Origin of the sequence: Thiosulfatihalobacter marinus, from assembly GCF_016019955.1 — a bacterium.
GTDB classification, from domain to species: Bacteria; Pseudomonadota; Alphaproteobacteria; order Rhodobacterales; family Rhodobacteraceae; genus Shimia; species Shimia marinus_A.
The window spans coordinates 513,174-569,873 of sequence record NZ_JAECRZ010000001.1 but is presented as its reverse complement, the minus strand read 5'-3'; the positions used below and the strand labels follow the sequence as shown (position 1 = coordinate 569,873).

At 63.1% G+C, this 56,700-nt stretch carries 56 protein-coding genes and 1 pseudogene (2 of these 57 running past the window's edge); 19 read left to right on the top strand and 38 right to left on the bottom strand.

What is annotated here, in order from left to right:
- Window positions 1–1,031: the 5' portion of an acyl-CoA dehydrogenase family protein gene (locus tag I3253_RS02735; RefSeq protein ID WP_197916083.1), read on the bottom strand. The gene continues 133 nt to the left of window position 1, outside the view; 1,031 of the gene's 1,164 nt are visible here — the first part of the coding sequence; it begins with the start codon at window positions 1,029–1,031; its stop codon lies off the left edge, out of view.
- A gap of 164 nt (window positions 1,032–1,195) precedes the next feature.
- Window positions 1,196–2,410 (bottom strand): acyl-CoA dehydrogenase, encoded by a 1,215-nt coding sequence (locus I3253_RS02730; protein WP_197916082.1) that lies wholly within the window; start codon window positions 2,408–2,410, stop codon window positions 1,196–1,198.
- 139 nt (window positions 2,411–2,549) lie between these two features.
- Here I3253_RS02730 and I3253_RS02725 point away from each other — a divergent pair, with 139 nt between their 5' ends.
- Window positions 2,550–3,119 carry a cupin domain-containing protein gene (locus I3253_RS02725; protein ID WP_197916081.1) on the top strand — a complete coding sequence of 190 codons (570 nt, stop codon included), beginning with the start codon at window positions 2,550–2,552 and terminating at the stop codon, window positions 3,117–3,119.
- Between the two features lie 12 nt (window positions 3,120–3,131).
- Window positions 3,132–4,244 (top strand): CaiB/BaiF CoA transferase family protein, encoded by a 1,113-nt coding sequence (locus I3253_RS02720; RefSeq protein ID WP_197916080.1) that lies wholly within the window; start codon window positions 3,132–3,134, stop codon window positions 4,242–4,244.
- Window positions 4,245–4,310: 66 nt separating this feature from the next.
- Here the strand turns inward: I3253_RS02720 and I3253_RS02715 are convergent, their stop codons facing one another.
- From I3253_RS02715 to I3253_RS02705, 3 genes and pseudogenes are all read right to left on the bottom strand, one after another.
- Window positions 4,311–5,444 carry an ABC transporter substrate-binding protein gene (locus tag I3253_RS02715; RefSeq protein ID WP_197916079.1) on the bottom strand — a complete coding sequence of 378 codons (1,134 nt, stop codon included), beginning with the start codon at window positions 5,442–5,444 and terminating at the stop codon, window positions 4,311–4,313.
- Window positions 5,445–5,623: 179 nt separating this feature from the next.
- Window positions 5,624–6,399, bottom strand: a pseudogene (locus I3253_RS02710) (EcsC family protein).
- Window positions 6,400–6,430: 31 nt separating this feature from the next.
- Entirely contained in the window at window positions 6,431–6,934 is a 504-nt protein-coding gene (locus tag I3253_RS02705; protein ID WP_197916078.1) for a GNAT family N-acetyltransferase, read from the bottom strand.
- Between the two features lie 88 nt (window positions 6,935–7,022).
- Between I3253_RS02705 and I3253_RS02700 the strand changes: the two genes are divergently transcribed.
- Complete coding sequence (locus I3253_RS02700; RefSeq protein WP_197916077.1) at window positions 7,023–7,628, top strand: flavin reductase family protein; 606 nt, start codon at window positions 7,023–7,025, stop codon at window positions 7,626–7,628.
- A 39-nt stretch (window positions 7,629–7,667) separates the two neighbouring features.
- Here I3253_RS02700 and I3253_RS02695 read toward each other — a convergent pair whose 3' ends face one another.
- Together I3253_RS02695 and I3253_RS02690 are read right to left on the bottom strand one after the other, a co-directional pair.
- The gene (locus I3253_RS02695; protein WP_232272103.1) at window positions 7,668–8,585 is read right to left on the bottom strand and encodes an AEC family transporter; all 918 of its coding nucleotides are present in this window, start codon (window positions 8,583–8,585) and stop codon (window positions 7,668–7,670) included.
- 31 nt (window positions 8,586–8,616) lie between these two features.
- On the bottom strand, window positions 8,617–10,254 hold the full coding sequence (locus tag I3253_RS02690) for a SulP family inorganic anion transporter (RefSeq protein ID WP_197916075.1): 1,638 nt from the start codon (window positions 10,252–10,254) through the stop codon (window positions 8,617–8,619).
- Window positions 10,255–10,603: 349 nt separating this feature from the next.
- Here I3253_RS02690 and I3253_RS02685 point away from each other — a divergent pair, with 349 nt between their 5' ends.
- Together I3253_RS02685 and I3253_RS02680 are read left to right on the top strand one after the other, a co-directional pair.
- A complete protein-coding gene (locus I3253_RS02685) occupies window positions 10,604–11,482 on the top strand; it encodes an S-methyl-5'-thioadenosine phosphorylase (protein WP_197916074.1) in 879 nt (292 codons plus the stop codon).
- Window positions 11,483–11,498: 16 nt separating this feature from the next.
- Window positions 11,499–12,128: a LysE family translocator gene (locus I3253_RS02680; protein WP_197916073.1), complete on the top strand. Its 630-nt coding sequence runs from the start codon at window positions 11,499–11,501 to the stop codon at window positions 12,126–12,128.
- Here I3253_RS02680 and I3253_RS02675 read toward each other — a convergent pair.
- Complete coding sequence (locus I3253_RS02675; protein WP_197916072.1) at window positions 12,125–12,298, bottom strand: hypothetical protein; 174 nt, start codon at window positions 12,296–12,298, stop codon at window positions 12,125–12,127. The two genes, I3253_RS02680 and I3253_RS02675, sit on opposite strands and share 4 nt — an antisense overlap.
- A gap of 319 nt (window positions 12,299–12,617) precedes the next feature.
- Here I3253_RS02675 and I3253_RS02670 point away from each other — a divergent pair, with 319 nt between their 5' ends.
- Window positions 12,618–13,157 (top strand): adenine phosphoribosyltransferase, encoded by a 540-nt coding sequence (locus I3253_RS02670; protein ID WP_197916071.1) that lies wholly within the window; start codon window positions 12,618–12,620, stop codon window positions 13,155–13,157.
- A 62-nt stretch (window positions 13,158–13,219) separates the two neighbouring features.
- Here the strand turns inward: I3253_RS02670 and I3253_RS02665 are convergent, their stop codons facing one another.
- From I3253_RS02665 to coxB, 10 genes are all read right to left on the bottom strand, one after another.
- Window positions 13,220–14,629 (bottom strand): FAD-binding oxidoreductase, encoded by a 1,410-nt coding sequence (locus I3253_RS02665; protein ID WP_197916070.1) that lies wholly within the window; start codon window positions 14,627–14,629, stop codon window positions 13,220–13,222.
- 177 nt (window positions 14,630–14,806) lie between these two features.
- The gene (locus I3253_RS02660) at window positions 14,807–15,397 is read right to left on the bottom strand and encodes a GNAT family N-acetyltransferase (protein WP_197916069.1); all 591 of its coding nucleotides are present in this window, start codon (window positions 15,395–15,397) and stop codon (window positions 14,807–14,809) included.
- Window positions 15,397–16,659 (bottom strand): M16 family metallopeptidase, encoded by a 1,263-nt coding sequence (locus tag I3253_RS02655; RefSeq protein WP_197916068.1) that lies wholly within the window; start codon window positions 16,657–16,659, stop codon window positions 15,397–15,399. Before I3253_RS02655 ends, I3253_RS02660 begins: the two co-directional genes overlap by 1 nt.
- A complete protein-coding gene (gene thrC / locus I3253_RS02650) occupies window positions 16,656–18,044 on the bottom strand; it encodes a threonine synthase (protein WP_197916067.1) in 1,389 nt (462 codons plus the stop codon). Before thrC ends, I3253_RS02655 begins: the two co-directional genes overlap by 4 nt.
- A 5-nt stretch (window positions 18,045–18,049) precedes the next feature.
- Entirely contained in the window at window positions 18,050–18,727 is a 678-nt protein-coding gene (locus tag I3253_RS02645) for an SURF1 family protein (RefSeq protein ID WP_232236848.1), read from the bottom strand.
- A gap of 100 nt (window positions 18,728–18,827) precedes the next feature.
- Window positions 18,828–19,628 carry a cytochrome c oxidase subunit 3 gene (locus I3253_RS02640; RefSeq protein WP_197916065.1) on the bottom strand — a complete coding sequence of 267 codons (801 nt, stop codon included), beginning with the start codon at window positions 19,626–19,628 and terminating at the stop codon, window positions 18,828–18,830.
- 33 nt (window positions 19,629–19,661) lie between these two features.
- Window positions 19,662–20,237, bottom strand: a complete 576-nt coding sequence (locus I3253_RS02635) for a cytochrome c oxidase assembly protein (protein WP_197916064.1) — start codon at window positions 20,235–20,237, stop codon at window positions 19,662–19,664.
- A complete protein-coding gene (locus I3253_RS02630) occupies window positions 20,237–20,398 on the bottom strand; it encodes a hypothetical protein (RefSeq protein WP_197916063.1) in 162 nt (53 codons plus the stop codon). The genes I3253_RS02635 and I3253_RS02630 overlap by 1 nt, the downstream gene beginning before the upstream one ends.
- Window positions 20,395–21,339 (bottom strand): heme o synthase, encoded by a 945-nt coding sequence (gene cyoE / locus I3253_RS02625; RefSeq protein WP_197916062.1) that lies wholly within the window; start codon window positions 21,337–21,339, stop codon window positions 20,395–20,397. The genes I3253_RS02630 and cyoE overlap by 4 nt, the downstream gene beginning before the upstream one ends.
- 76 nt (window positions 21,340–21,415) lie before the next feature.
- Window positions 21,416–22,264 (bottom strand): cytochrome c oxidase subunit II, encoded by an 849-nt coding sequence (coxB, locus tag I3253_RS02620; protein WP_197916061.1) that lies wholly within the window; start codon window positions 22,262–22,264, stop codon window positions 21,416–21,418.
- Between the two features lie 181 nt (window positions 22,265–22,445).
- Here coxB and tldD point away from each other — a divergent pair, with 181 nt between their 5' ends.
- The 5 genes from tldD (at window position 22,446) to I3253_RS02595 (ending at window position 29,380) form a co-directional block, all read left to right on the top strand.
- Entirely contained in the window at window positions 22,446–23,867 is a 1,422-nt protein-coding gene (gene tldD, locus I3253_RS02615; protein ID WP_197916060.1) for a metalloprotease TldD, read from the top strand.
- A gap of 114 nt (window positions 23,868–23,981) precedes the next feature.
- A complete protein-coding gene (gene dprA, locus I3253_RS02610; protein WP_197916059.1) occupies window positions 23,982–25,130 on the top strand; it encodes a DNA-processing protein DprA in 1,149 nt (382 codons plus the stop codon).
- Window positions 25,131–25,343: 213 nt separating this feature from the next.
- The gene (gene topA, locus I3253_RS02605; RefSeq protein WP_197916058.1) at window positions 25,344–27,875 is read left to right on the top strand and encodes a type I DNA topoisomerase; all 2,532 of its coding nucleotides are present in this window, start codon (window positions 25,344–25,346) and stop codon (window positions 27,873–27,875) included.
- 153 nt (window positions 27,876–28,028) lie between these two features.
- Window positions 28,029–28,751: a CoA transferase subunit A gene (locus I3253_RS02600; protein ID WP_197916057.1), complete on the top strand. Its 723-nt coding sequence runs from the start codon at window positions 28,029–28,031 to the stop codon at window positions 28,749–28,751.
- Window positions 28,751–29,380, top strand: coding sequence for a 3-oxoacid CoA-transferase subunit B (locus I3253_RS02595; RefSeq protein WP_197916056.1), 630 nt, complete (start codon window positions 28,751–28,753; stop codon window positions 29,378–29,380). The genes I3253_RS02600 and I3253_RS02595 overlap by 1 nt, the downstream gene beginning before the upstream one ends.
- Before the next feature lie 52 nt (window positions 29,381–29,432).
- Here I3253_RS02595 and I3253_RS02590 read toward each other — a convergent pair whose 3' ends face one another.
- The gene (locus tag I3253_RS02590; protein ID WP_197916055.1) at window positions 29,433–30,239 is read right to left on the bottom strand and encodes a 3-hydroxybutyrate dehydrogenase; all 807 of its coding nucleotides are present in this window, start codon (window positions 30,237–30,239) and stop codon (window positions 29,433–29,435) included.
- Window positions 30,240–31,748 (bottom strand): class I adenylate-forming enzyme family protein, encoded by a 1,509-nt coding sequence (locus I3253_RS02585; RefSeq protein ID WP_197916054.1) that lies wholly within the window; start codon window positions 31,746–31,748, stop codon window positions 30,240–30,242.
- 114 nt (window positions 31,749–31,862) lie between these two features.
- Between I3253_RS02585 and I3253_RS02580 the strand changes: the two genes are divergently transcribed.
- From I3253_RS02580 to aat, 4 genes are all read left to right on the top strand, one after another.
- Entirely contained in the window at window positions 31,863–32,405 is a 543-nt protein-coding gene (locus I3253_RS02580) for a LuxR C-terminal-related transcriptional regulator (protein ID WP_408647773.1), read from the top strand.
- 167 nt (window positions 32,406–32,572) lie between these two features.
- On the top strand, window positions 32,573–33,064 hold the full coding sequence (gene accB, locus I3253_RS02575; protein WP_197916053.1) for an acetyl-CoA carboxylase biotin carboxyl carrier protein: 492 nt from the start codon (window positions 32,573–32,575) through the stop codon (window positions 33,062–33,064).
- A 9-nt stretch (window positions 33,065–33,073) separates the two neighbouring features.
- Window positions 33,074–34,426, top strand: coding sequence for an acetyl-CoA carboxylase biotin carboxylase subunit (gene accC / locus I3253_RS02570; protein ID WP_197916052.1), 1,353 nt, complete (start codon window positions 33,074–33,076; stop codon window positions 34,424–34,426).
- A gap of 22 nt (window positions 34,427–34,448) precedes the next feature.
- The gene (aat, locus tag I3253_RS02565) at window positions 34,449–35,084 is read left to right on the top strand and encodes a leucyl/phenylalanyl-tRNA--protein transferase (protein ID WP_197916051.1); all 636 of its coding nucleotides are present in this window, start codon (window positions 34,449–34,451) and stop codon (window positions 35,082–35,084) included.
- Here aat and I3253_RS02560 read toward each other — a convergent pair.
- From I3253_RS02560 to I3253_RS02500, 13 genes are all read right to left on the bottom strand, one after another.
- Window positions 35,030–35,497 (bottom strand): DUF2155 domain-containing protein, encoded by a 468-nt coding sequence (locus I3253_RS02560; RefSeq protein WP_197916050.1) that lies wholly within the window; start codon window positions 35,495–35,497, stop codon window positions 35,030–35,032. The genes aat and I3253_RS02560 overlap by 55 nt on opposite strands.
- Complete coding sequence (mlaD, locus tag I3253_RS02555) at window positions 35,494–35,946, bottom strand: outer membrane lipid asymmetry maintenance protein MlaD (RefSeq protein WP_197916049.1); 453 nt, start codon at window positions 35,944–35,946, stop codon at window positions 35,494–35,496. The genes I3253_RS02560 and mlaD overlap by 4 nt, the downstream gene beginning before the upstream one ends.
- A 4-nt stretch (window positions 35,947–35,950) precedes the next feature.
- A complete protein-coding gene (locus I3253_RS02550) occupies window positions 35,951–36,334 on the bottom strand; it encodes an NADH:ubiquinone oxidoreductase subunit NDUFA12 (protein WP_197916048.1) in 384 nt (127 codons plus the stop codon).
- A 120-nt stretch (window positions 36,335–36,454) separates the two neighbouring features.
- Window positions 36,455–37,720, bottom strand: coding sequence for an ATP-dependent Clp protease ATP-binding subunit ClpX (gene clpX / locus I3253_RS02545; protein ID WP_197916047.1), 1,266 nt, complete (start codon window positions 37,718–37,720; stop codon window positions 36,455–36,457).
- 132 nt (window positions 37,721–37,852) lie between these two features.
- Entirely contained in the window at window positions 37,853–38,485 is a 633-nt protein-coding gene (locus tag I3253_RS02540; RefSeq protein ID WP_197916046.1) for an ATP-dependent Clp protease proteolytic subunit, read from the bottom strand.
- 347 nt (window positions 38,486–38,832) lie between these two features.
- The gene (locus tag I3253_RS02535; protein ID WP_197916045.1) at window positions 38,833–39,867 is read right to left on the bottom strand and encodes a c-type cytochrome; all 1,035 of its coding nucleotides are present in this window, start codon (window positions 39,865–39,867) and stop codon (window positions 38,833–38,835) included.
- Window positions 39,851–41,134 (bottom strand): sulfite dehydrogenase, encoded by a 1,284-nt coding sequence (gene soxC / locus I3253_RS02530; RefSeq protein WP_197916044.1) that lies wholly within the window; start codon window positions 41,132–41,134, stop codon window positions 39,851–39,853. The genes I3253_RS02535 and soxC overlap by 17 nt, the downstream gene beginning before the upstream one ends.
- A 49-nt stretch (window positions 41,135–41,183) precedes the next feature.
- Entirely contained in the window at window positions 41,184–42,881 is a 1,698-nt protein-coding gene (gene soxB, locus I3253_RS02525; protein WP_197916043.1) for a thiosulfohydrolase SoxB, read from the bottom strand.
- Window positions 42,882–42,996: 115 nt separating this feature from the next.
- Window positions 42,997–43,848, bottom strand: a complete 852-nt coding sequence (soxA, locus tag I3253_RS02520; protein WP_197916042.1) for a sulfur oxidation c-type cytochrome SoxA — start codon at window positions 43,846–43,848, stop codon at window positions 42,997–42,999.
- A 72-nt stretch (window positions 43,849–43,920) separates the two neighbouring features.
- The gene (gene soxZ / locus I3253_RS02515; protein ID WP_197916041.1) at window positions 43,921–44,250 is read right to left on the bottom strand and encodes a thiosulfate oxidation carrier complex protein SoxZ; all 330 of its coding nucleotides are present in this window, start codon (window positions 44,248–44,250) and stop codon (window positions 43,921–43,923) included.
- Between the two features lie 18 nt (window positions 44,251–44,268).
- Window positions 44,269–44,691, bottom strand: a complete 423-nt coding sequence (gene soxY, locus I3253_RS02510) for a thiosulfate oxidation carrier protein SoxY (protein WP_197916040.1) — start codon at window positions 44,689–44,691, stop codon at window positions 44,269–44,271.
- Between the two features lie 25 nt (window positions 44,692–44,716).
- Window positions 44,717–45,190 (bottom strand): sulfur oxidation c-type cytochrome SoxX, encoded by a 474-nt coding sequence (soxX, locus tag I3253_RS02505; RefSeq protein ID WP_197916039.1) that lies wholly within the window; start codon window positions 45,188–45,190, stop codon window positions 44,717–44,719.
- A 365-nt stretch (window positions 45,191–45,555) separates the two neighbouring features.
- Window positions 45,556–46,293, bottom strand: coding sequence for a cytochrome c biogenesis CcdA family protein (locus I3253_RS02500; RefSeq protein ID WP_197916038.1), 738 nt, complete (start codon window positions 46,291–46,293; stop codon window positions 45,556–45,558).
- A 69-nt stretch (window positions 46,294–46,362) separates the two neighbouring features.
- On the opposite strand from I3253_RS02500, the gene I3253_RS02495 reads away from it, so the two are divergent.
- From I3253_RS02495 to I3253_RS02480, 4 genes are all read left to right on the top strand, one after another.
- The gene (locus tag I3253_RS02495) at window positions 46,363–46,731 is read left to right on the top strand and encodes a hypothetical protein (protein ID WP_197916037.1); all 369 of its coding nucleotides are present in this window, start codon (window positions 46,363–46,365) and stop codon (window positions 46,729–46,731) included.
- A gap of 195 nt (window positions 46,732–46,926) precedes the next feature.
- On the top strand, window positions 46,927–47,262 hold the full coding sequence (locus tag I3253_RS02490; protein ID WP_197916036.1) for an ArsR/SmtB family transcription factor: 336 nt from the start codon (window positions 46,927–46,929) through the stop codon (window positions 47,260–47,262).
- A gap of 53 nt (window positions 47,263–47,315) precedes the next feature.
- Entirely contained in the window at window positions 47,316–48,383 is a 1,068-nt protein-coding gene (locus I3253_RS02485; RefSeq protein WP_197916035.1) for a YeeE/YedE family protein, read from the top strand.
- A 102-nt stretch (window positions 48,384–48,485) separates the two neighbouring features.
- Window positions 48,486–49,148, top strand: a complete 663-nt coding sequence (locus tag I3253_RS02480; protein ID WP_197916034.1) for a DNA-3-methyladenine glycosylase I — start codon at window positions 48,486–48,488, stop codon at window positions 49,146–49,148.
- Between the two features lie 135 nt (window positions 49,149–49,283).
- Here I3253_RS02480 and guaD read toward each other — a convergent pair whose 3' ends face one another.
- The 5 genes from guaD to xdhA all read right to left on the bottom strand — a co-directional run.
- Complete coding sequence (guaD, locus tag I3253_RS02475; RefSeq protein ID WP_197916033.1) at window positions 49,284–50,588, bottom strand: guanine deaminase; 1,305 nt, start codon at window positions 50,586–50,588, stop codon at window positions 49,284–49,286.
- 55 nt (window positions 50,589–50,643) lie between these two features.
- On the bottom strand, window positions 50,644–52,221 hold the full coding sequence (locus I3253_RS02470) for a xanthine/uracil/vitamin C permease (protein WP_197916168.1): 1,578 nt from the start codon (window positions 52,219–52,221) through the stop codon (window positions 50,644–50,646).
- Between the two features lie 89 nt (window positions 52,222–52,310).
- Window positions 52,311–53,141: a xanthine dehydrogenase accessory protein XdhC gene (gene xdhC, locus I3253_RS02465; protein ID WP_197916032.1), complete on the bottom strand. Its 831-nt coding sequence runs from the start codon at window positions 53,139–53,141 to the stop codon at window positions 52,311–52,313.
- Window positions 53,141–55,447: a xanthine dehydrogenase molybdopterin binding subunit gene (gene xdhB / locus I3253_RS02460; protein WP_197916031.1), complete on the bottom strand. Its 2,307-nt coding sequence runs from the start codon at window positions 55,445–55,447 to the stop codon at window positions 53,141–53,143. The genes xdhC and xdhB overlap by 1 nt, the downstream gene beginning before the upstream one ends.
- A gap of 10 nt (window positions 55,448–55,457) precedes the next feature.
- Window positions 55,458–56,700 carry the 3' portion of a xanthine dehydrogenase small subunit gene (gene xdhA, locus I3253_RS02455; RefSeq protein ID WP_197916030.1) on the bottom strand. It continues 209 nt past the right edge of the window, so 1,243 of the gene's 1,452 nt are visible here — the last part of the coding sequence; its start codon lies beyond the right edge, outside the window; the stop codon is at window positions 55,458–55,460.

Genomic DNA, 56,700 nt, shown 5'->3' with positions numbered 1-56,700 from the left:
CACGCATACATCACATCGTTCACCAGCTCGCCACACAGCGCCTTGATCATCGACACCTCGCGCACCACGTCCGCCCCCTTTGCGGCGCGCGCCGCCGTCCCGTAGACCAGGTGCCGCGCTGCCTCGATCCGCGCCGCAAGCGCAGCCATGCGCTGGCGAATGGCCTGTTTCTCCCATAACGGCGCCCCAAAGGCCGATCGGGCGCGCAGATAGTCCAGCGTCATCTCCATCGCCGCCTGCGCCTCTCCCAGACACATCGCCCCCAGAACCAGCCGCTCGTTCTGGAAATTCTTCATGATCTCGTAAAATCCGCGCCCCTCGACCCCCAGCACGTTTTCCGCGGGCACCCGCGCATCCGCAAACGACAGCTCCGCCGTATCCGAACTGCGCCAGCCATGTTTGTCCAGCGCCCGCGACACGGTGAAACCGGGCGTGCCCTTCTCCACCAGAAACATGGTCACGCTCTGGCTTGCCCTCTCGCCCCCGGTCTTGGCCGCCACACAGTAAAGATCGCCGTGTACCCCGTTGGTAATGAACATTTTTGTACCGTTCAGAACAAACACATCCCCGTCCCGTCGCGCCGTTGTGCGGATGCCCTTCACATCCGAACCGGCCCCCGGTTCCGTCACCGCCACCGCCGTGATCACCTCGCCCGCAATGCAGCGCGGCAGCCACGCGGCCTTCTGCGCCGCGCTCCCGGCGTTGAAAATGTGCACCGAGGCCATGTCCGTATGCACCAGCGCCGTGATGGCCACGCCGGCATAGGTGCAGCGCCCCAGCTCCTCGGCCAACACAACCGAGGCCATCTGATCCATGTCCGAGCCGCCAAAGGCCTCTGGATAGCGGATACCAAGGAATCCCAACTCCCCCATCTGCCGCAACAATGCGCGCGGCGTCAGCCCGTCAATTTCCCATTGATCGGCATAGGGTTTGATCTCTTCGGCCACGAACCGGCGCAGCTGTGCGCGCAGCATGTGGTGCGTGTCGTTGAAATACAGATCGCCCGACGTGATCGCGTCAAATCCCAGCATGGCACACCTCCCCTGAAGTCAGGATCAGGGTGCGCGAGGCTCGCATTTTCACGCAAGTACGACGTAACGTATTTACGCGCAGCAGAGGTTCGCGCCCGCCCTGGGGGGCGGGGTCGGGCGCGAACCGGATCGCATGCGATCCGGCGCATAAGTCGACATAGCCTTCAGAAAAACGCCTGCAACCCGGTCTGCGCCCGGCCCAGGATCAGCGCGTGCACGTCATGCGTGCCCTCATAGGTGTTCACCGTTTCCAGGTTCACCATATGCCGGATCACGCCAAATTCCAGGCTGATCCCGTTGCCGCCATGCATGTCCCGCGACTGGCGCGCGATCTCCAGCGCCTTGCCGCAATTGTTGCGCTTGATCAGCGAGATCATCTCGGGCGCGGCATTGGCCTCGTCCATCAGCCGCCCCACCCGCAATGCCGCCTGAAGCCCCAGCGTGATCTCGGTCTGCATATTCGCCAGCTTCAGCTGAAACAGCTGCGTCTGCGCCAGCGGCTTCCTGAACTGCTTGCGGTCCAGCCCGTATTGCCGCGCCGCGTGCCAACAGAATTCCGCCGCCCCCATCGCGCCCCAGGCAATGCCATAGCGCGCCCGGTTCAAACAGCCGAACGGCCCCTTCAGCCCCTCGACATCCGGCAACAACGCATCCTCGCCCACCTCGACATTCTCCATCACGATCTCGCCGGTGATCGACGCGCGCAACGATGCCTTGTGCATGATCTTGGGCGCGCTCAGCCCCGTCATGCCCTTTTCCAGAACAAAGCCCCGGATCTTGCCGCCATGCGCCTCGGATTTCGCCCATACCACGAACACATCCGCAATCGGCGCGTTGGAAATCCACATCTTCGCACCGTTCAGCACATAGCCGCCATCGGTCTTTTTCGCGACGGTCTTCATCCCCGCCGGGTCCGATCCGGCATCCGGTTCGGTCAGTCCGAAACAGCCGATCCATTCGCCGCTGGCCAGCCTGGGCAGGTATTTTTGGCGCTGTTCCTCCGAGCCATAGGCATAGATCGGATACATCACCAGCGAGCTTTGCACCGACATCATCGACCGATAGCCGCTATCCACCCGCTCCACCTCGCGCGCCACCAATCCATAGGTCACGTAATTCGCGCCAATCCCGCCATAGGCTTCGGGGATGGTGGTGCCCAACAACCCCATTTCGCCCATCTCGGCAAAGATTTCCGGATCGGTGTGCTCGGTCTCGAACGCCGCCGTGACACGCGGCGCCAGCTTTTCGTCGCAATAGGCGCGCGCGGCATCCCGCACCATACGCTCATCCTCTTCCAGCTGGGTTTCCAGCAGGAACGGATCGTCCCAGTTGAACGACCCGAGGTCGGGTTTGGATTGCGGTGCAAGATCCTTGGCCATGAAACGCCCCCTTTTCAAAACGCCCTGTGCGGTTTGCCTGTCCTATTGCGCAAATTTCTGAGCATTACTAGGAAAAAATTGCGCAGCCCGGCAGAATCTGTCAAACCGTCCCGGCAACACTGAAGGAAACCCGCCCGCGATGGAAGAGTTCGACACCGGCAATCGTCTGCGCGCGCTGCGCCAGGCCCACCGCCTGTCCCAGCGCCAGCTGGCCGAGGCCGCCGGGGTGCCGCATGGGCAGATCTCGATGATCGAAACCAACCGCTCCAGCCCGTCGGTGGCCAGCCTGCGCAAGATCCTGGGGGGGCTTGGCCTTGGCATGGCCGAGTTTTTCGAGCCCGACAGCCCGGCGCGCACGTCGCCTTTTTTCCGCGCCGATGACCTTTCCGATCTTACCTCGCGCCTTTATCCCAGCGGTGACGCGCGCATGACACTCAAACAGGTGGGCGACGCCCGCGCGCACGGGCTGCAAATCCTGCACGAACGCTACGAGCCGGGTGCCGACACCGGCGACACCATGCTGGCCCATGACGCCCACGAGGGCGGCATCGTTGTTTCGGGCGAAATCGACGTAACCGTGGGCACCGAAAGCCGCACCCTGCGCGCCGGGGATGCCTATCTCTTTGACAGCCGCGCGCCGCATCGCTTCCGCAACCTGTCCGATGCTCCGGCCATCGTCATTTCCGCCTGCACCCCTCCGTATCTTTAGAAAAGGACGCCCATGAAACCGCTCCAAGGACTGAAAGTCATCGAACTCGCCCGCATTCTGGCCGGTCCGTGGATCGGGCAATCGCTTGCCGATCTGGGCGCCGAGGTGATCAAGGTCGAATCCCCCGAGGGCGACGACACGCGCAAATGGGGCCCGCCCTTCATCGAACGGGACGGCGACAGCACGGCGGCCTATTTCTACGCCGCCAATCGCGGCAAATCCTCGGTTGTCATCGACTTTCGCACCGCCCACGGTCAGCAACAGCTGCGCGATCTGGTGGCCGATGCCGATATCCTGATCGAGAATTTCAAGGTCGGCGGGCTGGCCAGATACGGGCTGGACTATTCCAGCCTGTCCGCCCTGAACCCGCGCCTGATCTACTGTTCCATCACCGGTTTCGGACAGGACGGCCCCTATGCCGCCCGCGCCGGGTACGATTTCATGATCCAGGGCATTTCCGGCCTGATGTCGATCACCGGCGAACCCGACCGCCAGCCGCAAAAAGTGGGTGTGGCCGTCACCGATGTTGTCACCGGGCTTTATGGCACGATCGGCATTCTGGCGGCGGTTGAACAGCGCCACAGCACCGGGCGCGGCCAGCATATCGACATGTCGCTGCTGGATTGCGCCACGGCGATGCTGGCCAACCAGGCGATGAACTATCTCGCCACCGGCACCAGCCCCGCGCGCCGGGGCAACGCCCACCCCAATATCGCGCCCTACCAGGTGGTGCCCACCGCCGATGGCCATATCATCATCGCCGTCGGCAATGACAGCCAGTTCCGCCGTCTCTGTGACGTGCTCTCCCGCCCCGACCTTGGCACCCACCCCGACTATGCCACCAACCGGTTGCGCGTCGCCAACCGCGACGCGCTCACCCCCGCGCTGGAAGCGGAAACCAGGCGGTTTTCCAGTGCCGATCTGCTGCAAGACCTGGAGGCCGCCACCCTCCCCGCCGGCCCGATCAATTCCGTGGGCGAGGCGCTGAACGATCCCCAGATCGCGGCGCGGGGCATGGTGATCGATCCTGAAGGGGTGCGCGGCGTGCGCGGCCCGTGGCGCTTTTCCGATGCCGAACTGGCGCTGGACAAAACCGCGCCGAAACTGCCCGAACCGGGCGCCTGAGCGGATGAAGACCGGATAAAGACCGGGTGAATACCGGGGCGCGCGCGGCGCCCCGGCCCTGATGACTTACATGTTGCACTCGGCCGCATAGGCATCCGCATGGTCTTTGAGACCGGTGGCGATGATCCTGTTGGTATAGACATCGCCCTCCTTGATCACTTCGCGCACATAGATGTCCTGAATCGGGTGCTGGTTGTTGCCAAAGGCAAAATCGCCCCGCACCGAATCGAACTCTGCCGCCTTCAGCGCGGCGCGAAACGCCTCCGCGTCCTTCACATCCGCCTTGTCCATGGCCGAGATCAGCAGGTTCGCCGTGTCAAAGCCCTGGCTGGCGTAAAGCGACGGCAACCGCCCGTATTCCGCCTGGAAACTCGCGACAAAGGCCATGTTGGCCGGGTTGTCGATATCCTTGTTCCACTGGCTGGTGTTCTTCACCCCCAGCGCCGCGTCGCCCACGGCCTGCAAGATGCCCTGGTCAAAGCTGAAGGCCGGGCCAACCACCGGCAGGTCGACACCGCTGTCGGCATATTGCTTGAGAAAGGAAATCCCCATGCCGCCGGGCAGGAAAAAGAACACGCTGTCCGCGCCGCTGGCCCGGATCTGCGCGATTTCCGCCGCGTAATCGGTCTGGCCCAGCTTGGTATAGACCTCGCCCGCCAGATCGCCCTTGAAGAACCGCTTGTACCCGGTCAGCGCGTCCTTGCCGGCCGGATAGTTGGGCGCGATGATAAAGCTGTTCGCGAAACCCGCGTCATTGGCATAGGCGCCCGCCGCCTCGTGCAGGTTGTCATTCTGCCAGGCCACGTTGAAATAGTTGGGATGACAGCCCTTTCCAGCCAGCGCCGACGGCCCGGCATTGGGCGACAGATAGAATTTGCCCTGCGCGGTGGCGGCCGGCACCACGGCCATGGCCAGGTTCGACCAGATGATCCCGGTCAGCACATCCACCTTCTCGGACTGGATCATCTTGTCGGCCAGTTGCACGGCGACATCCGGCTTGCGCTGATCATCCTCGATCACCACTTCCAGATCATCGCGCCCGGCCTGTTTCACCGCCAGCATAAAGCCGTCGCGCACATCGATCCCAAGGCCCGCGCCACCGCCTGACAGGGTGGTGATCATGCCCACCTTCACCTCTGCCTGCGCGCCGGTCGCCATCGCAGCAACCAGCGCCGCCGCGGCCAGTTTCGAAAATTTCATTTGCAGTCTCCCTCGTCCAATCCGCATTTCTTTGCGCCCGACTGTGGGCAATAGTCTGCCCCAAGGTCAAGCCACACATGGATTTTCAGGAGCTTCACCGGCAACATGGCGCAACCGACCATACCAGGTTTTACCTGAATTATGGATCGTAATATATTGTTGTTGCGGTATTTTTCACCCTAGGAAATCTTGCCGTCCCGCATCAGCGCCTTCATCCGGGTCACAAGCGCATCATGGTCCAGATCGCCATCGATCGCCAATCGGCGCAGCCCGAAATGCACATGCGCGATTTCCTGGTAATAGCTGGTATAGGCATAGTTGGTCGCCGCGCCCGCCACCGCGCCCAGAACCGGCACGGCCTGCGCGGCCAGCTTCTGGCCCAGAACCACCGACAAACGGGGCGCCACCCGTGCAATCAGCGTCTTCATGGCGCCGCCGGTCAACGCCAGCCGCGTGCTGACAAAGGCCAGGTCCGCCCCGTCATCGCGCGCCAGCGGCCCGGCGGCGGCGAACACCCGCACGCAATCGAACTGTACGTTCTGCGCCGCCGGGTCAAACCCCTGCCGCCGTGCCTCGTCCTGTATCGCACGCAACAGAACGGTTGTCGTCACCGGCAATTCCGCCAGCGCGCCGGGCAATCCGCCCGCGCCCCCGGCCGCCCCCAGCGCCGTCGCCAGCGCCGTGTTCATCCAGCTTTTCTGATCGCCCACGATCCTGCGCGATCCCTGCGCCGCGCGCATCGCCTGGGTCAGGGCCAGTTCCGTCGCCCCCTCCAGCCGGTCGCGCACCTGCAACGGCAACCGCTCCAGCAGCCCCTCGGCCTGCCCCCCAGAAGATTGAGCAGCTCGATCCCCAGCCCCCCGGCCTGCGCATAGCGCCGCGCCAGCCGTTCCAGCTCGGCCTGGGGATCAGGCGGGGTGACGGTCTGGATATGCAAGGGGTCTGTCCGGGTCATCCTCCCAAGATCGGCCCGGCGCCCGCCCGGTTCAAGCCCCCGGCGCATTTTTGCCATACCCGCGCACATCGCCTCTCACGCCGTCCCACGCCCCCGGCACCAGCGCACGGCCCAGAACCCGCTCGGGGTTTGTGGGTGGCGGCATCACCACGCCGGACAACCTGGCAAAACCGAAACGCCGGTAATAGGGCGCATCGCCCACCAGCATCACCCGGTCCCAGCCGCCCTGCTGTCCCCTGGCCAGGCTCTCTTCGATCAGCAACCCGCCCAGCCCCTCGCCCTGATGGGTCGGATGCACCGCTACCGGCCCCAGAAGCAACGCCGCCGCCTCGCCGATCCGCACCGGCCAGAACCGGATCGCACCCGCCAGAATGCCCTGCATGTCACGCGCCACCAGCGACAGGTCCGCCACCGGCGGCACCCCGTCGCGCAACCGATAGGAACTCAGCGCCTCGCGCCCCGGTGCAAAGCACAGGTCGTACAACGCCTCGACCTCCCACCAGTCGTCTTTGCTCTCATGTGCAAGCGTGAACACGGCCCGCGCGCCTCATTTGGTCTTTTTGCTGTGGAATCGCCCCTAACATGCCGTTACCCCTTGGGCAAACCCAAAGGAAACGCGCTTCATGTTCTATCGTCCCGCCGACGGCCACGGCCTGCCCCACAATCCGTTCAATGCCCTGATCACCCCCCGTCCCATCGCCTGGGTCTCGACCCGCAGCGCGCAAGGCGTGAACAACCTCGCCCCGTATTCGTTTTTCAACGGCACCGCCTATGTGCCGCCGCAGGTGATGTTCGCCTCGACCGGCACCAAACCGGACCAGCCCGAGGGCAAGGATTCGCTCGCCAATATCCGCGAAACCGGCGTGTTCTGCGTCAATGTGGTGGCCGAAGACATGCGCGACGCGATGAATATCTCCACCACCACATTCGACAAGGACGTGGACGAATTCGAACGCGCCGGGCTGACGGCGGTGGACTGCGAAACCATCCCCTGCCCCCGGCTGCAAGGCGCCCCGGCGTCAATGGAATGCCGCCTCACACAGATCGTGCCGCAGCTGGGCGAAAACAATTTCCTGGTCATGGCCGAGGTTATCGGCATTCACATGCGCGACGATTGTCTGGTGGATGGTGTCTTCGATGTCACCACCTTCCGCCCGCTGGCCCGGCTGGGCTATCGCGACTATAGCGTGGTGGACAACACCTTCGCGCTGGCACGCCCGGACGACTGATCCCCGCCCGGCGCGTCGCCCCGCCACCCCGGTCCGCGTTCAGCCGCCAAATACCAACGCCGCCAGTGCGATCCACACCGGCAGCGTCACCGCCGACAACAAGGTGGTCTGCGCCACAAGCGTGGCCGAAACCACCCGGTCCGCGCCAAACCCGGCGGCCAGGATATGCGCGCCCGACGCGGTGGGCAGCGCCGCCCAGATCACCACAACCACGGCCATGGCCCCCGGCAACCCCAGGACCAGGCACAGGCCAACCGCCGCCGCCGGCACAACCACCAGCTTGGTCGCACAGATGATCCCGCTGAACCGGTCCAGCCGCGCCAGCGCCCCCCAGTTCATCGTTGCACCCACCGAGATCAAGGCAATCGGAATCGCCGCCGCCGCCAGCATCTCCAGCGGCGCAAGCACCGGCGCCGGGATCGCCCGCCCCGACAGGCCCACGCCCACGCCCGCCAACGAGGCCAACAGGAACGGGTTCAGCGCCACCCGGCGCAATGTGCCCCAGACCCCAAGACTTCCGCCTCGCGACAGGGCCGACACCGCGAACACATTGGCCATCGGCACCGCCATGCCGATCACCACCGCCATCAACGCCGGATCGGCCGCATCGCTGACCCCCACCGCGATAAAGGCAAGCGCCGAATTGAAACGCCACGCGGTCTGCCACGCCCCGGCAAAATCCAGAAACCGATCCGGCCCGAACCGGCGCGCCCGCCACGCCACCACCAGCGCCAGCGCCATCAGGCCCCAGACCACCGGCGCAATCGTGGCAATCGCCCCCAACCGGATCTCGCGGGTCGAGGCCGCCACGAACAACAGCGCCGGAAACAGGATCTCGAAGTTCAGCCGGTCCAGCCCCGCCCAGGCCTTCTGCGACAGCCGCGCCCGGATCAGCCCGCCAAGGCCGACCAGCAGGAACGAGGGCAACAGCCCGATCAATACGCCCGGAAAAGCCAATATCGCGCCTTGTTGAAACTCGTGCGGATCGTCAGTGACCGCCGCCCAGAATACCGGTCCGCACCGAATAGTCGACCGCAACCTCGTAATCGGGGTCATCGTCGCTGTCGATCATCAGGTGGCCGGCACGGGTCAACAGCTTGTGGCAATCCCGGCTCAGATGGCGCAGCGCCAGCGCCTTGCCCGCCGCCTCGTATTTTGCGGCAACCGCCTCGATCGCCTGCAAGGCCGACTGGTCCACCACCCGGCTGCGCTCGAAATCGACGATTACGTGATCGGGATCATTGGCAATGTCGAACAACTCGACAAACCCCTCTGCCGAGCCAAAGAACAGCGGCCCCTCGATCTCGTAAACCCTGGCGCCCGGATCGCTCGCGCTCTCGCGGGTATGGGCATGAATGCGCCGCGCGTTCTGCCAGGCATAGGCCAGCGCGCTGACGATCACGCCCACCACCACCGCCACGGCCAGATCCTCCATCACCGTCACCACCGTCACCAGAACGATGACAAACGCGTCCATCAGCGGCACCTTGCGCATGATCTTGAAACTGTTCCAGGCGAACGTGCCGATCACCACCATGAACATCACCCCCACCAGCGCCGCCAGCGGGATCTGCTCGATCAGCGGGCTTGCCGCGACAATGAACAGCAACAGGAACAACGCCGCCGCGATCCCCGCGATCCGCGTGCGCCCGCCGGATTTCACATTGATCATCGACTGGCCGATCATCGCACAGCCCCCCATGCCACCGAAAAAGCCGGTGGTCACATTGGCCACGCCCTGCGCGATACATTCCTGGCTGGCGCCGCCCCGCTTGCCGGTCATCTCGCCCACAAGGTTCAGCGTCAGCAACGATTCAATCAGACCGATCGCCGCCAGGATCACCGCATAGGGCAGGATGATCCGCAAAGTTTCATAATTCAGCGGAACCGCCGGAATGCTGAAAGTCGGCAACCCTCCCTCGATCGAGGCCATGTCCCCCACGCGTGGCACATCCAGCCCGAAACCGATGACCACAAACGCGGTGATCGCAATCCCGGCCAGCGGCGCCGGGATCACCTTGGTCACTTTCGGCAAGCCCCACACGATCAGCATCGTCAGCCCCACCAGCCCCAGCATCGTCAAAAGCTGCACACCCGAAAGCCATTCGCCCCCGGACATGCCATGACCTTCGCTCGCAATGCTGCCGGGCACCTTGAACTGGCTCATCTGCGCCAGGAAAATCACGATGGCCAGCCCGTTCACAAAGCCCAGCATCACCGGATGCGGCACAAGGCGGATGAACTTGCCCCAATGCATCACCCCGGCCAGCACCTGCAACAGACCCATCAACACCACGGTTGCGAAAAGATACTCCACCCCATGTTGCGCCACCAGCGCCACCATCACCACCGCCAGCGCGCCGGTCGCCCCCGAAATCATCCCAGGGCGCCCGCCGATCAACGCGGTGATCAGCCCCACCAGAAACGCCGCATACAGCCCCACCAACGGATGCACCCCGGCAACAAAGGCAAACGCCACCGCCTCGGGCACCAGCGCCAGCGCCACGGTCAGCCCCGCAAGGATCTCGATCCGCACCCGCCCAAGGGTGAACCCTTCGTCCTGCATGATCGAAAGATTGGGCGGGGAAATATTGTTGGCCAGCATGGCCAGAGCCGCGCGTTTCATGGGCATCCTGTCTGTCTTGGGGTTTCGGTTCGCTGGCCCCGTCCCTAAAGCACGCGCCGGAATTGCACAATAGCAGCGCCGCCAGCCCGGCAGGGCGCGCGCCGTCTGCCCGAATTTTGGGCGCCGGATCCTGACAAATCCCTGTCAGGGCGGGCGCGGACATAACCCTGCCCGCGCCCACCTTCGGAACCGACACAATACCGACGTGATGCCGACGTGCCGCCGATCCCGAAAACCCCCGCAAATTCAGGCGTTAACTCCCGATTCGCCCGGTATGGCGCCAAGCGGTTGCATTTCACGGCCCCCGCGCCCAACAATGCCGGGGATTCGCGGCACGAAAGGACACGCCATGACCGAAACCATGATCGCCGTGATCGGCGGCTCGGGCCTCTACGAGATCGACGGCCTTGAAGACGCAAGGTGGCAGGAAATCCAAACCCCGTGGGGTGCCCCGTCCGACAATATCCTCACCGGCGTGCTGTCGGGTGTGAAAATGGCCTTCCTGCCTCGCCACGGGCGCGGCCATGTGCACAGCCCCTCCTCGGTGCCCTATCGCGCCAATATCGACGCGCTCAAACGGCTGGGCGCGACCGACGTGCTTTCGGTCTCGGCGGTCGGCTCGTTTCGCGAGGACATGGCGCCGGGCGATTTTGTCGTTGTGGATCAATTCATTGACCGCACTTTCGCGCGCGAGAAATCCTTTTTCGGCCCCGGCCTCGTGGCCCATGTCAGCGTCGCGCACCCCACTTGCCAGCGCCTGTCCGCCGCCTGTCTGAACGCCGGGCTGGATGCCGGGATCACCGTGCATGACGGCGGCACCTACCTTGCCATGGAAGGCCCTCAATTTTCCACGCTGGCCGAATCCCGGATGTATCGCGAAAGCTGGGGCGCGGATGTGATCGGCATGACCAACATGCCCGAAGCCAAGCTCGCTCGCGAAGCCGAACTTTGCTATGCCTCCGTCGCCATGGTCACCGATTATGACAGCTGGCATCCGGACCATGGCGAGGTCGACGTGTCCGAAATCATCGCAACCCTGACCGGAAACGCCCGGAATGCACGAGACCTCGTCGGACGCTTGCCCGCCCTCCTCGGCCCCGCCCGCGCGCCCTGCCCGCATGGCTGCGACAGGGCGCTGGACCACGCCATTCTCACCGCTCCCGAAGCCCGTGATCCGGCCATGGCCGCCAGGCTGGATGCCATTGCAGGGCGCGTTCTAACCATTTGATGCACAAGGGTTTCTTATGGCTATCGACCTCTGGTTCGGATTTGTTGTCGCCTCCACGGCGTTGCTGCTGATCCCCGGCCCGACCGTGCTTCTGGTATTGTCCTACGCGCTCAGCCAGGGGCGGCAGGCGGCCGCGGCAACAGCCCTCGGCGTGGCGCTTGGCGACTTTATCGCCATGACCGCCTCCCTGCTGGGATTGGGCGCACTTGTCCTGGCATCGGCCACCGCGTTTACCATTTTGAAATGGGTCGGCGCTATCTATCTGATCTGGCTTGGTGTCAGGATGCTCACAAGCGCGCGCCATGCCGAAATCGGTGCCGTGATGAAAGCGCGAGCGCTTCCGGCGCGCGGCGTATTCGGCCATGCAGCGGCGGTCACGGCGCTGAATCCGAAAAGCATCGGGTTCTTCATTGCCTTCGTGCCGCAATTCATCGATCCGGCGCACCCGTTGCCGGCGCAATTCGCCATCCTGACCACCACCTTTGTCACATTGGCGGCATTCAATGCGCTCGCCTACGCCCTGCTGGCCGATCACCTGCGCGCCCGCATCGAACGACCGGGCGTTATTCGCTGGCTCACCCGCATCGGCGGGCTCACGCTCATCGGGATGGGTCTTCTCACCGCCACGCTTCGCCGGGCGGCCTAGTCGCTCTGGTTCTTTTTCATGAAACGCCGGATGAACCCGCGTATCTCCCGCGCGGCACTGGTATCCAATTCCTTGCACAGGTCGACAAACGCATCGCGCTCTTCCTTGTCAAGCCGCAGCACCAGTTGACTGTCCTTCCTGGACTTGGATTTGCCGTCTTTCTTGCCCACGCCTGCCCCACTATCCCGGATAGGTCCGATCCGACCTTGAGCGCGATAAAACATGTATATACAATACATATACAACCGCTACACAAAACCATACCCAAGGCCAAGCGGGAAATAAATGCCCAAAATGGCCGCCCCTGCCCAAAAAACCTTTCAGTCTCATAATGGTATGGAACTGACACCATGGCAATACTGGCGATCATGGCCCGGCCATCTGCCCGTTACCCGATCTCCAGGGCTGTCCCCGCGACCACCGGTCCCTTGCGCTTGCGGACACATTGGGCGAAACCAAGACCACAACATTCCATCAGGGAGCCTGCCCGTGGCCAAGCGCAAGGACATCAAAGATTATATTCGCACCATCGTCGATTTTCCGCATGAAGGAATCATGTTCCGCGACGTGACCACTCTGTTTGCCGATCCGCGCGGTTTTCGCATGGCCATCGACCAGATGTTGCACCCCTATGCGGGTGAACGTATCGACAAGGTGATCGGGCTTGAGGCGCGCGGTTTCATTCTGGGCGGCGCCATCGCCCACCAGCTTAGCGTCGGCTTTGTGCCGGTGCGCAAGAAAGGCAAGCTGCCCGGCACCACGATTTCGCAGGAGTACAAGCTGGAATATGGCGAAGCGATCGTCGAGATTCACGATGATGCCATCCAGCCCGGCGAAAAGATCCTGCTGGTCGATGACCTGCTGGCCACCGGCGGCACCGCCGAGGCGGGGATCAAGCTGGTTGAACGGCTGGGGGGAGAGATCATCGGCTGTGTCTTCATCATCGATCTTCCCGAACTTGGTGGTCGCAAGCGTCTTGAAGAGATGGGCATGGATGTCACTGTCCTGTGTGAATTCGACGGCATGTAGGGGCTCTGCCCCGCCCCGAGCAAGCTCGGGACTCCCCGGGATATTTCCGGCCAAAAGAAGACCTAGCCGCGCAATACTGCCCCCGGATTCATGATGCCGTTAGGATCAAGCGCTTGCTTGATCGCGCGCATGGCCGACAGCCGCGCGGGATCGCCATACCGCTCCAGATCGCCCATCTTCAGGCGCCCGACCCCGTGCTCGGCACTGAATGAGCCGCCCATCTCCTGAACCAGGCCATGTATTCGTTCAGACAGTCGGCCCCGGTGCGCGTCATATTCCGATCTGTGATGGCCCCTGGGCGGGAACAGGTTGTAGTGCAAATTGCCATCGCCCAGATGTCCGAAACAATTGATACGGAACGGACCAACCGCCGCCACCAGCGCCTCCGCCTGGGCGATGAAATCGGTAACCGCCCCCAATGGCAGAGAAATATCATGGCTGGCGACGGAGCCAACGATCTTGTTTGCCTCGGGAATGGCCTCACGAACCCGCCAGAACGCGGCACGCTGGATACCGTTTTGTGCGATCGCGCCATCGCTCACCAGCCCGGCCTCAATGCCAGAGATGTAGATCCGCTCCAACGCCTCATCCGCCCCATACGACAGACCAAGCTCGATCAGCACCATCCATTGCGGCGCGGGCGCGAAGGGTTGGCGCGTTTCCGGCAGGTGTTCGGCGACAAAGTCCAGCCCCTGGCGGTGGATCAACTCGAACGCGCTCACGCCTTCACCCGCCTCCTGGCGCGCCAATGTCAGAAGGTCCAGCGCAGCCCCGGGCCCATCCACCACCATCACCGCCGTACCCACCGAGACGGGCCGCGCGAACAGCTTGAGCGCGGCAGCGGTGATCACGCCCAAAGTGCCCTCGGCCCCGATCAGCAGATTCCTAAGGTCATAGCCGGTATTGTCCTTGCGCAGCCGCGTCAGCCCATGCCAGATCTCACCAGTGGGAAGTACGGCCTCCAACCCCAGGCACAAATCACGCGCATTGCCGTAGCGCAACACAGTCACGCCGCCCGCATTGGTTGACAGGTTGCCCCCGATCCGGGCCGAACCTTCTGCCCCCAATGACAGAGGAAACAACCGGTCGACCGCAAGCGCGGCCTGTTGAACATCGGTCAGGATCACGCCGGCCTCCGCCACCATCACGTTTTCCAGCGGCAGCACCGCCCGCACCCGGTTCATGCGCTCCAACGACAGGATCACCGGCGCCGGCCCCGCGTCCTGCACCTGCCCGCCCACAAGGCCAGTCCCGCCGCCATAGGGCACCACCCCCACCCGCGCCGCGTTGCACGCGGTCACGATTGTGGCAACCTCCGCTGCCGATCGCGGCAACGCCAACAGGCCCGCGCGCCCCACAAACCGCCCGCGCGGCTCTTCCAGATAGCGCGGCTCGGGCGGGCGCAATGTATCTGACGGCAGTTGCCCTGCAAGGTGATCGCGAAACGTTTCGGAAACCGGGTTAAGTGTCATGCAACCAGACATAATCCGCACAGCCCTCGCGGTCCAGCAGCACAGCATTTCCCGCAACGCACCATTCCAAGGACGGGATGACCGGCCCGACACCCCCCCCCTTCATTTTGCCGAAAATACTCTGGGGGTGAATGGGCCGCAGGCCCAGAGGGGGCAACGCCCCCACCCACCGCTGGCTCAGGCCTGGCCTGCCAGGGTGCGTCCACGACGATCATTGCGCAACGCGGCATACAACACATGCGTGCGCCAGCGCCCGTTGATCTGCAAATAGCTTTGCGCCACCCCTTCGTACTTGAACCCGGACTTCTCCAGAACCCCGCGCGAAGCGATGTTCTCGGGCAGACAGGCCGCTTCGACCCGGCTCAGTTCCATGCGGTGAAACGCGTGATGAACCACCGCTTCGATGGCTTCTCGCATGAAACCCTGCCGGGCAAAGGTCTCGCCAATCCAATAGCCCAGCGTTCCCGCCTGCGCCGGCCCTCGTCGGATATTGTCCAGCGTGATCGCCCCCAGCAGCACGTCATCGTTGCGCCGGAACAGGAACAGCGGCAGCGCATTGTCCGTACCAATGGATCGCTGCGCCCAGTACACGCGATTGGTAAAGCTCTTGCGGCTCAGATGCGTCGGGGCCCAGGCCGGCTCCCAGGGCACCAGGAATTCGGCGCTGGCACTGCGCAGCTCTGCCCAGTTTCGAAAGTCGGAATGCACCGGCGGGCGCATGATCATCCGCTCGGTGTCGATCCGAACCTTCCGCCGGTTCAACAGCATCAGGCAGCGCGCCTCCGCTGGAGCGCCTCAAGATCGGGTGCGTCGGACACCGGGCCATACAACGCCATGGCCGGGCGGGCGTTAACCGCCATATCCTCGGCAATACGGCGCACATCTGCATCCGTCACCGCATCGATTCGCTCCACCGTCTCGCTCAGCGAGGGGACACGGTCCCAGATCGCCAGCATCCGCGCCAGCCGCTCGGCCCGGCTCGACGGGCTTTCCAGCCCCATCAGCAAACCCGCCTTCATCTGCGTACGCGCCCGCGCGATCTCGACCGGGTTCATATCCTCGGCTGCGCGTTTCAACTCGTCGATGGTGATCTGCGCCAGGTCGCAAATCTGGCTGCCCGACGTGCCCGCGTAAATCGTGGTCATACCGGTGTCCGAATAGGCCCCCGTTTGCGCAAAGATCGAATAACACAGACCGCGCTTCTCGCGAACTTCCTGGAACAGGCGGCTTGACATGCCACCGCCCAGGGCCGTGGTATATATCTGCGCGGTGTAGATATCAGGACTGCAATAATCCGGGCTTTCCAGCCCCAGCGCGAAATGCGCCTGTTCCAGGGCCTTTTCGGTCCGGAACTCACCCCCGCCGAATCGCGCCGGTGTTATCGGCAGGACCGGCCCACGTTGCAGATGGCCGAACTGATCCTCTGCCAGCCGCACGATCTCGCCATGGTCAATGCCGCCCGCCGCCGACAGGATCATGTGTTCGGGGCGATAATGTTCGCTCACAAAGGCCGACAGATCCACACGCCCGAACCGGCGCACATGCGCACCGTCCCCCAGGATCGTACGCCCCAGCGGCTGATCGGGATAGGCCCGTTCCTGCAACCAGTCAAAGATCACGTCATCCGGCGTATCCAGCGCCTGTCCGATCTCCTGAAGGATGACCCCACGCTCGATCTCGATCTCAACCGGGTCGAAAACCGGATTCAGCACGATATCGCCCACCACATCCAGTGCAAGACGCACATCGTCCTTCAGCACACGTGCGTAATAGGCCGTTACCTCACGGCTGGTATAGGCGTTGATATATCCGCCCACATCTTCGATCGCCTCGGCGATCTCCAGTGCATTGCGCCGTTTCGTGCCCTTGAACGCCATGTGTTCCAGAAAATGCGCAATGCCGTTCTGTTCGGGCCGCTCATGGCGCCCGCCCACATTCACCCAGATGCCGATCGCGGCGGATTCCAGGCCCGGCATGTGTTCGGTGACAATGCGAAACCCGTTGGAAAGTGTATGCAGTTCTACTGTCAACGCTGGACAATCCGTTGCTTGATGAGCGCCTGAAGATGGGCCAGGTCGTTGGGAACACGTGCCACTTGCTCATCCCGATCCATCATGTCCGCCATATGCGGCGGCAGCGACGGGCGCTGCCCTGTCGCGGCCTCGACGGCATCGGGAAACTTGGCGGGATGGGCCGTGGCCAAAGAGATCATCGGGGTCTCGGATAAATGTTCATGGCCCACCTTTACCCCAACGGCGGAATGCGGGCAAAGAACTTCTCCACAGGCCGCAAATGCGTTCCTGATGGAGGCCATGGTCTCGTCTTCCGACGCCCGCCCCGAGCCGAAACTCTCGCGCAGCGCCTGCATCGCGCCCTGGCTCACACGAAACGATCCCCCCTTCAGCTCGTCCATAAGCTGCGCCACCGCATTGCCGTCGCGCCCATAGGCGTCAAACAGCGCGCGCTCGAAATTCGAACTTACCTGAATGTCCATCGACGGGCTGATTGAGGGCGTCACCCCCTGCTTGATATAGGCGCCGGTTTCCAGGGTGCGGTGCAGAATGTCGTTCTGGTTGGTGGCAATCACCAGATCCCTGATCGGCAGCCCCATCTTCCTGGCGATGTAACCTGCGAAAATGTCCCCGAAATTGCCCGTTGGCACCGTAAACGACACCTCGCGATTCGGCGCGCCCAGCGACACGGCCGAGGTGAAATAATACACCACCTGCGCCAGAACCCGCGCCCAGTTGATCGAATTCACCCCGGCCAGACGCACCCCGTCGCGGAATTCGAAATCGTTGAACATGTCCTTGAGCCTGGCCTGACAGTCATCGAAATCACCATCCAGCGCCAGCGCGTGCACATTGGAATCACCGGGCGTGGTCATCTGCCTGCGCTGGATCTCGCTGACGCGCCCATGCGGGAACAGGATGAACACATCCACGTTGTCCAACCCCCGGAACGCCTCGATCGCGGCCGACCCGGTATCGCCCGAAGTCGCCCCCACGATGGTCACACGCTCACCGCGCCGCGCCAGCGAAAACTGGAACAGCTGGCCAATCAGCTGCATCGCGAAGTCCTTGAAGGCCAGCGTGGGGCCGTGGAACAGCTCCAGCAGAAAGTGGTTCGGCCCCAGCTGCACCAGCGGCGCGCGCGCGTCGTGACGGAACCCCGCATAGGCCCGCGCGATGATCCCCCGGAACTCCGCGTCGGTGAATGCATCGCCCACGAACGGGCGCATCACCCGGAACGCCGCCTCTTCATAGCTCACCCCGGCCAGCGCCGCGATCTCTGCCGCGCTCATTGTGGGGATGGTCTCGGGCACATACAGCCCGCCATCGCGCGCCAGCCCGGTCAGCATGGTGTCCTCGAAATTCAGAACCGGCGCATTGCCGCGGGTAGAGATGTATTTCACGGGTGTCACGCCTTCCTGGTTTTGCGCAGTCGGCGCAGGTAATAGACCGTCATGAGCACCCAGACAATCGCAAGTCCATACCACGTGACGACATATTCAAGGTGATCGTTCGGAATCGCCGCGCCATCGATCGGCAGCGGTGTCACCGGCGGGTCGGTTTCCGAGGTTTCGCGCAAGATGATCAGCACCGGCTCGGTCCCCAGAACGTCGGCCAGGGTGGGAACATCGCGCGCAAACCAGATGTTCTTTTCCGCGTCGGATTCGGGGGTAAAGCCGTCAATCTCGTCCGGCCAGTGCAAATTGCCGGTGATCGTCGCCGGCCCGGCCGGGCGCTCCGCGTCCTTTTGCGGCGGCTTGATCCAGCCCCGATCCACCATGATCCGCCGCCCGTCCGTGGTTTCGAAAGGGGAGATCACGCGATACACCGCCCCCACATGGCGGGTCGAGGCCAGAATATGCAATTCCTCGCCGGTGAACGCTCCGCTGGCCGAGACCGAAAGATAACGGTCGCGCTGCGGATCGGGATTGGCGGGCACGGCCACCGGGGCGGCCTCGATCCGCGCCGCGATCTCGTCCAGCACACCCTCTTTCCAGACCAGACGCTGCAACTGCCAGGTGCCAAGACTTACCAGCACCACCGTGCCAAGAATGCCAAAGAAAAGCGGAAGGACGTAACGCGGCAAACGGGACTCCATCGTCTCAAAGAAAATCGCGGGCAGCCTGAAACCGCCCGCGACGTGTTATTCTCCGAACGGCGCCGGATTTCAACCGCAGCGCAACGGTTTACTGGCCCCAGATATAGATCGAGGCAAACAGGAACAGCCACACAACATCCACGAAGTGCCAGTACCAGGCCGCCGCCTCGAACCCGACATGCTGGGTCGGGGTGAAATGCCCCTTCAACACGCGCATCAGGCAGACGAACAGAAAGATCGTGCCGATGATCACATGCGCGCCATGGAACCCCGTCGCCATGAAGAACGACGCGCCATAGATGTTTCCGGCAAAGCCAAAGGACGCATGGTAATACTCATAGCCCTGGAAAAAAGTGAACAGCAGCCCAAGGGCGATGGCGATGCTCAGGCCCCATTTCACGTCCTGGCGGTTGTTTTCGTGGACAAGCGCATGGTGCGCCCATGTCGCCGCCGCGCCCGAACACAACAGGATCAGCGTATTGATCAGCGGCAGGTGCCAGGGATCGAAGGTTTCGATACCTGCCGGCGGCCAGACACCGTCCACCGCCGGGCTTTGCGGCCCCATCGGATACAGCGCGTGTTTGAAGAAGGTCCAGAACCAGGCCGAAAAGAACATCACCTCGGACATGATGAACAGGATAAAGCCATAGCGCAGGCCGATCTGCACAACCGGGGTGTGGTCGCCCGCCTTGCTTTCGGCAATCACCTCGGCCCACCAGCCGAACATGACATAAAGAACGGCGACCAGGCCGATCAGGAACATCCACGGGCCACTGTCGTGGAACCACAGAACCGCGCCGAACAGCATGACAAAGCCGCCCACCGCGCCAAGGAACGGCCACCAGGACGGGGCCAGAATGTGATAATCGTGATTTTTCGCGTGCGCCATTTTCTCTTTTTTCCCTCGTTGGAAGGCTTGCTCTTAGTTTACGTCCACACCACCCGTCGGCGTCAAGGACGCGCTGTCTTCGGGCAGGTCAATTTCATAGAATGTGTAGCTCAGCGTGATCGACTTCACGAATTTCGCGTCGCGGTCGTCCACGATCCCGGGGTCCACGTAGAACGTCACGGGCATCGAAACCCGCTCGCCCGGTTGCAGCACCTGCTCGGTAAAGCAGAAACAATCGATCTTGGTGAAATATCCGCCCGCATCAAACGGCGCGACATTATAACTTGCCGATCCCGCGATCACCCGGTCGGTCGGATTGTAGGCCTCGTAAAACGCCAGCCCGGTCTCGCCAATGCGGATTTCCATCTCGCGCTGCATGGGCTTGAACTCCCATGGCATGCCGCGTTCCTTGCTGGCATCGAACCGCACCTTGATGGTCTGGTCCAGAATCACGTCCGATCCGGTTTCGGCCACATTTGTCGTGCCACCAAATCCCGTGACCCGGCAGAACCAGTTGTAAAATGGCACCGATGCCCAGGCCAGCGCGCCCATCACCACGACCACGCCGACGGTTTGCAGCAGGGTTTTCTTGGGCCCGATCACCGCCATCAGTTGGTTCTCACGGCATTGGCCGGCTCGTAATCGCCGCGCGTCACCTTGACCACGGTCAGGCCGAACACGATGACGATGAAACTGACCAACACCAGCGCCACGCCCAGATTGCGGCCAAAACGGCGCCTGTGCAGTTCATGCTCTTCACGAAAGCTCATACCGGCCATCCTCCGAATCCATAGGGTTGCAGCGCGGCCTCGGCCAGGATCGCGCCAAAATGCAGGAACAGGTACAGCAGCGACAGGCCGAAAAACGCCTTTTCACGCTTGTACTTGTCCGCCTCGGCCTGCGCTTCGTCGCGCCGCCAGATCGCCACGGCGCCCGCCAGGAACAATGTGTTCAGCACAACAGCCGTCACCAGGTAAATCGGCCCCCCGACACCGGTAAAGGCCATGCCCACGGCAATGATCGCCAGCAGGATCGTGTAGACAAGGATATGTGTGCGGGTCGCGCGCCGCCCATGGGTCACGTGCAGCATCGGCACACCGGCATCCTTGTAGTCGGATTTCATGAACAGGCACAGCGCCCAGAAATGCGGCGGCGTCCACATGAAGATCAGCGTGAACATCAACACGCTTTCCACCGAAATACCGCCCGTCACCACCGCCCAGCCGATCATCGGCGGAAACGCCCCGGCGGCGCCACCGATCACGATGTTCTGCGGCGTCCAGCGTTTCAGCCACATGGTATAGATCACCACGTAGAAAAAGATGGTAAAGGCCAGCAATCCCGCCGCCACCCAATTGGCGGCCAGCCCCAGCATCACAACCGCGAAACCAGACAGCGCAACACCGATCGCCAGCGCCTCGTCCGGCGTCACCTTGCCGGATGGGATCGGCCGGCCTTGTGTGCGCTTCATCACCCGGTCGATATCGGCATCCCACCACATGTTCAAAGCGCCCGACGCCCCGCCGCCCACGGCGATGAACAGGATCGCGCTGAACGCAACAAACGGATGCTCGCCACCCGGTGCCGCCAGAAGGCCCACCGCCGCGGTGAACACGACAAGCGACATCACCCGCGGCTTGAGCAGGGCGAAATAGTCGCCGAATCCGGCTTCTTGCGTGTCGGCGCGTGTGTTGATGCTTGCGTCGCTCATCTTTGCGTCCTGTTCGGCTTACAGGCAAAACCGCCTGTCGGGAGGCTGGCCGGGAGTGCGCCCGGCCACCATGTCCTCAATCGGCCAGGGCCACTTTCGTCGAAGGCAGCGTATTGCGGTCGCCGGCATATTCCTCGATCGCGCCTTCCAGCCACTGAGCATAAGCTTCTTCGGAAACCACCTGCACGGTGATCGGCATATAGGCGTGATCCTTGCCGCACAGCTCGGAACACTGGCCGAAATAGATGCCTTCCCGCTCGGGCTTGAACCAGAGTTGGGCGATCCGGCCCGGCACCCCATCCTGCTTCACGCCAAAAGCGGGAATGGTCCAGGAATGGATCACATCGGCACCGGTCACGTCCATCACGACGGTCTTGCCAACCGGCACGACAACCCTGGTGTCCGTCGCCAGCAGATATTCATCGGGATTATACCCGTTTTCGGCCAGTTCTTCGCGGGGCAGCATGAAGCTGTCAAAGGCGAAATCGTGATCCGTGTATTCATAGCCCCAGTACCACTGATAGCCCGTCACCTTGATGTGAATTTCGCCTTCGGGGATTTCCTGCTGGTTGAACAGCACCGGCAACGAGAACGCGCCGATAAACACCAGGATCACGATCGGTCCCAGCGTCCAGGCGATTTCCACCGGCGTGTTATGTGTGAACGAGGCCGGGTTGGGGTTGGCGCGCCGGTTGTAGCGCACGATGACGATAAGAATCAGCAGAACCACAAACGCCACGATCGCCGTGATGATGATCAGGAGCATCTGGTCCAGCGATTGCAGCTGGCGGGCCAGTTCGGTGGCGGCTGGCTGAAAGCCCACACCGCGAGGTGTGGGTTTGCCCACGGTTTCAACGCTCTGTGCGAGGGCCGGAACGGCGGTAAATGCTGCCAGAAGGCCCAGGATTGTCGAGAGAAGTCGCATGTTTCACCCTGATCGGTTTCAGTGTTGTTCTTTGATATGTTGCAGAACCGGTCGCCCAGTCGGCGGAATCCTGCTGTTGTTTCGCGCCTAGAAACCATATTCTATGCCACAGATAAAGTCACAAGCTTGCGGCAAACAGACGCTTTTTTTGATTCAGATCAAAAAGCAGGAAAAAAATCACATGACAAATGACAAGTTTCGCCCCTTTGACACCGCCCTTGACCGGGATGCGGCCCTGACCCTCTTGCGTCAGGCCACCGACGGCGCCGATGATGGCGAACTGTTCCTGGAACGGCGCAGTTCCGAGGCACTGGTATTTGATGACGGGCGGCTGAAGACCGCGAGCTATGACGCCGGCGAGGGATTCGGCCTGCGCGCCGTGCGCGGCGAGGTGGCGGGCTATGCCCATGCCACCGACATTTCCGAACCCGCGATCCGGCGGGCGGTGAAAACCGCCCGGCTTGCCGTCGGCGAAGGCGGCGCCGTTCTGGCCGACAGCCCCCAGCCGACCAATCGTCGCCTTTATACCGATGCCGATCCGATCGGCGGCGTGTCCTTTCCGGTCAAGATCGAAACCCTGCGCGCGATCGACAGCTTTGCCCGCGATCTTGATCCCCGCGTGGTGCAGGTCTCGGCCACTTTGGCGGCCAGCCACCAGGAGGTGGTGATCCTGCGCCCCGACGGCACGCATGTATCCGACATACGCCCGATGACCCGCGTGAATGTCTCGGTCATCGTCGAAAAGGACGGGCGGCGCGAAAGCGGCAGCGCCGGCGGCGGCGGGCGGATCGGGCTGGATGGCCTGCTGGACCCGGCTGATTGGCAGGCCAAGGTACACGAGGCGCTGCGCATCGCCCTTGTCAATCTCGAAGCGGTCGCGGCCCCCGCCGGCCCGATGGAGGTGGTGCTTGGCCCCGGCTGGCCCGGCATCCTGCTGCACGAGGCGGTGGGCCACGGGCTGGAAGGCGATTTCAACCGCAAGGGCAGTTCCAAATTCACCGGCATGATCGGCCGGCAGGTTGCCGCGCGCGGTGTCACGGTGGTGGATGACGGAACCATCCCAGACCGGCGCGGCTCGATCACGGTGGATGACGAGGGCACCGCCTCCGGGCGCACCACGTTGATCGAGGACGGCATTCTTGTCGGCTATATGCAGGATCGCCAGAATGCCCGCCTGATGGGTGTGGCGCCCACCGGCAACGGGCGGCGCGAAAGCTATGCCCACGCGCCGATGCCGCGCATGACCAACACCTACATGCAGGGCGGCGACAGCAACCCGGCGGATCTGGTGGCTTCGGTGAAGGACGGGATCTATGCCGTCGGATTCGGCGGCGGCCAGGTTGACATCACCAATGGCAAGTTCGTGTTTTCCTGTACCGAGGCTTATCGCGTCGAAAACGGCAAGGTCGGCGCACCGGTCAAGGGCGCAACCCTGATCGGCGATGGCGCCACGGCCATGATGCAGATCCGGGGGCTGGGCAACGACATGGCGCTAGATCCCGGCATGGGGAACTGCGGCAAGGCCGGGCAATGGGTGCCGGTGGGCGTAGGCCAGCCGACCGTCCTGATGGATGGGCTGACCGTGGGCGGTTCGGCGGCCTGACGGCCCGCCCCGCGTTCCCGGGTCAAAGCACCGCCGCTGGAAATGTCGCCGTGGTTTACGCGTCATTAACCACCCATGGTCTACACCTGATTCTGCAAGCAGGCGGAGCCACGGATGACTGAAGACTATTATTCTTCCACTCACCCCCAACTCCCACCCACCACGGAAGAAGAACGTTTTGCGTGGCTTCGTCTCTTGCGCTCACGTCGGGTGGGCGCGACGACCTTTCACAGATTGCTGGCCGAACATGGCAGCGCGCAGGCCGCGCTCGCGGTTTTGCCCGAAGTGGCGCGCGCCGCCGGGGTCGAGGGGTACGAAATCTGCCCCGAGGCCGTCATTCACAAGGAACTCAACGCAGGCCGGGCTGCCGGGGCGCGCCTGATCACCTGCGCGGATCGCGACTACCCGGACGCTTTGCGCCAGATTGCCGACGCACCGCCCATCCTATGGACGCGGGGCCGGGTTGAATTGCTGCACCAGCCGATGATCTCGCTCGTCGGCGCGCGCAATGCCTCGTCGCTGGGCACCCGCATGGCGCGCGCAATGGCGCGCGATCTGGGTCAAAAGGGGATCGTGGTCGTGTCCGGGCTGGCGCGCGGCGTGGATACGGCGGCCCATCTTGCCGCCTTGCCCTCTGGCACCGTGGCTGTCTTTGCCGCCGGCGTGGATGTGATCTACCCGGCGGAAAACACCCGCCTGGCCGACGATATCGCCCGCGACGGGCTGACGCTCAGCGAACAGCCCCCCGGCCTCATGCCGCAGGCGCGCCATTTCCCGGCCCGCAACCGGATCATCTCGGGGCTGGCCCGCGCCGTGATCGTGGTCGAGGCCGCCGCCAAATCCGGCAGCATCATCACCGCCCGCAACGCGCTGGACCAGGGGCGCGAGGTGCTTGCGGTGCCCGGCCATCCCTTCGATGCGCGCGCCGCCGGGTGCAACATGCTGCTCCGCGACGGCGCCACGCTGGTCCGCTCTGCCGAGGACGTGATCGAGGCGCTGCCCGATCTGGGCGCCACCCTGCCCGGCGCCGAACCCGAACTGCCCAATCTCCCCCCCGCACCCAAGCCGCCGGCGCGCAGCCTGCGCGACATATCGAACCTGCACATGCAGATACTCGACCGGCTTGGCCCGTCCCCGGTGGCCGAGGATCAGCTGATCCGCGATCTGCGCGCCAACAGCGCCCAGGTGGCCCCGGCGCTTGTCGATCTGGAACTGGACGGTCGGATCAGACGGCAATCCGGCGGCCTGCTCAGCCGCGCCTGAACCCGCATCCTTTTCCGGAACCTGCGCGCCACGGCGCCGCCGGGCATCGCCCTGCTCCTGCGTGCCACGGCCGACCGCCCCCCAAATCCGCGCAAAGATGATCCCATTTCGCCCCACCCCGCCACCAAGGTATTTCCGGCGCATTGACAATTCCCCCTTTCGCCCCACATTTTTCGCCGCCATAACGCTCGTCCAGAGTCGAGAGGAGATTTCATGCCAGTTGTCGTTGTCGAATCCCCGGCGAAAGCCAAGACCATCAACAAGTATCTGGGGAAGAACTACACCGTCCTGGCGTCCTATGGTCACGTCCGTGACCTGCCGCCCAAGGACGGCTCTGTCGACACCGAGCACGACTTTGCCATGACATGGGAGATCGGGAACGATTCCCGCAAACATGTCAAAGCGATAGCCGACGCTCTTAAAGACGACAACGAACTGATTCTCGCCACCGACCCGGACCGCGAGGGCGAGGCGATCAGCTGGCATCTGGAAGAGGCGCTGCGCAAGCGGCGCGCGGTGAAAAAGGACACACCCGTCAGCCGCGTTGTGTTCAACGCGATCACCAAATCCGCCGTGACCGAGGCGATGCAGAATCCCCGCACCATCGACCAGCCGCTGGTCGACGCCTATCTGGCGCGCCGCGCCCTCGATTATCTCGTGGGCTTCAATCTTTCCCCGGTCCTGTGGCGCAAACTGCCCGGCGCACGCTCGGCGGGGCGCGTGCAATCGGTGTGCCTGCGCCTGATCGTGGAACGCGAGATGGAGATCGAGGCATTCAACGCGCGCGAATACTGGTCGGTCAAGGCGCTGCTCGGCACCCCGCGCGGGCAGGAATACGAGGCCCGGCTGACCGTGCTGGGCGGCAGGAAACTGGACAAGTTCGACCTCGCCAATGACACCGCCGCGGAACTGGCCGTTCAGGCGATCACCTCGCGCGACCTGTCCATCGCCCGGGTCGAGGCCAGGCCCGCCTCCCGCAACCCCTCGGCGCCCTTCATGACCTCGACCCTGCAACAGGAAGCCAGCCGCAAGTTCGGCATGGGCGCGCGCCAGTGCATGTCCACCGCGCAACGCCTCTACGAGGCCGGGCACATCACCTATATGCGGACCGACGGCATCGACATGGCGCCCGAAGCCGTGACCGCCGCGCGCGACGCGATCAAGGATCGTTACGGCGCCCAATACGTTCCCGACAGCCCGCGCATGTACAAGAACAAGGCCAAGAACGCGCAGGAAGCCCACGAATGTATCCGGCCCACCGACATGACGCGCGATGCCGCCTCGCTGAAACTGTCGGATGACGATCAGCGCAAGCTCTACGATCTGATCTGGAAACGCACGCTCGCCTGCCAGATGGAAGGCGCGCGGATGGAGCGCACGACCGTCGATATCGCCAGCGACGACGGCCAGGTCGAACTGCGCGCCACCGGTCAGGTGGTGCTGTTTGACGGATTTCTGCGCGTCTATGAAGAGGGCCGCGACGATGTCGTGGATGACGACGACAAACGCCTGCCCCAGATCGCCGAAGGCGAAGCCGCCACCAAGAAAACCATCACCCCCGAACAGCATTTCACCCAGCCCCCGCCCCGCTATACCGAGGCGACTCTGGTCAAGAAAATGGAAGAGCTGGGCATCGGGCGCCCGTCAACCTATGCCAGCGTGATCACCACGATTCAGGACCGCGAATATGTCCGCAAGGACAAGAACCGCCTCATCCCCGAGGACAAGGGCCGCATCGTCACCATCTTCCTGCTGAATTTCTTCCGCCAGTATGTCGGCTATGAATTCACCGCCAATCTCGAGGAAGAGCTGGATGATGTCTCGGCCGGCAACCGCGATTACAAGAACGTTCTGGCGCGTTTCTGGAAAGATTTTTCCGTCGCCATCGCCGAAACCTCGGAACTGCGCATCACCGAAGTGCTGGATGTGCTGGATGACGCGCTTGCGCCCCAATTGTATCCGCCGCGCGAAGACGGCTCGGACCCGCGCATCTGTCCCAAATGCGGTCAGGGCAAGCTGCACCTGAAAACCTCGCGGACCGGCGGGTTTGTCGGCTGCGGCAACTACCCGGAATGCACCTATACCCGCCCCATCGCGGGCGAAGGCGCCGATGGCGACGAGCGGGTGCTGGGCATGGACGGCGACGACGAGATCTGGCTGAAATCGGGCCGGTTCGGCCCCTATGTGCAGCGCGGCGAACCGACACCGGACAACAAGAAACCCCCGCGCGCCAGCCTGCCGCGCGGCTGGAACAAGGACGAGATGGACCTTGAAAAGGCCCTGACCCTGCTCAGCCTGCCGCGCGAGATCGGCGAACACCCCGAGGGCGGCATGATCAGCAGCAATTTCGGGCGCTTTGGCCCCTATGTCATGCACCAGCTGCCCGACGAGGCCAAACCGGTCTATGCCAACCTCAAGGATCCGAACGACGTGTTCGAGATCGGCATGAACCGTGCGGTCGAATTGCTGGCCGAAAAGCGCGCCAATCCCGGTCGGCGGGGCGGTGGAACATCGGCCAAACCGCTGCGCGAGCTGGGCGAACATCCCCAAGACGGCGGAGCGATCAACGTGATGGAGGGGCGCTACGGGCCCTATGTGAAATGGGACAAGGTCAATGCAACCCTGCCCAAGGGCACCGAACCCGCCGATGTCACCATGGAGATGGCAGTGGCGCTGATCGCGGAAAAAGCGGCCAGGAAAGGCACCAAACGCAAGGCGCGGCCCAAGAAATCCGCTGCGAAATAGGGAGGAGGCCGGAAATTTGCAAAATTTCCGGTGCGTTATCCTTGCAGGAAAACGCTGTCGGTCCGTAGTAATACGGCTCCGCAACACGCCACATTGACTTCCCCCTGACTCACGGTCAAAACCTCTCCAATTCCGGATCACAGGGAGAGTTCCATGAACAAGGTTTATGAAAACGCGGCCGCGGCGCTTGACGGCATCCTGCACGACGGGATGCTGATCGCCTCGGGCGGCTTCGGGCTGTGCGGCATTCCCGAAGGTCTGCTCGATGCCATCAGGGCGTCGGGCGTCAAGGATCTGACATTTGCCTCCAACAACGCCGGCGTTGACGGCGCGGGCATCGGCATCCTGCTGGAAACCCGCCAGGTGAAAAAGATGATCTCCTCCTATGTGGGCGAGAATGCCGAATTCATGCGCCAGTATCTGTCGGGCGAACTGGAACTGGAATTCACGCCCCAGGGCACGCTGGCCGAACGGATGCGCGCCGGCGGCGCGGGCATTCCCGGGTTTTTCACCAAAACCGGTGTCGGCACGGTGATCGCCGAGGGCAAGGAACACAAGGACTTCCCCACAGGCGCGGACGGCGCGCCCGAAACCTACATCATGGAACAGGGCATCTTTGCCGATCTGGCCATCGTCAAGGCCTGGAAGGCCGACCCGACAGGCAATCTCGTGTTCCGCAAGACCGCGCGCAATTTCAACCACCCCGCCGCCACCTGCGGCAAGACCTGCATTGTCGAGGTGGAAGAGATCGTGCAAACCGGTTCGCTGGACCCCGACAGCATCCACCTGCCTGGCATCTATGTGCATCGCATCATCCAGGGAAGTCACGAAAAACGCATCGAACAGCGCACCGTGCGCAAGCGGGAGGAAGCCTAATGCCTTGGGATCGTAACCAGATGGCCGCCCGCGCGGCCCAGGAACTTCAGAACGGCTGGTATGTGAATCTCGGGATCGGCATCCCGACGCTGGTGTCCAACTACATCCCCGACGGGGTCGAGGTGACGCTCCAGTCGGAAAACGGCATGTTGGGCATGGGCCCCTTCCCCTACGAGGGCGAGGAAGACCCCGACCTGATCAATGCCGGCAAGCAAACCATCACCGAACTGCCCCAGACCGCCTATTTCGACAGCGCCACATCCTTTGCCATGATCCGGGGCGGCAAGATTGCCATGGCGATCCTGGGCGCGATGGAAGTGGCCGAAAACGGCGATCTTGCCAACTGGATGATTCCGGGCAAGCTGGTCAAGGGCATGGGCGGCGCGATGGATCTCGTGGCCGGTGTGGGCCGTGTGGTCGTGGTCATGGATCACACCAACAAACACGGCGACAGCAAGGTGCTCAGGGAATGCACCCTGCCGCTGACAGGCCGGGCCGTGGTGGACCGGATCATCACCAATCTCGGCGTGCTGGACGTGGTCGAGGGCGGTTTGCGGATCGTGGAAATGGCCGATGGCGTCACCGAGGACGAACTGCGCGCCGCAACACAGGCCACGATCGTCAACTGATCCGCCAATCCAGAAACCGAAACGCCCGGCCTGATGGCCGGGCTTTTTTTGTTTACTGAGAGGTCCAGCCGCCGTCCATCGGGATCGCTGTTCCGGTGATATTATGGGCCACCGGGTTGCACAGCCACACCGCCAGCGCACCGATCTCTGCCGGTGTATTGGTGCGCTGCGAGGGCTGTTTTTCCTTCAGCAGATCGGCAATCGCCGTGTCACGATCCACGCCGCCCAGGGCATTGGCGCGCGCTTCGATCTGCGGCTCGATAATCGCGGTTTCGGTCCATCCCGGACAGATGCAATTCACCGTCACCCCGCCCGTTGCCCGGCTCCCGGCTGCCGCATATTCCAGCGCCGCCACCTTGCTCAGCCCGACCAGCCCGAATTTTGCCGCCGTATACGGCCCCTTGTCGGGGCTGGCGATCAACCCGTGCACGCTGGAGATATTGATGACCCGGCCATAACCGCGTTCGGCCATTTTCGGCATCGCGTGGCGCATCGTGTGAAACGCCGCCGACAGGTTGATCGACAGGATCGCATCCCATTTTTCCACCGGCATTTCGGCAATCGGCGCCGTGTGCTGGATACCGGCATTGTTGACCAGAATGTCCGCCCCGCCCCAGGCCTCTACCGCCTGCATCAGTTCGGCAATCTGATCCGGGTGGCGCATGTCCCCGCGAAAAAACTCGGCCTGCGGCGCGCCCTTGTCGCGCAGATGCTGACAGGCCTCCTCGATCTGCGCATCCCCGGCCAGCCCGTGCACCGCGATACGCGCACCCGCCTTGGCCAGTTCCTCGGCAATGGCCAGCCCGATCCCCTGCACCGATCCCGTGACCAGCGCCGTTTTCCCTGTCAAATCCGTCATTTACATATCCTCCAACATCTTCCTCAACTCGGTTTTCAAAACCTTGCCATAGTTGTTCTTGGGCAGTTCGCGCAGCGCGAAATAGGCTTTGGGCCGTTTGAACCGGGCGATGTGGTCCAGACAATGCGCGTCCAGCGCCGCACTGTCCATCTCTGCATCCGCCACCACAAAGGCCACCACGTCCTCGCCCCAGTCCGGGTGCGGGCGGCCCACAACCGACACTTCGCGCACCATTGGATGCAACAACAGCGCTTCTTCCACCTCGCGCGGATAAATATTCGTGCCACCCGAAATGATCATATCCTTGGAGCGGTCCTTCAGTGTCAGAAACCCATCCGCGTCCAGACAGCCCATATCGCCCGTGCGCAGCCAGCCATCCACGATTGTCCTGGCGCTGGCCTCGGGGTTGTTCCAATAGCCCGGCATCACCGCATCGCCACGCACCACGATCTCGCCCACCTGCCCGGCTGGCAACGGCGCGCCCGCCTCATCGCAGATCGCCACCTCCACTACCGATTGCGCCCGCCCGACCGAGGCCAGCCGCTCTCGCCAGCGCGGATCGGCACGATCCGCCACCGCGTCGCGGTTCAGCGCGGTGATGCACATCGGGCATTCGCCCTGTCCGTAAATCTGCACGAAGATCGGTCCGAAATGATCGACCGCCTCGATGATGTCGGCCACATACATCGGCCCGCCACCGTAAACGATGCTGCGCAACCCCTCTCCGCGCGTCCCCGCGGCCTTTGCGGCAATGGTCAGACGCTTGACCATGGTCGGCGCGGCAAACATGTGCACCCGTCCGAAATGGCGCGCCAGATCGAAAATCTCATCCTCGTCAAACCCGCCGCCCTGCGGCAGCACGTGGCGCGCGCCCTTCAGCACATGCATCAGGTTGTAGATCCCCGCCCCGTGGCTCAGCGGCGCGGCATAAAGCGCGGCATCGTCGCGCGTCACCTCGTCCACATCCGCAAGATAGCTCAGCGCCATGGCGCTCAGCATCCGGTTGGTGATCATCACCCCCTTGGGCCGCCCCGTGGTGCCCGACGTATAAAACAGCCAGCTCAGATCGTCGGGCGCGCGCGGCGTCACCGCCGCCAGCGGTGGCGCCTCCTGGATCGTCCGCCAGGCGTCATCGGCGACATTCACACACGCCACATCGGCATGCGCGCTCAGCGCCTCATGCAATCCGGGCGAGGTGAAACACAGCGCCGCATCGGCATCCCCAAGGATCCAGGCCGCCTCGCGCCCGTGCAGCTTGGCATTGATCGGCACCACCACCGCGCCCGCATACCACGCGCCATACTGCGCGATCAGGTATTGCGGCACGTTCTTCATGAACAGCCCCACCCGATCGCCCGGCGCCACACCCCTGGCCCGCAACCCCCCGGCAACCGCCAGCGCCCGTTCGTGAAACTGACCATAGGTGGCGTCCTGCGCCCGCCCCAGGAATATCGCCCCCGCATCGGGCGACATACGCGCCGTCCGCTCCAGCCAAGCCGCGATGTTCATGTCTGCCTCCCCATTCGTCCGGCCTTACCATGCTCCAGCCCCTTGCCGCAGACAATGACGTAGAAATACGCTGTCTCTTGGCCTTGGCGGCGGCTTGTGCCATTTCTGATGTCCATGGAACTGGATGCTCTTGCCTTTGAACATGCGCCCGTCGGGCTTGCGATCCTCGAAAACAGGATCATCCGGCGCTGCAATCGTCATTTCGCCGAGATGTTCCGGGAGTCTCCGGACAATTGCGAAAACGTGTCGCTTGGCGAATTCTACGCATCCGAAGAGGATTTCCAGACGATCGGAGAACGCGGTCTTGCGGTCATGCGTCAGTCGGGGCGCTATCAAGACGAACGGATCATGCGGCGACGCGGGGGCGGGCTGTTCTGGTGCCGCGTGCGCGGTCAGTCGCTGACCCCGGAAAACCCGTTTCAGCGCGGGATCTGGTCCTTTGCCGATCTGTCCGACGACCGCCCCATCGTGGCCCTCACCCAGCGGGAACGCGAAGTGGCCATCCTGACCTGCCGGGGCCTTACCTCCAAGGAGATCGGGCTGGAGCTATCTCTGTCCTACCGCACGGTCGAGGAATACCGCGCCCGGCTGCTGCGCAAGTTCGGCGCCCGCAAGCTGGCTGAACTTGTCGCCAAACTGTCCGGGATGCCACTTTGAGCAACGGGGAGATTTTTGCCGCCTTCCCCTCGATAAATCACGCGCTCACCCCTAGTTTCATGCCTCAGATCAGCTTTCCACCGCTGTCCTTTTCTCTTATAAGGCGCCGCAGGGGAAACCAATCAACGACTGAATCGCGCCAAGCGCCGCATAGGGTAGGAACCACAATGAGCACCAACAAGCACGAATCCGATGTCGCCTTCATCAAGGCTCTGGCAGAGCTTCTGCGCGAGAACGATCTGACCGAACTCCAGGTCAAGCGCGACTATGGCGAGGATGACAGCCTGAACGTGCGTGTCAGCCGCCAGACCATCGCCGCGGCCCCCGTGGCCATGGCCGCCGCCGTTCCGTCAGCGCCCGCCGCCGCCCCTGCCGCCGCGCCCGCTCCGGCGCCGGCAGCCGCCCTCGACGACCCTGCCAGCCACCCCGGCGCCGTCACCTCGCCGATGGTCGGCACGGTCTATCTTCAGGCCGAACCGGGCGCCCCCGCCTTTGTGTCGGTCGGCGCGCAGGTCAACGAGGGCGATACGATCCTGATCGTCGAGGCGATGAAAACCATGAATCACATTCCGGCCCCCAGATCGGGCACCGTGAAACGCATTCTCGTGGGTGACGGCGATACCGTTGAATTCGGCGCCCCCCTGGTTATTATCGAGTAAGGCGCTGACATGTTTGACAAAATCCTGATCGCCAACCGCGGAGAGATTGCCCTGCGCGTGATCCGCGCCTGCCGCGAGATGGGCATCCAGTCGGTCGCGGTCCATTCCACGGCGGATGCCGACGCGATGCATGTGCGCATGGCGGACGAGGCCATCTGCATCGGCCCGCCCCCCGGCACGGACAGCTATCTCAACATGGCCTCCATCATTGCCGCCTGCGAAGTCACCGGCGCACAGGCCATTCACCCGGGCTATGGCTTCCTTTCCGAAAATGCCAATTTCGTGCAGATCGTCGAGGATCACGGCATCACCTTCATCGGCCCCACCGCCGAACATATCCGCGTGATGGGCGACAAGATCACCGCCAAGGACACGATGAAGGCGCTGGGCGTGCCGTGTGTCCCCGGTTCGGATGGCGGCGTGCCCGATCTGGCCGCGGCCCTGAAGATCGGCGAGGAATTCGGCTATCCGGTGATCATCAAGGCCACCGCCGGTGGTGGCGGGCGCGGCATGAAGGTCGCGGCCAATGCCCGGGAAATGGAAAAGGCGTTCATGACCGCCCGCGCCGAGGGCAAGGCCGCCTTTGGCAATGACGAGGTCTATATCGAGAAATACCTCACCACGCCGCGCCATATCGAGATTCAGGTTTTTGGCGACGGCAAGGGCAACGCCGTACATCTGGGCGAACGCGACTGTTCGTTGCAACGCCGCCACCAGAAAGTGTTCGAAGAGGCCCCCGGCCCCGCGATCAGCCCCGAGGAACGCGCGCGCATCGGCAGGATTTGCGCCGATGCCGTGGCCCGGATCAACTACATCGGCGCCGGCACGATCGAATTCCTCTATGAGAACGGCGAATTCTACTTCATCGAGATGAACACCCGTCTTCAGGTTGAACATCCCGTGACCGAGTCGATTTTCGGTGTCGATCTGGTGCGCGAACAGATTCGCGTCGCCGAAGGACTGCCCATGTCCTTTACCCAGGACGAACTGGAAATCAACGGCCACGCCATCGAGGTGCGCATCAACGCCGAGAAACTGCCAAACTTCTCGCCCTGTCCCGGCAGGATCACGGCCTATCACGCCCCCGGCGGGCTGGGCGTGCGCATGGATTCCGCGCTGTATGACGGCTATGCCATCCCGCCTTATTACGATTCCCTGATCGGCAAGCTGATCGTGCATGGCCGCGACCGCCCCGAGGCGCTCGCCCGCCTGCACCGCGCGCTTGGCGAACTGATCGTGGACGGGATCGACACCACCGTGCCGCTGTTTCACGCGCTGCTGGCGGAAGAGGCGGTTCAGACCGGCGATTACAATATCCACTGGCTGGAACATTGGCTGGCGGAAAACCTGTCACAGGGCTGAATGGCCATGGGCGCGCGTCCTCATGGGTGAACTCACCCCCGACATCCTGATGCGCGCCTATGCCATGGGGGTCTTTCCCATGGCGGAATACCGGGACGATCCGGAAATCTTCTGGGTCGATCCGATCCGCCGCGGGATCATCCCGCTGGACCGTTTCCATATCTCCCGCTCGCTGGCGCGCGCCATCCGGCGTGACTCATATGCCATGTCCCTGAACCGGGATTTCGCCGGAGTGCTGGACGGGTGCGCCGACCGGGCCGAGACATGGATCAGCGGCGAAATCCATCGGCTGTATCTCGCGCTGCACGCAGACGGTCAGGCGCATTCCCTGGAAATCTGGCAAGAAGACGGGCTGATCGGCGGCGTTTACGGCGTCACGCTGGGCGGGGCCTTTTTTGGGGAAAGCATGTTTTCACGCCGCCCGAACGCTTCCAAAATTGCCCTTGCCTATCTGATCGAACATCTGCGCCGCTGTGGCTTTACCCTGTTCGACACCCAATTCCTGACCGATCACCTGGCCAGCCTGGGTGCGATCGAGGTACCGCGCGCCGATTATCACAAGATGCTTACATGGGCGCTCGGGCAGAGGGCCGATATCACGGCTCACTCGCTGCCGACCGCCTCGGAGGTTTTGCAGCGCAGAACCCAGACATCGTAACGCGCGTGATCCAGCGCGTTCAGCGCCGGGGACGAGGCGATCATCCAGCCTTCGAAAATGGCCGCCCCCGCGCCATTGTCCTCCAGGATGGTCAGATAGGCATACGCCTCGCCCGTGGCATTGTCCTCGGGATAACGGCACTGGGCCATGTCCACCCGCAAACCGCCGAAATTCACGCTATAGCCATTGGCCAGTTCGAAATCGACCAATTCTCCGGTCAACTTGTCCAGCCCACGCAGCGTGGCGCCCTTGGCCACCTTCGCCTCGGTGACAACTTCGCGCGTCGCCTCTCCCAGGGAATCAGGCAGAGATTCAAACGTTTGCGGCTCGATCTCCAGCGTTTCCACGATGATATCCTGCGCCGAAACAAAGCCCGGAGCCGCAAGCAAAACCGCTGCCAGAACCCGCTTCATTCGCTCGAATCCCCACCGGTCACAAATTTCAGCAACAACGAAATCAGGCTGACCGAGCCTTGTGTATCTTCGATCTCGTCGCCTTCGGCCAGGTTGAACGACGATCCGCCCGGAAGGATTTCCACGAAATTGCCGCCCAGCAACCCCTCCGAGGAAATCACCACCGCGCTGTCATCGGGCAATTCGACATCCGGGTTCAACGTGAATTCCGCGTCGGCACGAAATGTCTGCGGGTTCAGGTCGATATCCGTCACCGTACCGATCTTGACCCCGGCCAGGCGCACATCCGTGCCAACGCTCACCCCCTCGATCGAGCGGAACGACGCGGTCAGCCGGTATCCGGCACTGTCCGAACGAAAATCGGTGAACTGAATGGCATAGACCAGGAATCCGATCGCCACCGCAACAACGGCGGCGCCCACGGCGGCCTCTGTGCGAACGGCCGACATCGCCTTACTCGGGGCTCCAGGCCTCGTAGTCGCGCCGCTCCACCGGGGTTCCGGCACGGATCGAGCCCGCCGGCGCATAGGCCATTGCGGTTCCCGACAGGTTTTCCTGGTGCGGCTTTTCCCAAGGCTTGTGCGGCAGCGGCTTGTCCGTCGGTGCCATATCAAAGGTGCGGTGCAGCCAGCCATGCCAGTCGGCGCAGATCCGGCTCGCCTCGATCTCGCCATTATACATCACCCAACGCTTCGAATCGTCGGCGTTGCGGTAATAGACGTTGCCCTGATCGTCCTCGCCCACCTTGATGCCCTTGCGGCGCGTGTAAAGACGGGTGTTCAGGGTGGCGCCGGTCCACCAGGTCAGTGCGCTGTTGATCGTGCTCAGAATGCCCATGAATGCCTCCGCAAATTCCCTTTCCATATGGACCATTCCACACCAAAGGTCCAGTGGGCGCGGCCACGGAAAAGGGCGGACAAATTGCCCGCCCCGCCAACGTCGGTCTTGCGGCCCGGATCAGCCCGCAGACGCCGATTCCTTTTCCGCCTCGCCATGGATCATCAACGGCGCGCCGTCGCTGGTGGCCGCCTCTTCGTTCACCACCACCTCGGTCACGCTGTCCAATCCCGGCAGATCGAACATCGTGTCCAGCAGGATGTCTTCCAGGATCGAGCGCAACCCGCGCGCGCCGGTCTTGCGCTCAATGGCGCGTTTGGCAATGGCGCGCAGCGCGTCATCCGTGAATGTAAGCTGCGTGTCTTCCAGCTCGAACAGGCGCTGATACTGCTTGACCAGCGCATTCTTGGGCGCGGTCAGGATCGTGACCAGCGCCTCCTCGTCCAGATCCTCCAGCGTCGCCAGCACCGGCAACCGGCCCACGAATTCCGGGATCAACCCGAATTTCAAAAGATCTTCCGGCTCCAGGTCCTGAAACACCTCGCCCACGCCGCGCTCGTCATTGTCACGCACATCCGCGCCAAAGCCCATGGCGCTGCCCTTGCCGCGCTGCGCGATGATCTTGTCCAGACCGGCGAAAGCCCCGCCGCAAATGAACAGGATGTTGGTGGTATCGACCTGAAGGAATTCCTGCTGCGGATGTTTGCGCCCGCCCTGCGGCGGCACGCTGGCCACGGTGCCTTCCATCAGCTTCAGCAATGCCTGCTGCACACCCTCGCCCGACACATCCCGCGTGATCGAAGGATTTTCCGACTTGCGCGTGATCTTGTCGACCTCGTCGATATAGACGATGCCGCGCTGCGCGCGTTCCACGTTGTATTCGCTGGACTGCAACAGCTTGAGGATGATGTTTTCCACATCCTCGCCCACGTAACCGGCCTCGGTCAGCGTGGTGGCATCCGCCATCGTGAACGGCACATCCAGAATCCGCGCCAATGTCTGCGCCAGCAGCGTCTTGCCACAGCCCGTCGGGCCGATCAGCAGGATATTGGATTTCGCCAGCTCGATATCCCCGGATTTCTGGGCGTGGTTCAACCGCTTGTAGTGGTTGTGAACCGCAACCGACAGCACCCGCTTGGCCGTCGCCTGGCCAATCACGTAATCGTCCAGAACGTCGCAAATCTCGCGCGGGGTCGGCACCCCGTCGCTGGCCTTCAGCCCGCTGGCCTTGGTCTCTTCGCGAATGATGTCCATGCACAGCTCGACGCATTCGTCGCAGATGAACACCGTCGGGCCGGCAATCAGCTTGCGCACTTCATGCTGGCTCTTGCCGCAAAAGCTGCAATAGAGCGTGTTCTTGCTGTCACCGCCGGAATTGTTCGCCATGTCCTACCTTTCAGGCCCTGTTCCGCCGCCCCGAACCGGGGTCGACCGCCGCGTTTGGGCCAGCTTAGGCCAGCCGTTTGCCGCGTACAATGTCAAATTGGGTCGCGCCCGGTGCCGGGCACGACACCGTGATCACTTCTCGTCCTCGTCGCCCTTGGCGCGGCTTTCCACGATCTCGTCAATCAGGCCCCAGGCCCTGGCGGCTTGGGCATCCATGAAATTGTCGCGCTCCAGCGCCGCCTCGACGGCCTCCAGCTTCTGGCCGGTATGCCGGACATAGATCTCGTTCAGCCGCCGCTTCAGCTTCAGCGTCTCCTCGGCGTGGATCATGATATCCGTGGCCTGCCCCTGATACCCGCCCGAAGGCTGGTGCACCATGATCCGGCTGTTGGGCAGCGAAAACCGCATCCCGTTCTCCCCCGCGGTCAGCAAAAGCGACCCCATCGAGGCCGCCTGCCCGATCACCAGGGTCGAAACCTTGGGCTTGATATATTGCATCGTGTCATAGATCGACAAACCCGATGTCACCACGCCGCCGGGGCTGTTGATATACATCGAGATTTCCTTGGACGGGTTCTCCGCCTCCAGATGCAGCAATTGCGCCACGATCAGGCTCGACATGCCGTCATGCACCGGACCGTTCACAAAAATGATCCGCTCCTTGAGCAGCCGTGAAAAAATGTCATAGGCCCGTTCGCCCCGGCTGGTCTGCTCGACCACCATGGGAACCAAAGTGTTCATATATGTCTCGAATGGGTCTTTCATATCCGCCTGCCTGTTCTGCGCCCCGGGCCGAAATCCGGCCCTCTCCCCCAGAGTCTTAGTAGGGGACTTTGGGGGCTGCAAGGCCAGCAGACGATTTTAAGGTTAACAGCCGGTAAAGTCAGCGGCACCCAGCGGCACGCGCCCGGTCGATTTTCCGCGAAACCGCCCCGGAACCGGCGAATCCCGGGGCTTTCATTGTTCCAAAAATACTCAAATGCACCGCACACGACAAAAACGGTCGGCCCAGGGCGGCGCGCCACCATCCCGACACGACCGCGATCATCCGGTCATGTCCGGTTTTCGCCCGCCGCCACGCGCCCCCGATTCCCGCGGCCGGTCACACAGGGCTATTGCTGGCTCCTGAGGTATTCCAGAACGGCGGCGATATCGGCGTCCTTCTTCAGGCCGGCAAAGGACATCCTGGTGCCCTTGAGATAGGTCTTGGGCCTTGCCAGAAAGGCCGCCAATTCCTCGTCGCTCCAAACCGCACCCGACTCCGCCAGCGCCTGCATCGGTTTGGAATATCTGAACCCGTCAACCGCACCAACCGAGGCCCCGACAATCCCGGTCAGCACCGGGCCGGTCCTGTTCATGGCCCCGTCGCCAACCTGATGACAGGCCTTGCACTTCTTGAAGACCTTTTCGCCCTTGGCAACCATCTCGGGGTCCGGCACCCCGACCGCCGCCTCCTCGACCCCGGCGGCCTCCATGTCGCCCTGCGTGGCCACCGCCGGGGCGGCCGCGGCCGATTCCTCCGGGGTCACGTCCAGCACGGCGGCGCGCATGGTGATTTCCACACTGTCCTTGCACCCGCTCATGCACGGCGCGGCCTTCCAGAAATGCGCCTCGGCGGTTTCGCGATCATCAATGATGAACCCGTCCGCATTGGGCATCTCCACATCCAGGAAATTCTCGTTCGACAATTCAAACGAGTCATCCACCAGATCGTTGGAATACAGGATATAGGCCACGATCGCATACACCTCGTCCGGGGTCAGCGACTGGGCATTGCCAAACGGCATCGACCGGTTCACATAATCCCACACCGTCGACAGATAGGGCCAGTACGACCCAACCGTCTTCACCGGATCCTCATGATCCAGCGTATCCTGCCCGCCCGCCAGCTTGGGCCAGTTGCCCACCCCTTCGGCAAAATCGCCATGGCAGACGGCGCACGTGTCGGCAAACAGCTCCTCGCCGGTAAACACGTCACCCCGCCCCTCTGGCAGCCCGGTGCCGTCCGGCGACACATCCAGATCCCAGGCCGCGATCTCTTCGGGCGTGGCGGCGCGGCCCAGCCCGTATTTTTCCGCCCGGACCGGCGCGGCGATCAACGTCGAAACCAGCGCAACCCCCGCGGCAAGCTTAAGAAACTTCGACATTTTCGGCCTCCCCGTTCGGGCGCACCCACCATGTCTGGATGCAATTGTTGTGATAGATCGAATTCAACCCGCGCACTTCGCGCAGCTCTGCCTTGGAGGGCTGGACATAGCCCGAACTGTCGCGCGCGCGGCTTTGCAGGAACATCTCCTCGCCCCGCCACTCGGTATCCAGATAGAATCGGGTCAGCGCCTTGTCGGTCCCCGGCGCGCCCAGACGCGCCTCCTGCCAGGTCTTGCCGCCATCAACCGACACGTCCACCCCGGTGATCGCCCCGCGCCCCGACCAGGCCAGACCGGTGATCACCAGCGGCCCCGTGCCATGGGTAATCGGCGCCTGCGGGCTGGGCGAGGTCACAACCGATTTGGCATCCATCACCCAGGTCCACTTGCGGCTGGTCCCGTCGGCCAGCGTATCAGTGTATTTGCTGGTCTCCTCGCGCGATTGCACGGGCTGGCTCGTCACTTCAATACGGCGCAGCCACTTGATCCACAAATTGCCTTCCCAGCCCGGCACCACCAGGCGCACCGGATAGCCATGCTCCTTGCGCAACGCCTCGCCATTGGCCTTGAACGCCACGAACACATCGTCCAGCGCCTTTTCCATCGGGATCGAGCGGCCATTGCCGGACGCATCGGCGCCCTCGACATAGATCCACTTGTCCTTCAGATCACCCGCCGCCCCCAGGCCCGCTTCCTCCAGCAGGGTGCGCAGCGGCACGCCGGAATACTCCATGTTGTGGATCATGCCATGGGTGAACTGCGCCCCGTTCAGCTGGGCTCCGGCCCATTCCATGCCGGTATTGGCCGCGCATTCACAGAAATACACGTGATTTTCGCGCGGAAAGCGCTCCAGATCGGCATAGGTAAACACCAAGGGCGTGTCCACAAGCCCATTGATCATCAACCGGTAATCTTCTTTCTTCAGCTCGATCGCACCCGAATGGTGGCGCTCGAACGCACAGCCCTGCGGCGTGATCGTCCCGTCCAGCGCATGGATCGGCGTGAAGTTGATCGAACTGATCGTGTCCGCCGTCAGCCACTCCACGTTGCGCCGCACCACGTCGCCTTCGAACTCGATGGGCAGACCATAGGGGGTGGCATCCACACCTTCGCCCGTGGCCTGCGCCCAGTCCTGCACCTGCTCGATCATCGGATCACCACCCGCCGCGGCGGTCGCGCCCGCGGCCACGGCCCCCGCCCCGGCGGCCGCCGCTCCCGTCAGGAACTGGCGGCGCGAGGGCTTTGCGCCCTTCAAGCTTTCTGTCATCTGGCTATGCCTCCTCGATATGTCGGTTTGTCTGGCGCGGGGCGCGGCATCACGCGCCCACCACGTTGACCGTGTCGCGCGGGGTCACGGCCACCGTGCCCTGCTTGCGGATATGGGTTTCCACCACGTCCCAGATCTGTGGCCCCTCGGTGCCCTCGTTGACCGAGGCCCAGCCCGCGACAACATAGGTCTTCGCCGGATCGATCGCCTCACCCGTGCGCAGCAGGGTCATGTCGCTGATCCGCGCGCCCTGCGGTTTGGTGATGTCGATGCGATAGCCCATGCCACCGATGCGCACCATGTCGCCGCCCTGCTGGTAATAGGGATCGGGGTTGAAGATGTTGTCGGCCACGTCTTCCAGAATCACCTTGATGAATTCGCCGGTCATGTCCGTGCGATAGGCCGCGCCATAGCTCATCGACGTGACGTTCCAGATATCCTCGCGGGTGATGTCCTGCCCGGGCACGATGCTTGGCCCCCAGCGCACGCCGGGGCTCATGGCGATATCGGCCTCGCGTTCGCTCAGCAGCGCATCGCAGATCAGATCGTCCCAGGTGCCGTTGAAATTGCCGCGCCGGTACAACAGCCCGTCCGCCTGCCCGATCACTTCGGACAGCTGCGCCGCATAGGGCGCGCGCTGCGCATCGATCAGCGCCGACACAGCCGGATCGGGTGCAATCACGTCGCTGAAGATCGGGATCAGCTTGTGGCGCAGCCCCATCATCCGCCCGTCGCGCACATCCAGATCCACGCGGCTGACAAATTTCCCGTTCGACCCGGACGCAATGATATGGGTCTGCCCCACCAGCACCGGCTCGGGCAGCGCATCATGGGTGTGGCCCGACAGGATCACATCGATGCCCGATACGATCCCGGCCATCTTCTTGTCCACGTCAAACCCGTTATGGCTCAGCACCACAACCACGTCGGCGCCCATGCCGCGCACCTCGTCCACCATCGCCTGCATGTTCTCGTCGCGAATGCCGAATGAATACTCCGGGAACATCCAGCCCGGATTGGCGATCGGCATATACGGAAAAGCCTGCCCGATCACCGCCACCCTGGCGCCGCCGCGCTCAAAGAACCTGTAGGGCTTGAACAGCTCGGCCGGTTCGTCCCACTCGGCGTCAAAGATATTCTGCCCCAGCGCCGCAAAGGGCAGCCCCTGGACGATCTCGTTCACCCGCTCCGATCCCAGCGTGAATTCCCAATGGAACGTCATCGCATCCGGCTTCAGCGCGTTCATCACATTGACCATGTCCTGGCCCTCGGTGTGATAACACGTGTAAGAGCCATGCCACGTGTCGCCACCATCCAGCAACAGCGCGTCCGGCCGCTCGGCCCGGATCGCATTGATCACGGTCGACACCCGGTCCAGCCCGCCAACCCGGCCATAGCCCTGCGCCAGCGCCGAGAAATCATCATAGGTCAGCGCATAGGCCGACGGGCTGCCATCGGCGATGCCATAGGCCCGGCGGAAATCCGCCCCCGTGATATGGGGCACCTGCCCCTTGTTGGCGCCAACCCCCAGATTGACCGACGGCTCGCGGAAATAGACCGGCTTGAGCTGGCCGTGAATGTCGGTGACGTGGATCAACGAGATATTGCCGAACGTGTCGAACTGCAAAAGCTGGTCCTGCGTCAGGCTCTGCTGCGCGGCCAGCCGCGCCCAGTTGCCGAAACCGCTGGTGCCCAGCATGGCCGACGCGGCCATCGACACCTGAAGGAAATCACGACGGGAAATCATCTGGTACACGCCTTTCCAAGGTCAGTGGTGGGTCTCATATGCGATTCATATTCGCATACTTGAATTTATTTGAACAGAACAAACCCGCGCCAGTGTCCCGGCGCGGGCATTGGGATCAGTTGCGAACCGACGGACCTTCGACCGACAGGCCGTTGCCGCGCGACATCACATACAGTTCCAGCGCGATGAACTCCTCCGAACCGGGGCTGTAAGTCTCGGCACGGGTGTCACGCACACAGCCCTTGAACCGGCTTTGCACCCCGTTCAGCTTGGCGTTTTTCAGACGATAGGTCGGAAACCCGTTGATCTGCCCCTGGCTCAGGTGGTCGGCGCGGATCATGTTGCCGTAATTGTCCTCGTGACAATTGGCACAGCTCATCTCCAGCTGCCCGGTACGGGTGTAATACAGCTCCTTGCCCTTTTCCCAGGTCGCCCTGGCCGGACCGTCAATAGCCACATTCACCGGCATTCCCCGCGAATAGGAACTCAACAGCGCCTCCATCTCGATCGCCGGTTGCTTGTCATAACCCCAGGCCTTGGCGCCCATGCGCTCGGTGCGGCAGGCGTTCACCTGATTTTGCAGCGTATACACCTTGCCTGCATCCTCGTTCCACTTGGGATAGGTCGCCTTCACGCCGGCCATGGTCTCTACGGCACCATGGCAACTGGCACAGCTCTTGCCCTCCGATCCATCGGCGGTTTCCCACGCGGCCAGAGCGTTTTCCACGAACACCATGCCGGGATTGTCGAAATCGTCGGCCTGCATCACCTGCGTTTCATCCGACCGAAAGTGCCAGCCCGACATGATCGTATCCAACGCGCCCTCCAGATGCGCCGGAGCGGCGGTTTTCGTCACCATCGTGGTCTCGTCGTTCAGCACCAGCGTATCGTCGTCCGGATCGGCCATCGCGCCCATCGGTGCCGCCAATACCAGCGCGGCAACCGTTGCCATTGCCTTGAATTTCATCGCATTTCCTCCCTTGGGTCCACCCCGCCCCCTGCCGGGGCGGGACTTGTCACTTCAGGCCCCACGGGCCGTTCAGGCGATGGCGATCTTCTTGGCGGCGTCGTAGACATCGCCATCATCGTCATACCAGGTGAACCTGAACTCGCCCGCTTCCGGCACCACCGCCTCGAACTGGAAATACGGGTTGGTCGAGATCGCGGGGAACATCTCTACATCCAGAACCATGTCGCCGTTGAACTCACAGGTGAAGCGGTTGATGATCGAACGCGGAATGACGTTGCCTTCCTTGTCCTTGCGCTGACCCGATTCCATCTTGTGGCTGATCAGGGTCTTGATCGTGATCGCGTCGCCGGCGGCCGCTGTCTTGGGCACTTTCACGCGGGGTTTTACACCAATTGCCATGTCTCTAACTCCTTTACCTTAGCCGCCACAGCCGCCAATGGTGACTTTCACGGTCGCGGATGCCTTGACGAAACTGCCGTCGCCCATCCTGGCCACCGCCAGCACATCCTGCGTGCCCGCCAGACGGATCCGCGTCGACGCGGCCTGGGCGGCGGCGTTGGGACCGAACCGGAACCGGGCCACGCCCGGCGTCGGATTGCCCAGGGCCAGCACCATGATCGCCTCGGCGCCCGGGGCGCTGACCTCGATCGGCACCGTGTTGCCGTTTTCCGCGATTTCCGGCGCGGTCAGCGTCAGCCCGCCCTCGCCCATCTGCGCGCCACCGGTAAAGGCCGCGATGGCTTCGTCCGCCGGGGTGGCCGCCATGGCCCCGATCGGCAGCGACGCGGCGACAGCCGCACCCGCGCCAATGGCCAGGGTCTCACGTCTTGTGAATTCCATCTCTGTCTCCTTGATCAGATACCCGTCACTCTTCCTTCAGCGTCATGAGGAAGGCGACAACGTCTTCGATTTGCTCGGGGTTCAACAGCGGCGCGAACGTGTCATCCGCGGCCTTGCCGGTATAGGCCTTGCCCGGACGAACGAACCCGTCGACCTTGTAATAGGCGGGCATGATCGTGCCCTCGAAAGTCATCTTCGAGTTGGTCAGGATGCCGCGCAGCTCCGCCTCGCTCCAGCGGTCGGCCGCACCGTCCAGCACCGGGCCGACATTGCCGGGAAAGGCCACGTCCTGGCTGGTGATCTGGTGGCAGGCCACGCAATTGCCCAGCTTCTTTGAGCCGTAAACCTCGGCCCCCCGCTCGGCATTGCCCGGCTTTCCGGTCAGAGAGGCTTCGACGGCGCCATCCTCGGTAAAGACGACATCGCCCGGCTCCACCACGCCCGCAAAGGCCGCGCCCGCGGCCCATATGGCTGTCACTGTCAGTGTTGTGAACTTCATGTTTCCTCCCTTGGCCTCCCGTTCGTTCCCTGGGTAGCTCGGCATACCGTAGTCGACGGATCGGGCGGAACGCAACAACAAATTCATGTTCATGAATTTTTGAAAGCAATTTTCTTGCTTTGCGGATGGATTGCATGGTGTTGCGTTGCGCCTGCCCGCGTTCAGACATGCCGAATCCTGTCCGCCGGATCTCCTGTCCGCCCGTCGCGCCACTTGACCGCGCTCGAATCATCCGCGCGTGATGGCGCGCGAAATCCTCTTCGGACCTGTCCGGATACCGCTCTTCCTTCCCCGGGTCATCAGACCACAGGCCGTCCCCGGCCCCAGCGTCCCCGCGGCCCCGATCCATGCCGTGATCCCGTCACCTATCCGAATGCACCAAATGCCGGCATCCATTCGATCATCATCTGCGCAACCCGGTTGACCGTGTTTGTCGCGATCAGCACCGCGAACAGGATCAACATCACCCCCATCGCCTTTTCCACATGCGCCAGATACTTGCGGTTGCGCTGCATCCAGCCCAGGAACGGCCCGGCAAACAGCGCCGCGATCACAAACGGCACCGTCATCGCCAGCCCGTACACCACCAGCAACGCCGCCCCCCGCGACATGTCGCCCATCGCGCTCGCGACCATCAGGATCGATGCCAGCGCAGGCCCCACACAGGGCGTCCAGCCAAACCCAAAAGCCAGCCCCATGACATAGGCCCCCACCACCGAGGCCGGCGCGCGCCGGCTCTCCAGCCGCGCCTCGCGATACAGCACCGGCACCCGGATCACGCCCAGAAAGTGCAGCCCGAACAGCGCCAGAACCGCTGCCGCGACAAAGCTCAGCGGCTCGCGCCACTGCGCAAATGCCTGCCCCAGCGCCGTCGCTCCCATGCCCAACAGCATGAAAATCGTCGTCACCCCCAGCGCAAAGAACACCGACGACAGCACCAGGCGCCGCCGCGCCCCGGGCGCAATGCCCCCGCCGCCGCGCAACTCGGACATCGACAATCCGGCCATGTAACACAGGTAGAACGGCACCATCGGCAGCACACAGGGCGAAAAGAACGACAACAGCCCCGCCAGCGCGGCCCCCGCAAAGGAAATCTCGATCATGGTGCCACCTTGTTAAATTCACATATTCATATTAAGGTGAGTGTAACGCGACAAAGGATCAGGACAATCATGTTTTTGCGACAAACCATCGCCGCTCTGGTCGTCATGCTTCTTGCGGCGCTTCCCGCCCGGGCCCTCGAATTGATCATCGTCGAACAGCCCGGCTGCTATGCCTGCAAGCAATGGAACGCGGAAATCGCGCCGATCTACCCCAAGACAGAGGTTGGCCAGTTCGCGCCCCTGCGCCGCGAACAACTCAACGCCCCGCCCGACGACGTGACCTATTCGCGCCCGGTCAATTTCACACCCACCTTCCTCCTGATCCGGGACGGCGCCGAACTCGCCCGGCTCGAAGGCTATCCCGGCCAGGATTTCTTCTGGTGGCAAATCGAACGCATGATCACCGAATTCGCCGGGTTCGAGGGAGCCACCCGGTAAACCACCCCGGCAAAACGTTGCCCAATCGCAGCGCCTCACCAGGAATTGACCGCCCCCCACTGGCCATACGTATGCGAATACAATAATGACAGCTCCCAAAAGGCCCGCCACCACACCGGGCCGCAAACCGCCGGGCCAACCGGGCCCGTCCCCGTGGGTCCACCGGTCCGGGCGCAGCAGCAAGGGGAAAGAAAAATGGCACTACCGGTCTTCTCCGAAGACATCAGCACCGAGGAAATGGACCGCATGGTGGACAATGCCACCACGGCGTCCAACTTCCTCAAGGCCATCAGCCACGAAGGACGGCTGATGATCCTGTGTCACCTGGTCTCGGGTGAAAAATCCGTCACCGAACTCGAAGAACTGCTCTCGGCCCGCCAGGCGGCCGTGTCTCAACAACTGTCACGCCTGCGCCTCGAAGGTCTGGTGATCCCGCGCCGCGACGGCAAGACGATCTATTACCGTTTGGCAGACCACCGCCCCCGCCGTATACTCGAAGTCGTGTACGACCTGTTCTGCAACGAAAACTGATCCCGCAGGCCCGTCGGCACCCCTGATCGGTTGCGTGTGGGGAGGCACCGGCCATGTTCGAATCCTTGCTCGACACCGTGGGCGACCACAATCTGGGGGCGCTGGTGGGCCTGCTTGGCGGGGTGCTGCTCGGGCTGGCTGCCCGGCTGGGCCGGTTCTGCACCCTGGGCGCCATCGAAGACCTGCTCTATGGCGGATCCGCCCTGCGAATGCGAATGTATGTGCTGGCCATCGGCGCCGCGATCCTGGGCAGTTTCTCGGCCATGGCGCTGGGCTGGCTGGAACCGGAAAGCTCGTTCTACTACTCGATCCGCTGGATGCCCGTTGCCTCGGCCCTGGGCGGTCTCGCCTTCGGCTATGGCATGGCGCTGGCGGGCAATTGCGGATACGGCGCCATTGCGCGGCTGGGGGGGGGCGATCTGCGCTCCTTCGTGATCGTGCTGGTGATGGGCGTGTCCGCCTATATGGTGCTGGCCGGGCCGCTGGCCCCGCTGCGCAACCTGCTCTTTCCCCAGGTGGCCGCCACCGGAACGCCGCCGGGCATCGCCCACCGGATCGGCGCCTATGCCGGCCTGTCCCCGATCCCGATCGGGCTGGCCATCGGCGCCACGATCAGCCTCGCCGCCCTGGCATCCCGCGATTTCCTGCGTGACCGCGCCGCCATCTTCTGGTCGCTCTGCGTCGCCCTGGCGGTGATCTCCGGCTGGCTCGGCACCTACTGGATCTACAGCCACGGTTTCGAAGCCCTGCCGATCGTCTCCCACAGCTATTCCGAACCGGTGGGCGAAACCATCCTCTTTGCCATGAACGGCTCCGTGCGCCCGCTCTCCTTCGGTATCGGCTCCGTCGCCGGAGTCTGGCTCGGCGCCTTTATCGGCTCGATGATCAAGGGCCATTTCCGCTGGGAAGCCTGCGAAGACCCGCGTGAACTGCGCCGCCAGATCCTGGGCGCGGTGATCATGGGCATCGGCGCCGTCGTCGCGCTGGGCTGCACGGTCGGCCAGGGCATCACCGCCTTCTCGCTGCTGGCCATCTCCGCCCCGGTCACGCTCCTCGCCATCTTCGCGGGTGCCGCCCTCGGCCTGCGCCAACTGATCGAAGGCTTCCAGGTCGCGGAATAGATCCACGGCGCCAACACCGGCCCAGGCTCTTCATTTTGCCACAAATACTCCCGCCGGAGGCATCCGGCCCACGCCAAGCCAAACCGCCCGCAAGGACACATCATGCGCCATTTCAACGATCTCTTCGCCCTCGCCGCCGAACGCAAAGGCGGCCCGGACGCGCTGGAAACCCTCCTGCCCGCGCCCACGCCACCGGACGCGCTGGCCCGGATCCCCGAAGACCGCTGGCTCGCCCAGCTCACCAAATGCGTGTTTCAGGCCGGGTTCAACTGGCAGGTCATCGAAACCAAATGGGACGGGTTCGAAACCGCCTTCCATGGCTTTGACGTGGATCGCTGCGCCTTCCTGCATGACGAAGACCTCGACAGCCTGATGTCCAACACCGCCATCGTGCGCAACGGCCCCAAGATCCGCACCGTGATCGACAATGCCCATTTCCTGCAATCCCTGCGCGACCGGGGCGGCGCGGGCGCGGTGCTGGGCGGCTGGCCCTCGACCGATTATATCGGCCTGCTCGCCTTCATGAAATCCGGCGGCTCCCGCATCGGCGGCAATACCGGGCAATACGCCATGCGCTTCATGGGCCGCGACAGCTTCATCCTCAGCCGCGATGTGGTCGCCCGGCTGATCGCCGAAGGCGTGATCGACAAGCCCCCCACCTCCAAGGGCGCGATGACGGCGGTTCAGGCCGCCTTCGCCACCTGGATGGACCAATCCGGGCGCGGCCTCACCCAGATCTCGCGCGTGCTGGCAATGACCGTATAATCCGACCGGGCGCGCCACCCCCGACAGGGCAACGCCCGCTGCCTTAACCGCGCGATTTGCGCCGATCATGCCGACGCAATACCGACGTGATACCGACGCGCTGCCGATACGGGGTTTTTCCGCTTTTTCAGCACATTAACCCCGATTCGCCGGCTTCATCGCCCGGCCCGCCACATAGGTCTGCGCCACCGCCCGGTCATCGCCCATCATCATCAGCACGAACAACTCCTGCGCCAGCGTCTCCACCCGCCCCATCCGCAGTGCCATGGCCGGGGTCGCCCGCGCATCCAGCACCACCACATCCGCCTCGCTGCCCGCCGCCAGCGTGCCGATCCGGTCCTCCAACCCCAACGCCACCGCATTGCCGCGCGTGATCCAGTGAAAGGCGCGATAAGGATGCAACGCTTGCCCTTGTAATTGCAGGATTTTATACCCCTCATTAAGGGTTTGCAGCATGGAATAGCTGGTCCCCGCCCCGATATCGGTGGCAATCCCGCTGACAATCCCGCGCGCCCGCAAACCGCCCTCGTCAAACAGCCCCGATCCAAGAAACAGGTTCGAGGTGGGACAGAATACCGGATGCGCCCCGCTCTCGGCCAGCGCATCAATCTCGCGCGGCTCCAGATGAATCGAATGGCCCAGCAGGCTGCGCCCACTCAAAAGGCCAACCTGTTGATAAACATCAAGATAATCCCGCGCCTTCGGGTACAGCTCCAGCGTATGGGCAATCTCGTCCCGGTTCTCGCTCAGATGCGTCTGCACGTAACAGCCGGGATGCTCGCGCGCCAATGCCCCCGCCATTTCCAGCTGTTCCGGTGTCGACGTGATCGCAAAACGCGGCGTCACCGCATAGCTCGCCCGCCCCCGGCCATGCCACTTCCCGATCAGCGCCTTGCTGTCGTCATAGCTCGCCTGCGGCGTGTCGCACAGCCCCTCGGGCGCATTGCGATCCATCATCACCTTGCCACCGATCATGCGCATATCCCTTTGCGCTGCCTGGGAAAAATAGGCGTCGACCGAGCCGCGATGTACGCTGCAAAAACCCACGGCCGAGGTTGTGCCATGCCCGATCAGCTGGTCCAGGAACGCGCCCGCCATCGCGTCGGCATGACCCGCATCTCCATAGCGCATTTCCTCCGGGAAAGTGTAATTGTTCAGCCAGTCCAGCAGCTGCGCGCCCCAGCTGGCAATCACCTGCACCTGCGGGAAATGCAGGTGCAGGTCGATAAACCCGGCCATCAGCAAGTTGGGACGATGGTCGATAACCGTGGCCCCGGCAGCCTGCGCCGACACCGTTTCGAATGGGCCGACCGCCTCAATCACCCCGCCGGCCATCACCAGCGCGCCATCCTCGAAATAGTCGAATGATTGCGTGTCTTCAGGGCCTTGCGGCTCTCTCCTGAAGTTCAGAACCCGACCGCGCAGCAGCGTCTTTTCCATCTCTGCCTCTTACTCTTTGGGGGCGCGGGCCACACGTTGCAGCCCGCGCCACGTGTCACTGTGCAGGGCTTGCGCCCGGTTCATCCACCACCAGCCGGTCGTTCTCTTCCGCCTTGTGAAAGATCGGATAGATCAACAGGAACCCGGCGGCGATCAGATAACCCATCGTCACCCCGGACAGATCCGGCAGGTGCAGGCCGGGCGAATGCACGATCCCGACCGCCGACATGCCCGCCCCGGCAAGCGCAAACCCGCCCGCATTGCGGAACCGCCCGTCAATCACGCTGGCAACAATCGCTCCCCAGACAAGCCCGGTGATGATCGCGCCTTGCGACAACGCCAGATGCCCTTTGAAATGCGCACCCTGCTGCAACAGCGCGGCCGTCAGCGCCGGATCGCCAAGGCGCGGCAGCCCCTCGACCCCGGTCGCGGCAAGCGCATTCATCATCGAGCCCCACTTGACCATCAGAAAGGCCGACACATGCGGCATCATCGCAATTGTCACGGCGGCCATATGCTCGGTCTTGACCGAATGCGCGGTATTGCTGATCAGGCTCAGCGCCACGAATACCAGCACGGGCGCCGCCGCAGCAACGGGGATCAAGTTATTGAGAAACGCCAATAATCCCAAAAAGGCTGCGCCCGGGATTACCACCCCCACAGCGATCAGATACCCGGCATGGGCCCCCATGCGCTTGTAGGCGGGATGGCCGATATAGGCCGTTGTCGGAAACGGCGAGCCAAACACCGCGCCGATCATCGTCCCCACACCATCCGTCACCTGGCACAGACCCACAGGGTAATGATCCCCCGCCGCCTCGGCGCTTTCCACGTTGTTCATGGTTTCGATGAAATTGTAGATCTGCACCGGCACCAGCACCAGGAACAGCTCGGGGTTGGCAAACAGATGCTGAATTCCCGCAACCAGATCGCCGACATAGGGCAGCGGCAGATACAGCGCCACCCCCTCAACACTGACCGACGCCTTGCCCGAGATCAGCGCCACCACCGTGCCGACGATCAGCGCCAGCAAACCGGCAGGCATGTTGAACGGCAGCCTGAACCGCCCCACCAGCCCCCAAAGGATGATGATCAAAGAGGCAAACCCGATATAGGGATCCTCAAAGATCGTGGTCAGCGGCACTGTGCCGATGAACACCAGCGCGATGCCGCACAGCGTGCCCAGCATCCCGGCGCGCGGCGTCACACGTTTCAGGAACGGCCCGATCAGCGCGCCAAACGCGGCAACGATGCCCCCCATGAAGCCGGCACCGATCCCCACCTGCCAGGCCAGCAGCGGATCATTCGTAGACCAGTAGATCGGCCCGATCACGCCAAACAGGTAGACAAACATCACCGGCGTTGAAATGCCATAAGGCAGCGCGGTCACATCGCGCCCGGTGCGCTCGGCGGTGCGTTTGGCCAGCCATGTATACACCGCGATCCCGGCCAGGATGGCCACCGCCGCGCCGGGTACGATCCGCCCGAAAACAATCTCGGCGGGCATGCCAAAGACAAACTGGCAAACCCCCGCCAACACCATCAGGTTGATCAGGTTATCTGTAAAAAGCGCCCAGAAGGCACTGAAATCGCTGCGGGAAAACAGCTTGTAGGTATAGCTTGCACCGTCCATCGACGGGCCCTCCTCTGCATGGGGCACACCCCTCCCGCTCCTCCTCGGGAAAGCGCGGGGCGGCCGGTTCCAATCTCCCTGAACTCAGGTCAGGGCATGGCCCTTTCGGGCGATTGTGCGGTAGTTTCAGAGGTCAGTGCCGCGATCACTTCGGCCACCACAGCCGCCGCGATCACAGCAGGCCGCTTGTCGCGGCTACCGCTTGCCCCGATGGGGCAAATCAGTGCGTCGGTGGTTAACCCGTCGCAATTCCTGCGCGCGAAACTTGTAAATTTCGCACGTTTCGTGGCCGAGCCGATCATCCCGACCCAGGCCGCATCCCCACGCTGCAACGCCTCTGCGCTCAGCAGGAAATCCAGCGCATGATCATGGGTCAGCACGACAAACGCGCTGCCCCCGGGGGCTGCGCGCAGTTCCGCCTCGGGCAGCGGCGTGAGGCGCTTTTCCACCTGCGCCTGGCTCAGGCCCAATTCCTGTGCGCGACTGTCCACCAGCACGCAACGTACCGGCAAATGCTGGAACAGATCCGCCAGCGCCCGGCCCACATGGCCCGCGCCAAAGATATAGACATGCGGCCGAGCCCGGTTTTCCGCCCGTGCACGGGCCGTCGCATCCGCGCGTGTGGCCGCATCCAGCAGGGTGAGAGAAATCTCGACCCGACCGCCACAACACTGGCCAATCTCAGGCCCCAACGGCACATCCATTCGCGCGTATTTCCCACCATTTTTCAACAGCTTGCGCGCTTCATCCAGCGCCATGTACTCCAATTGCCCACCGCCGATCGTCCCCTCGATGCCACTGGCGGAAACATACATGTCCGCCCCCACCTCGCGCGGGGACGAGCCGCGCACCCGGGTGATTTCCACCCGGATCACGGACCGATGCGCCCGCAGAAAGGATATCAGACGCGCCGCCTGCATTACCCGCGCAACCTTTCAATCGCCATCAGCACCCGTTCCGGGGTGGCGGGTGCGTCCAGCCGGGGGCATTCGGCGTAATCCTTCACCGACGCCACCGCCATGCCCAACGCCTCGAACACGCAGATCGGCAGCATGAAGGGCGGTTCCCCCACCGCCTTGGATCGCTTGATGGTCAGTTCCCGGTTTTCCGACCAATCCGCCAGGTTGACATTGAACTCTCGCGGCACATCGCTGGCCAGCGGGATCTTGTAGGTGCTGGGCGCGTGGGTGCGCAGCCGCCCGGCATCGTCCCACCAAAGCTCTTCCGTGGTCAGCCAGCCCATGCCCTGCACGAACGCGCCTTCCACCTGCCCCTTGTCCAGCACCGGGTTCAGCGACTTGCCGACATCGTGCAACACATCCACACGATCCACGCTGTATTCGCCCGTCAGCGTGTCCACGCTGACCTCGGCCGCCGCCGCGCCATAGGCGAAATAATAGAACGGGCGGCCCATGCCTTTTTCCCGGTCCCAGTGAATCTTTGGCGTCTTGTAGAATCCCGCCGCCCAAAGCTGAACGCGCGCCATATAGGCCATCTTGATAAAGTCATTGAATGCAATAACTTCCCCGCCAATGTTCACTTGGTTTGGATGAAACTGCACCTCATCGGGCGTCACGTTCCATCGGCCCACTGCCCAGTCAACCAGCCGCGCCTTGATCTGATCACAGGCGTTCAGCGCCGCCATCCCGTTCAGGTCCGTCCCGCTGGACGCCGCCGTCGCCGAGGTGTTGGGCACCTTTTCCGTGGTGGTTCTGGTGATCTTGATCCGGTCGAAATCCACCTGAAACGCATCGGCAACCACCTGTGCGACCTTGGTGTTCAGCCCCTGGCCCATTTCGGTGCCGCCATGGTTCAGCATGATCGACCCGTCATTGTAGATATGCACCAGCGATCCGGCCTGATTGTACCAGGTCGCCGTAAAGCTGATCCCGAACTTCACCGGAGTCAGCGCGAGTCCCTTGCGGATGATCCCGCCTTTTGCATTCTGTGCCAGAACCGCCGCGCGCCGGGCCTGATAATCACAATCCTGCTCCAGATCTTCAACGAGGCGGGGCAGGATATTGTCCTCGACCGTCTGGTGATACGGCGTCACATCCCCATGAATCCCATAGAAATTCGCCTTGCGTATCTCCAGCGGATCGCGGCCCAGATCATAGGCGATTTCCTCGATCATGCGTTCGGCGGCGATCACCCCCTGAGGGCCGCCAAAGCCGCGAAACGCGGTGTTGGAAACGGTGTTGGTTTTCATCGGGCGGCTGGTCAGGCGCACATGCGGGTAATAATAGGCATTGTCGGCGTGAAACAGGGCGCGGTCCGTGACTGGCCCGCTCAGATCCGATGTCCAGCCGCAGCGCGCCGCAAATTGCCCTTCGACCGCTTGAATGCGCCCCGTTTCGTCAAAGGCAACGTCATAATCCACCAGGAAATCATGCCGTTTTCCGGTGCTTTCCATGTCCTGGTCGCGGTCGGGGCGGATTTTCACCGCCCGGTTCCATGTCTTGGCCGCCAGCGCCGCCACGGCGCAAAACAGGTTCATCTGGCTTTCCTTGCCGCCAAAACCGCCGCCCATGCGGCGCACATTCACCACCACCGCATTGGACGGCACCCCCAGAACATGCGCCACCATATGCTGCGCCTCGCTTGGGTGCTGGGTCGAGGAATGCACGATCACATCCTCGTCCTCGCCCGGCATCGCAAAGGCAATGTGCCCTTCCAGATACATGTGATCCTGCCCGCCAACGCGCATTTGTCCCTTGATCCGGCGCGGGGCTTTTTGCCCTTCGCGCACGTCACCCCGCTCCAGCTTGAGTGGATCCGTGACATGCGGATAGCCCGCGTCCATGGCGCTTGCCACATCGGTTTCATGCGCCAATGCCTCGGTTTCCACCACCGCCAGTTCGGCCGCACGGCGCGCAATGTCCCGGCTTTCGGCCACCACGGCAAAAAGCGGCTGTCCCCAGAATTCAATCGTGTCGGTGGCAAATACCGGTTCGTCATGCCGGCCCGTCGGGCTGACATCGTTCACGCCGGGAATGTCCCGGGCCGTCAATACGCCAACAACCCCCGGCGCGGCGCGCACCGCGCCCAGGTCAATCGATTTGATCCGCGCATGGGCAATTTTCGACGTGCCAAGATAGGCGTGCAATGTATCCACCGGTTCGGCAATATCGTCGCAATACTCGGCCGCGCCGGTCACGTGCTTGATCGCGCTGTCATGGTGCAGATCGGTATGCACGCCGCCCTGGATGCTCACGGTCTGTTTCATCTCTGCCCCCTCACGCGCTTTTCAGGCGCGCGTCCTCGCCCGATTGTTCCAGCCAAAAGCGACGGAACAGGTTTTGCGCCACTTTCATCCGGTACTCCGATGTTGCCCGCATATCGCTGAGCGGTGTGAAATCTGACGTTAGCGCCCGCGCCGCCGCCTCGAATGCGGGCGCGCCCCAGGGCTGCCCCTCCAGCGCCACTTCGGCCGCCGCCGCGCGTTTTGGCGTGGCCGCCATGCCGCCAAATGCCACCCGCGCGGATGCGATCACCCCGTTTTCTACCTGAATATTGAACCCCGCCGCCACCGACGAGATATCCTCGTCCCGCCGCTTGGAAATCTTGTAAGCCGCATGATGCCCGCCCCGCGGGCGCGGCACCGTGACACTCTCGACAAACTCGCCCGCGGACCTGTCCTGCTTGCCGTAATCGACAAAAAACGCCTCCAAGGGCAGGGTCCGACGTTCACCACCCCTGCGCAGGGTGATCGTCGCCCCCAGAGCGATCAGAACCGGCGGCGTGTCGCCAATGGGCGAACCGTTGGCGATGTTGCCGCCAATCGTTCCCATGTTGCGCACCTGCCAGCCCGCGATCCGGTCCCAATAGGCCGCCAGATGCGGATAATCCTCCGCAATGATATCCTGAGCATCCGTATAGGTCACGCCGGCGCCAAGAACCACGCCGTCATCCCGCCTGTCAATTTTCCGCAACCCGTCAATCTGTCCGATAAAAACCGCCGGCGAGATATCGCGCAACTGTTTCGTCACCCACAAGCCCACATCGGTTGCGCCCGCAACAATGGTGGCGCCCGGCGCTTCGGCCAGAACCGCCGCCAGATCATCCACATCGGCGGGCAGGATCGCCCTGGACGTTCCGTCAGACACCGACACCCGACGACCATCCCGCAAGGCCATCAGCCGGTCCGTCACCGATGCGCGTTCCCGGGCAAGGTGATCCGCGCCCGCGCTGCCATAATCATTGATCGCCAGGGCGGCGCGAATGATCGGGGCATAGCCCGTACATCGGCACAGATTGCCCTGGATCGCGGTTTCCACCTCTTGCGCGGTCGGGCGCGCGGTCTCCATCCACAAGGCATAAAGCGACATCACAAAACCGGGTGTGCAAAATCCGCACTGGCTGCCGTGATGCTCGACCATGGCCTGTTGCACCGGGTTCAGCCGCCCGTCCGGCCCTTGCAGATACTCCACCGTCACCACGTGACAGCCATCCAGCGAGGCCAGGAACCGAATACAGGCA

What these genes read in the sequence shown, in the direction of transcription:
- I3253_RS02730 (WP_197916082.1), bottom strand. Translation starts at nt 2,410, where the DNA reads ATGGCCAAGGATCTTGCACCGCAATCCAAACCCGACCTCGGGTCGTTC.
- I3253_RS02725 (WP_197916081.1), top strand. Translation starts at nt 2,550, where the DNA reads ATGGAAGAGTTCGACACCGGCAATCGTCTGCGCGCGCTGCGCCAGGCC.
- I3253_RS02720 (WP_197916080.1), top strand. Translation starts at nt 3,132, where the DNA reads ATGAAACCGCTCCAAGGACTGAAAGTCATCGAACTCGCCCGCATTCTG.
- I3253_RS02715 (WP_197916079.1), bottom strand. Translation starts at nt 5,444, where the DNA reads ATGAAATTTTCGAAACTGGCCGCGGCGGCGCTGGTTGCTGCGATGGCG.
- I3253_RS02700 (WP_197916077.1), top strand. Translation starts at nt 7,023, where the DNA reads ATGTTCTATCGTCCCGCCGACGGCCACGGCCTGCCCCACAATCCGTTC.
- I3253_RS02690 (WP_197916075.1), bottom strand. Translation starts at nt 10,254, where the DNA reads ATGAAACGCGCGGCTCTGGCCATGCTGGCCAACAATATTTCCCCGCCC.
- I3253_RS02685 (WP_197916074.1), top strand. Translation starts at nt 10,604, where the DNA reads ATGACCGAAACCATGATCGCCGTGATCGGCGGCTCGGGCCTCTACGAG.
- I3253_RS02680 (WP_197916073.1), top strand. Translation starts at nt 11,499, where the DNA reads ATGGCTATCGACCTCTGGTTCGGATTTGTTGTCGCCTCCACGGCGTTG.
- I3253_RS02665 (WP_197916070.1), bottom strand. Translation starts at nt 14,629, where the DNA reads ATGACACTTAACCCGGTTTCCGAAACGTTTCGCGATCACCTTGCAGGG.
- I3253_RS02660 (WP_197916069.1), bottom strand. Translation starts at nt 15,397, where the DNA reads ATGCTGTTGAACCGGCGGAAGGTTCGGATCGACACCGAGCGGATGATC.
- I3253_RS02640 (WP_197916065.1), bottom strand. Translation starts at nt 19,628, where the DNA reads ATGGCGCACGCGAAAAATCACGATTATCACATTCTGGCCCCGTCCTGG.
- I3253_RS02635 (WP_197916064.1), bottom strand. Translation starts at nt 20,237, where the DNA reads ATGGCGGTGATCGGGCCCAAGAAAACCCTGCTGCAAACCGTCGGCGTG.
- I3253_RS02630 (WP_197916063.1), bottom strand. Translation starts at nt 20,398, where the DNA reads ATGAGCTTTCGTGAAGAGCATGAACTGCACAGGCGCCGTTTTGGCCGC.
- cyoE (WP_197916062.1), bottom strand. Translation starts at nt 21,339, where the DNA reads ATGAGCGACGCAAGCATCAACACACGCGCCGACACGCAAGAAGCCGGA.
- coxB (WP_197916061.1), bottom strand. Translation starts at nt 22,264, where the DNA reads ATGCGACTTCTCTCGACAATCCTGGGCCTTCTGGCAGCATTTACCGCC.
- tldD (WP_197916060.1), top strand. Translation starts at nt 22,446, where the DNA reads ATGACAAATGACAAGTTTCGCCCCTTTGACACCGCCCTTGACCGGGAT.
- dprA (WP_197916059.1), top strand. Translation starts at nt 23,982, where the DNA reads ATGACTGAAGACTATTATTCTTCCACTCACCCCCAACTCCCACCCACC.
- topA (WP_197916058.1), top strand. Translation starts at nt 25,344, where the DNA reads ATGCCAGTTGTCGTTGTCGAATCCCCGGCGAAAGCCAAGACCATCAAC.
- I3253_RS02600 (WP_197916057.1), top strand. Translation starts at nt 28,029, where the DNA reads ATGAACAAGGTTTATGAAAACGCGGCCGCGGCGCTTGACGGCATCCTG.
- I3253_RS02595 (WP_197916056.1), top strand. Translation starts at nt 28,751, where the DNA reads ATGCCTTGGGATCGTAACCAGATGGCCGCCCGCGCGGCCCAGGAACTT.
- I3253_RS02590 (WP_197916055.1), bottom strand. Translation starts at nt 30,239, where the DNA reads ATGACGGATTTGACAGGGAAAACGGCGCTGGTCACGGGATCGGTGCAG.
- I3253_RS02585 (WP_197916054.1), bottom strand. Translation starts at nt 31,748, where the DNA reads ATGAACATCGCGGCTTGGCTGGAGCGGACGGCGCGTATGTCGCCCGAT.
- I3253_RS02580 (WP_408647773.1), top strand. Translation starts at nt 31,863, where the DNA reads ATGGAACTGGATGCTCTTGCCTTTGAACATGCGCCCGTCGGGCTTGCG.
- accB (WP_197916053.1), top strand. Translation starts at nt 32,573, where the DNA reads ATGAGCACCAACAAGCACGAATCCGATGTCGCCTTCATCAAGGCTCTG.
- accC (WP_197916052.1), top strand. Translation starts at nt 33,074, where the DNA reads ATGTTTGACAAAATCCTGATCGCCAACCGCGGAGAGATTGCCCTGCGC.
- aat (WP_197916051.1), top strand. Translation starts at nt 34,449, where the DNA reads ATGGGTGAACTCACCCCCGACATCCTGATGCGCGCCTATGCCATGGGG.
- I3253_RS02560 (WP_197916050.1), bottom strand. Translation starts at nt 35,497, where the DNA reads ATGAAGCGGGTTCTGGCAGCGGTTTTGCTTGCGGCTCCGGGCTTTGTT.
- mlaD (WP_197916049.1), bottom strand. Translation starts at nt 35,946, where the DNA reads ATGTCGGCCGTTCGCACAGAGGCCGCCGTGGGCGCCGCCGTTGTTGCG.
- I3253_RS02550 (WP_197916048.1), bottom strand. Translation starts at nt 36,334, where the DNA reads ATGGGCATTCTGAGCACGATCAACAGCGCACTGACCTGGTGGACCGGC.
- clpX (WP_197916047.1), bottom strand. Translation starts at nt 37,720, where the DNA reads ATGGCGAACAATTCCGGCGGTGACAGCAAGAACACGCTCTATTGCAGC.
- I3253_RS02540 (WP_197916046.1), bottom strand. Translation starts at nt 38,485, where the DNA reads ATGAAAGACCCATTCGAGACATATATGAACACTTTGGTTCCCATGGTG.
- I3253_RS02535 (WP_197916045.1), bottom strand. Translation starts at nt 39,867, where the DNA reads ATGTCGAAGTTTCTTAAGCTTGCCGCGGGGGTTGCGCTGGTTTCGACG.
- soxC (WP_197916044.1), bottom strand. Translation starts at nt 41,134, where the DNA reads ATGACAGAAAGCTTGAAGGGCGCAAAGCCCTCGCGCCGCCAGTTCCTG.
- soxB (WP_197916043.1), bottom strand. Translation starts at nt 42,881, where the DNA reads ATGATTTCCCGTCGTGATTTCCTTCAGGTGTCGATGGCCGCGTCGGCC.
- soxA (WP_197916042.1), bottom strand. Translation starts at nt 43,848, where the DNA reads ATGAAATTCAAGGCAATGGCAACGGTTGCCGCGCTGGTATTGGCGGCA.
- soxZ (WP_197916041.1), bottom strand. Translation starts at nt 44,250, where the DNA reads ATGGCAATTGGTGTAAAACCCCGCGTGAAAGTGCCCAAGACAGCGGCC.
- soxY (WP_197916040.1), bottom strand. Translation starts at nt 44,691, where the DNA reads ATGGAATTCACAAGACGTGAGACCCTGGCCATTGGCGCGGGTGCGGCT.
- soxX (WP_197916039.1), bottom strand. Translation starts at nt 45,190, where the DNA reads ATGAAGTTCACAACACTGACAGTGACAGCCATATGGGCCGCGGGCGCG.
- I3253_RS02500 (WP_197916038.1), bottom strand. Translation starts at nt 46,293, where the DNA reads ATGATCGAGATTTCCTTTGCGGGGGCCGCGCTGGCGGGGCTGTTGTCG.
- I3253_RS02495 (WP_197916037.1), top strand. Translation starts at nt 46,363, where the DNA reads ATGTTTTTGCGACAAACCATCGCCGCTCTGGTCGTCATGCTTCTTGCG.
- I3253_RS02490 (WP_197916036.1), top strand. Translation starts at nt 46,927, where the DNA reads ATGGCACTACCGGTCTTCTCCGAAGACATCAGCACCGAGGAAATGGAC.
- I3253_RS02485 (WP_197916035.1), top strand. Translation starts at nt 47,316, where the DNA reads ATGTTCGAATCCTTGCTCGACACCGTGGGCGACCACAATCTGGGGGCG.
- I3253_RS02480 (WP_197916034.1), top strand. Translation starts at nt 48,486, where the DNA reads ATGCGCCATTTCAACGATCTCTTCGCCCTCGCCGCCGAACGCAAAGGC.
- guaD (WP_197916033.1), bottom strand. Translation starts at nt 50,588, where the DNA reads ATGGAAAAGACGCTGCTGCGCGGTCGGGTTCTGAACTTCAGGAGAGAG.
- I3253_RS02470 (WP_197916168.1), bottom strand. Translation starts at nt 52,221, where the DNA reads ATGGACGGTGCAAGCTATACCTACAAGCTGTTTTCCCGCAGCGATTTC.
- xdhC (WP_197916032.1), bottom strand. Translation starts at nt 53,141, where the DNA reads ATGCAGGCGGCGCGTCTGATATCCTTTCTGCGGGCGCATCGGTCCGTG.
- xdhB (WP_197916031.1), bottom strand. Translation starts at nt 55,447, where the DNA reads ATGAAACAGACCGTGAGCATCCAGGGCGGCGTGCATACCGATCTGCAC.